The 57,241-nt window shown below is 69.9% G+C and carries 47 protein-coding genes and 1 pseudogene (1 of these 48 cut by a window edge); 26 read left to right on the plus strand and 22 right to left on the minus strand.

Going from position 1 to position 57,241, the window contains the following annotated elements; translation table 11 throughout:
• The 5 genes from AB0B64_RS39700 to AB0B64_RS39720 all read right to left on the minus strand — a co-directional run.
• A protein-coding gene (locus AB0B64_RS39700) for a serine/threonine-protein kinase (protein ID WP_358184347.1) crosses the window boundary here: on the minus strand, positions 1-2,468 show its 5' portion. 1,096 nt of this gene lie to the left of the window's left edge; 2,468 of the gene's 3,564 nt are visible here — the first part of the coding sequence; it begins with the start codon at positions 2,466-2,468; its stop codon lies beyond the left edge, outside the window.
• A gap of 78 nt (positions 2,469-2,546) precedes the next feature.
• Positions 2,547-4,124: a ricin-type beta-trefoil lectin domain protein gene (locus AB0B64_RS39705; protein WP_358184350.1), complete on the minus strand. Its 1,578-nt coding sequence runs from the start codon at positions 4,122-4,124 to the stop codon at positions 2,547-2,549.
• A gap of 104 nt (positions 4,125-4,228) precedes the next feature.
• A complete protein-coding gene (locus AB0B64_RS39710; protein WP_358184353.1) occupies positions 4,229-5,356 on the minus strand; it encodes a lectin in 1,128 nt (375 codons plus the stop codon).
• Between the two features lie 405 nt (positions 5,357-5,761).
• Positions 5,762-6,460, minus strand: a complete 699-nt coding sequence (locus tag AB0B64_RS39715; protein ID WP_358184356.1) for a response regulator transcription factor — start codon at positions 6,458-6,460, stop codon at positions 5,762-5,764.
• A complete protein-coding gene (locus tag AB0B64_RS39720) occupies positions 6,457-7,725 on the minus strand; it encodes a sensor histidine kinase (RefSeq protein ID WP_358184359.1) in 1,269 nt (422 codons plus the stop codon). Before AB0B64_RS39720 ends, AB0B64_RS39715 begins: the two co-directional genes overlap by 4 nt.
• Positions 7,726-7,999: 274 nt before the next feature.
• Here AB0B64_RS39720 and AB0B64_RS39725 point away from each other — a divergent pair, with 274 nt between their 5' ends.
• Positions 8,000-8,401, plus strand: a complete 402-nt coding sequence (locus AB0B64_RS39725) for a DUF6223 family protein (RefSeq protein ID WP_357954032.1) — start codon at positions 8,000-8,002, stop codon at positions 8,399-8,401.
• Between the two features lie 28 nt (positions 8,402-8,429).
• Here AB0B64_RS39725 and AB0B64_RS39730 read toward each other — a convergent pair whose 3' ends face one another.
• The 5 genes from AB0B64_RS39730 to AB0B64_RS39750 are packed head-to-tail and all read right to left on the minus strand — an operon-like array spanning position 8,430 to position 14,936.
• Complete coding sequence (locus AB0B64_RS39730) at positions 8,430-9,245, minus strand: carbohydrate ABC transporter permease (protein WP_357954030.1); 816 nt, start codon at positions 9,243-9,245, stop codon at positions 8,430-8,432.
• Positions 9,246-9,304: 59 nt separating this feature from the next.
• Positions 9,305-10,237 carry a sugar ABC transporter permease gene (locus AB0B64_RS39735; RefSeq protein ID WP_358184362.1) on the minus strand — a complete coding sequence of 311 codons (933 nt, stop codon included), beginning with the start codon at positions 10,235-10,237 and terminating at the stop codon, positions 9,305-9,307.
• Positions 10,234-11,529: an ABC transporter substrate-binding protein gene (locus AB0B64_RS39740; RefSeq protein WP_357954026.1), complete on the minus strand. Its 1,296-nt coding sequence runs from the start codon at positions 11,527-11,529 to the stop codon at positions 10,234-10,236. The genes AB0B64_RS39735 and AB0B64_RS39740 overlap by 4 nt, the downstream gene beginning before the upstream one ends.
• A 30-nt stretch (positions 11,530-11,559) precedes the next feature.
• Entirely contained in the window at positions 11,560-13,701 is a 2,142-nt protein-coding gene (locus tag AB0B64_RS39745; protein WP_358184365.1) for a hypothetical protein, read from the minus strand.
• Positions 13,702-13,703: 2 nt separating this feature from the next.
• On the minus strand, positions 13,704-14,936 hold the full coding sequence (locus AB0B64_RS39750) for a family 1 glycosylhydrolase (protein ID WP_358184368.1): 1,233 nt from the start codon (positions 14,934-14,936) through the stop codon (positions 13,704-13,706).
• Positions 14,937-15,162: 226 nt separating this feature from the next.
• On the opposite strand from AB0B64_RS39750, the gene AB0B64_RS39755 reads away from it, so the two are divergent.
• The 5 genes from AB0B64_RS39755 to AB0B64_RS39775 all read left to right on the plus strand — a co-directional run bounded on the left by AB0B64_RS39755 (position 15,163) and on the right by AB0B64_RS39775 (position 18,854).
• On the plus strand, positions 15,163-16,164 hold the full coding sequence (locus tag AB0B64_RS39755; protein WP_358184370.1) for a LacI family DNA-binding transcriptional regulator: 1,002 nt from the start codon (positions 15,163-15,165) through the stop codon (positions 16,162-16,164).
• A 32-nt stretch (positions 16,165-16,196) separates the two neighbouring features.
• Entirely contained in the window at positions 16,197-16,841 is a 645-nt protein-coding gene (locus AB0B64_RS39760) for a sugar-binding domain-containing protein (protein ID WP_357954018.1), read from the plus strand.
• Positions 16,748-16,945, plus strand: coding sequence for a hypothetical protein (locus AB0B64_RS39765; RefSeq protein ID WP_358184441.1), 198 nt, complete (start codon positions 16,748-16,750; stop codon positions 16,943-16,945). The genes AB0B64_RS39760 and AB0B64_RS39765 overlap by 94 nt, the downstream gene beginning before the upstream one ends.
• A gap of 85 nt (positions 16,946-17,030) precedes the next feature.
• The gene (locus AB0B64_RS39770; protein WP_358184373.1) at positions 17,031-17,609 is read left to right on the plus strand and encodes a TetR/AcrR family transcriptional regulator; all 579 of its coding nucleotides are present in this window, start codon (positions 17,031-17,033) and stop codon (positions 17,607-17,609) included.
• 75 nt (positions 17,610-17,684) lie between these two features.
• Positions 17,685-18,854 carry an MFS transporter gene (locus AB0B64_RS39775; protein WP_357954014.1) on the plus strand — a complete coding sequence of 390 codons (1,170 nt, stop codon included), beginning with the start codon at positions 17,685-17,687 and terminating at the stop codon, positions 18,852-18,854.
• A 55-nt stretch (positions 18,855-18,909) separates the two neighbouring features.
• Here the strand turns inward: AB0B64_RS39775 and AB0B64_RS39780 are convergent, their stop codons facing one another.
• A complete protein-coding gene (locus AB0B64_RS39780) occupies positions 18,910-19,941 on the minus strand; it encodes a hypothetical protein (protein WP_357954012.1) in 1,032 nt (343 codons plus the stop codon).
• A 90-nt stretch (positions 19,942-20,031) separates the two neighbouring features.
• Between AB0B64_RS39780 and AB0B64_RS39785 the strand changes: the two genes are divergently transcribed.
• Positions 20,032-23,391 carry a S8 family serine peptidase gene (locus tag AB0B64_RS39785; protein WP_358184375.1) on the plus strand — a complete coding sequence of 1,120 codons (3,360 nt, stop codon included), beginning with the start codon at positions 20,032-20,034 and terminating at the stop codon, positions 23,389-23,391.
• 58 nt (positions 23,392-23,449) lie between these two features.
• Here the strand turns inward: AB0B64_RS39785 and AB0B64_RS39790 are convergent, their stop codons facing one another.
• A complete protein-coding gene (locus AB0B64_RS39790; protein WP_358184378.1) occupies positions 23,450-24,676 on the minus strand; it encodes an MFS transporter in 1,227 nt (408 codons plus the stop codon).
• 93 nt (positions 24,677-24,769) lie between these two features.
• On the minus strand, positions 24,770-25,201 hold the full coding sequence (locus tag AB0B64_RS39795) for a MarR family transcriptional regulator (protein WP_358184381.1): 432 nt from the start codon (positions 25,199-25,201) through the stop codon (positions 24,770-24,772).
• 79 nt (positions 25,202-25,280) lie between these two features.
• Between AB0B64_RS39795 and AB0B64_RS39800 the strand changes: the two genes are divergently transcribed.
• A complete protein-coding gene (locus AB0B64_RS39800; RefSeq protein ID WP_358184384.1) occupies positions 25,281-25,694 on the plus strand; it encodes an organic hydroperoxide resistance protein in 414 nt (137 codons plus the stop codon).
• A gap of 3 nt (positions 25,695-25,697) precedes the next feature.
• Here AB0B64_RS39800 and AB0B64_RS39805 read toward each other — a convergent pair whose 3' ends face one another.
• Together AB0B64_RS39805 and AB0B64_RS39810 are read right to left on the minus strand one after the other, a co-directional pair.
• Positions 25,698-26,936, minus strand: coding sequence for a cytochrome P450 (locus AB0B64_RS39805; protein WP_357954002.1), 1,239 nt, complete (start codon positions 26,934-26,936; stop codon positions 25,698-25,700).
• Positions 26,937-27,233: 297 nt separating this feature from the next.
• The gene (locus tag AB0B64_RS39810) at positions 27,234-28,202 is read right to left on the minus strand and encodes a nucleoside hydrolase (RefSeq protein ID WP_358184387.1); all 969 of its coding nucleotides are present in this window, start codon (positions 28,200-28,202) and stop codon (positions 27,234-27,236) included.
• Positions 28,203-28,506: 304 nt separating this feature from the next.
• Between AB0B64_RS39810 and AB0B64_RS39815 the strand changes: the two genes are divergently transcribed.
• Together AB0B64_RS39815 and AB0B64_RS39820 are read left to right on the plus strand one after the other, a co-directional pair.
• The gene (locus tag AB0B64_RS39815; RefSeq protein ID WP_357953996.1) at positions 28,507-29,307 is read left to right on the plus strand and encodes a GntR family transcriptional regulator; all 801 of its coding nucleotides are present in this window, start codon (positions 28,507-28,509) and stop codon (positions 29,305-29,307) included.
• Between the two features lie 8 nt (positions 29,308-29,315).
• Positions 29,316-29,453 carry a hypothetical protein gene (locus AB0B64_RS39820; protein ID WP_358184390.1) on the plus strand — a complete coding sequence of 46 codons (138 nt, stop codon included), beginning with the start codon at positions 29,316-29,318 and terminating at the stop codon, positions 29,451-29,453.
• 21 nt (positions 29,454-29,474) lie between these two features.
• On the opposite strand, the gene AB0B64_RS39825 is transcribed toward AB0B64_RS39820, so the two are convergent.
• The gene (locus AB0B64_RS39825; RefSeq protein ID WP_357953992.1) at positions 29,475-30,317 is read right to left on the minus strand and encodes an NAD-dependent protein deacetylase; all 843 of its coding nucleotides are present in this window, start codon (positions 30,315-30,317) and stop codon (positions 29,475-29,477) included.
• Positions 30,318-30,389: 72 nt separating this feature from the next.
• Here AB0B64_RS39825 and AB0B64_RS39830 point away from each other — a divergent pair, with 72 nt between their 5' ends.
• Positions 30,390-31,094 (plus strand): helix-turn-helix domain-containing protein, encoded by a 705-nt coding sequence (locus AB0B64_RS39830; RefSeq protein ID WP_358184393.1) that lies wholly within the window; start codon positions 30,390-30,392, stop codon positions 31,092-31,094.
• Between the two features lie 71 nt (positions 31,095-31,165).
• Here the strand turns inward: AB0B64_RS39830 and AB0B64_RS39835 are convergent, their stop codons facing one another.
• Positions 31,166-33,040, minus strand: a complete 1,875-nt coding sequence (locus AB0B64_RS39835; RefSeq protein WP_358184396.1) for a GH25 family lysozyme — start codon at positions 33,038-33,040, stop codon at positions 31,166-31,168.
• 36 nt (positions 33,041-33,076) lie between these two features.
• Positions 33,077-34,807: a CHAP domain-containing protein gene (locus tag AB0B64_RS39840; protein ID WP_357953986.1), complete on the minus strand. Its 1,731-nt coding sequence runs from the start codon at positions 34,805-34,807 to the stop codon at positions 33,077-33,079.
• A gap of 175 nt (positions 34,808-34,982) precedes the next feature.
• Here AB0B64_RS39840 and AB0B64_RS39845 point away from each other — a divergent pair, with 175 nt between their 5' ends.
• Together AB0B64_RS39845 and AB0B64_RS39850 are read left to right on the plus strand one after the other, a co-directional pair.
• Positions 34,983-37,979, plus strand: a complete 2,997-nt coding sequence (locus tag AB0B64_RS39845) for a BTAD domain-containing putative transcriptional regulator (RefSeq protein WP_358184399.1) — start codon at positions 34,983-34,985, stop codon at positions 37,977-37,979.
• An 85-nt stretch (positions 37,980-38,064) separates the two neighbouring features.
• Entirely contained in the window at positions 38,065-38,730 is a 666-nt protein-coding gene (locus AB0B64_RS39850) for a M15 family metallopeptidase (RefSeq protein ID WP_357953982.1), read from the plus strand.
• A 36-nt stretch (positions 38,731-38,766) separates the two neighbouring features.
• Here the strand turns inward: AB0B64_RS39850 and AB0B64_RS39855 are convergent, their stop codons facing one another.
• Both AB0B64_RS39855 and AB0B64_RS39860 read right to left on the minus strand, forming a co-directional pair.
• Positions 38,767-39,237 carry a VOC family protein gene (locus AB0B64_RS39855; RefSeq protein WP_357953980.1) on the minus strand — a complete coding sequence of 157 codons (471 nt, stop codon included), beginning with the start codon at positions 39,235-39,237 and terminating at the stop codon, positions 38,767-38,769.
• Between the two features lie 163 nt (positions 39,238-39,400).
• Positions 39,401-39,943 carry a TetR/AcrR family transcriptional regulator C-terminal domain-containing protein gene (locus AB0B64_RS39860; RefSeq protein ID WP_358184402.1) on the minus strand — a complete coding sequence of 181 codons (543 nt, stop codon included), beginning with the start codon at positions 39,941-39,943 and terminating at the stop codon, positions 39,401-39,403.
• A 56-nt stretch (positions 39,944-39,999) separates the two neighbouring features.
• On the opposite strand from AB0B64_RS39860, the gene AB0B64_RS39865 reads away from it, so the two are divergent.
• The 7 genes from AB0B64_RS39865 to AB0B64_RS39895 all read left to right on the plus strand — a co-directional run bounded on the left by AB0B64_RS39865 (position 40,000) and on the right by AB0B64_RS39895 (position 49,358).
• Entirely contained in the window at positions 40,000-41,220 is a 1,221-nt protein-coding gene (locus AB0B64_RS39865; protein WP_358184405.1) for an NAD(P)/FAD-dependent oxidoreductase, read from the plus strand.
• Between the two features lie 137 nt (positions 41,221-41,357).
• A complete protein-coding gene (locus tag AB0B64_RS39870) occupies positions 41,358-41,825 on the plus strand; it encodes a cupin domain-containing protein (protein ID WP_357953974.1) in 468 nt (155 codons plus the stop codon).
• 269 nt (positions 41,826-42,094) lie between these two features.
• The gene (gene kdpF, locus AB0B64_RS39875) at positions 42,095-42,184 is read left to right on the plus strand and encodes a K(+)-transporting ATPase subunit F (protein ID WP_357953972.1); all 90 of its coding nucleotides are present in this window, start codon (positions 42,095-42,097) and stop codon (positions 42,182-42,184) included.
• Positions 42,184-43,833: a potassium-transporting ATPase subunit KdpA gene (gene kdpA / locus AB0B64_RS39880; RefSeq protein WP_358184408.1), complete on the plus strand. Its 1,650-nt coding sequence runs from the start codon at positions 42,184-42,186 to the stop codon at positions 43,831-43,833. The genes kdpF and kdpA overlap by 1 nt, the downstream gene beginning before the upstream one ends.
• A 90-nt stretch (positions 43,834-43,923) precedes the next feature.
• A complete protein-coding gene (gene kdpB / locus AB0B64_RS39885; RefSeq protein ID WP_357954419.1) occupies positions 43,924-45,948 on the plus strand; it encodes a potassium-transporting ATPase subunit KdpB in 2,025 nt (674 codons plus the stop codon).
• Positions 45,949-46,785 (plus strand): potassium-transporting ATPase subunit C, encoded by an 837-nt coding sequence (locus AB0B64_RS39890; protein WP_357953968.1) that lies wholly within the window; start codon positions 45,949-45,951, stop codon positions 46,783-46,785.
• On the plus strand, positions 46,782-49,358 hold the full coding sequence (locus tag AB0B64_RS39895; protein WP_357953965.1) for a DUF4118 domain-containing protein: 2,577 nt from the start codon (positions 46,782-46,784) through the stop codon (positions 49,356-49,358). Before AB0B64_RS39890 ends, AB0B64_RS39895 begins: the two co-directional genes overlap by 4 nt.
• A gap of 1 nt (position 49,359) precedes the next feature.
• On the opposite strand, the pseudogene AB0B64_RS39900 reads toward AB0B64_RS39895, so the two are convergent.
• A pseudogene (locus AB0B64_RS39900) lies at positions 49,360-49,959 on the minus strand (TetR family transcriptional regulator); the annotation flags it as partial.
• A 47-nt stretch (positions 49,960-50,006) separates the two neighbouring features.
• Here AB0B64_RS39900 and AB0B64_RS39905 point away from each other — a divergent pair.
• The 5 genes from AB0B64_RS39905 (at position 50,007) to AB0B64_RS39925 (ending at position 54,163) form a co-directional block, all read left to right on the plus strand.
• A complete protein-coding gene (locus AB0B64_RS39905; RefSeq protein ID WP_358184411.1) occupies positions 50,007-50,765 on the plus strand; it encodes a hypothetical protein in 759 nt (252 codons plus the stop codon).
• A complete protein-coding gene (locus AB0B64_RS39910; protein WP_358184414.1) occupies positions 50,762-52,006 on the plus strand; it encodes an isoprenylcysteine carboxylmethyltransferase family protein in 1,245 nt (414 codons plus the stop codon). Before AB0B64_RS39905 ends, AB0B64_RS39910 begins: the two co-directional genes overlap by 4 nt.
• A gap of 85 nt (positions 52,007-52,091) precedes the next feature.
• Entirely contained in the window at positions 52,092-52,664 is a 573-nt protein-coding gene (locus tag AB0B64_RS39915; RefSeq protein ID WP_357953959.1) for a dihydrofolate reductase family protein, read from the plus strand.
• Positions 52,661-52,999 carry a YciI family protein gene (locus AB0B64_RS39920; RefSeq protein WP_358184417.1) on the plus strand — a complete coding sequence of 113 codons (339 nt, stop codon included), beginning with the start codon at positions 52,661-52,663 and terminating at the stop codon, positions 52,997-52,999. The genes AB0B64_RS39915 and AB0B64_RS39920 overlap by 4 nt, the downstream gene beginning before the upstream one ends.
• A gap of 3 nt (positions 53,000-53,002) precedes the next feature.
• A complete protein-coding gene (locus tag AB0B64_RS39925) occupies positions 53,003-54,163 on the plus strand; it encodes a sigma-70 family RNA polymerase sigma factor (RefSeq protein WP_358184420.1) in 1,161 nt (386 codons plus the stop codon).
• A gap of 158 nt (positions 54,164-54,321) precedes the next feature.
• Here AB0B64_RS39925 and AB0B64_RS39930 read toward each other — a convergent pair whose 3' ends face one another.
• Complete coding sequence (locus AB0B64_RS39930) at positions 54,322-56,424, minus strand: BTAD domain-containing putative transcriptional regulator (RefSeq protein WP_358184444.1); 2,103 nt, start codon at positions 56,422-56,424, stop codon at positions 54,322-54,324.
• Between the two features lie 248 nt (positions 56,425-56,672).
• Here AB0B64_RS39930 and AB0B64_RS39935 point away from each other — a divergent pair.
• A partial coding sequence (locus tag AB0B64_RS39935; protein ID WP_358184423.1) for an NAD(P)H-binding protein occupies positions 56,673-57,241 on the plus strand: 569 nt, incomplete at its 3' end.

Genomic DNA, 57,241 nt, shown 5'->3' on the forward strand with positions numbered 1-57,241 from the left:
CCGTCAGGATCCGGCCAGGCCTCGTCCGGCTCGCCCTCCGCCACGTAGGTGTAGAGATCATCGCCTTTCTCGGCGTCCCACAGGTGGATCGTCCTGCCCTCGACACCCAGCAGCCTCCTGCCGTCCCGGCTGATCCGCAGAGACGTGGCCAAGAAGTCGTCCGAGGCCGACTCCTGCCAGAACGGCCGATCCTCGTCGGGCAGTTTCCTGGCTGTGCGCAGATCCCAGGCCACGATGTCGCCGTTGGCGCACAGCAGTCGCCGGCTGTCCGCCGTGAACGTCGCGGCGGTGCCGCACTTCTTCGGCATCCGGGTGTCCACGGTGAGGTCAGGCAGGCGGATCAATTTCAGCCCGCCCTGGTTGATGCCGATCCCCGCGATGTAGGCGCCAGAGGGCGCGATGGCCGGGCCGGAGTCGGCCTCCAGCCGCGGAGCGTAGGACCTGCCCGTCCGGGTGTCCCACAGGAACTCCATCGTGGTCTCGCGCATCACCGCGACCAGGCTCTCATGCGCGTCGAAGACCACGTCCACGCCGGGGGACCCCGCTGCCACGCGGTGCTCGTGCAGCTTCTTGCCCGTCATGGTGTCCCAGGAGTACGCCGTGTCCCGGCTGACGATCACCAGTGTCCTGCCGCTCGGGCTGAGGGCGGCCGCCGACGGCAGCGCGGCGAATCCGCTCGGCCACTTCCAGAAGGTCGACTGCCGTCGCGAAGGGACGTCGTAGACCCGTACCCCGTCCTCGTCGGCGATGACCCGCGTGCGCCCGTCGGCCGCCGCCGCGGCCGTGGAGACCCCCTTGGCGCCCGGGTCGCGGAAGGCCATGCTCTCCGGCATCGTCAGCGAGGTCATCAGGCTCTGCCTGGTGTCGGGGCCCGAGGCCAGCCGCCAGCCGGCCACGCTGAGCAGCATCGCCTTGGCCGGGTCGGTGGTACGCAGCTTGTCGGCCTCGGCCGCGACCTGCCGTCCTACGGCCTGATCGCGCTGCCGGGCCACCACGCGACTCTGCTCGGCGACCTGCCTGCCCTGCACCACCGCGACACTTCCCGCGGCCACCGCCACCGCCAGCAGTACGCCCAGCGCCACCGTGGTCAGCCGCCTGCGGCGGATGTTCTTCCTGGTCAGCTCCGTGCCCGCGGCAAGGAAATCGCGCTCCCTCGGGGTCAGCGTGACGTTCCTGCGCCCGGTGGCCGCCCAGGTCAGCGCGTGGTCCAGGCTGCTGCCCCGCAGCAGATCGCCGTCCTTGCGCCCGTTCTCGGCCCACTGACGCGCCGCGCTACTGATCTGACCCAGTACGGCAAGGCCGTCACGGTCACCGTCCACCCACGTCCGCAGCCGCGGCCAGGCACGCAGCAGAGCGGGATGCGCCAGCGCGACCGCCTCGTCCTTCTGCGTCACCAGGTAGGAGAAGGTCCGCAGAATCCGCTCGATGGCCTGGACCTCCCGCTCCGAGCGGCCGGCGAACAGTTCGTCCTTCAGCACCCAGCGGACGCTCTCGTACCCGTCGTCGGTGACGGACACCATACGGAGGAAGACCTCGGCGGCCAGCTCCCGCACCTCAGGCGCGAGCGCGCCGTAGGCGTCCTCGGCGATCGTGCCGAGCGCCGGATCGGCGGTGCCGGGCACGTGCACGCCGCTGGCCGCACGGCTGCCCGCGGTCAGCAGCCCGCGCATGTCCGCGTCGCCGCCGCTGACCAGCGCGAGGAGCAGGTCGCGTGCCGAGGGCCGGGCCGAAGGGTCCTTCTCCAGCGCGGCGGCCACCAGCGAGGCCAGTCGCGGCGGCAGCCCACTCAGGTCGGGCCGCGCCGACAGCACCCGGTGCATGACCCCGCCCAAGTTGTCCGCTCTGAACGGGTCCTCGCCCGTGGCGGCGAACACCACGATCGCACCCCAGGCGAAAACGTCGGCGGGCGCGCCCGCCCGCTGCCCGGTGAACACCTCAGGCGCCATGTAGGTGGGCGTACCGGACACCTCGCCGGTCTTGGTCAGCGACATGTCCAAGGTCCGCGCGATGCCGAAGTCGATCACCCGTGGACCGTCGGGGCTGAGCAGCACGTTGTCCGGCTTGAGGTCTCGGTGTATCACGCCCGCGTCGTGCACTGTGGTCAATGCGGTGGCGATCGCGGTGGCCAGCCTGTGCAGGTCGTCCCCGGTGAACCTGCGCCCCTGGCCGACCGCCTGGCGCAGGCTCGGCCCCGGCACATACTCGCTGACGATGTACGGCTTGCTGCCCGACATGTCGGCGGCCAGCACCCTGGCCGTGCAGAACGAGGCCACCCGGCCGGCGGCAGTCGCCTCCTTGGCGAACCGGTCGCGGCCCTCGTCGCTGGCCGAGTGGAGCACTTTGAGCGCGACCCTGCGCCCGTCACGATCGTAGGCGTCGTACACCACACCTTGGCCTCCGGAGCCGAGCCGGCCCGCGAGCCAGTACTCCCCGATGTGCTCCGGATCTCCCGCGATCAGCGCTTCCACGGCGTGTTAGATGCCCGACCGGCCGGCAAAGTTCCCGCGTTGGATCGATGGCGGTCGGCCGGCGCACGGCGAGTCAGGTCAGGTGCGGGTCCAGCGTTGATTGGAGCCGCCGTTGCACGTCCAGATGGCCAGCTTGGTGCCGTTGGCGGTGGCGTTGTTCGGCACGTCCAGGCATTTGTTCGCGCCGACCGCCGTGATGGTGCCGTCGGAGTTGAAGCGCCACTGCTGATTGTCCTGGCCGTTGCACTCCCAGATGATGACGTTGGTGCCGTTGGCGGTTCCCCGGTTGTAAACGTCCAGGCACTTGCCGCCGTAGACCCGCAGCTCACCGCTCGCGGTCGGCGTCCACTGCTGACTGGCCTGGCCGCCGCAGTCCCAGATCTGCGCCTGCGCGCCGTTGGCCTGCGAGGCGTCGACGACGTCCAGGCACCGGCCCGAGCCGACCCCCTTGATCGCGCCCGCGGGCGGCGTGACGATGCCTCCTCCGGTCACGACGTACATGGCCGCCCCATGCCCGGGGACCGACGCGCTGATCGCCCCGGACGAGGAGGACGTCGTGTGCGCCCACAGGTCACGTACCGAGTAGGAGGACGCAGACCCGAGCCCCAAGGCGGAGGCGGTGGTGGAGACGGTCGAGGTCGAGGTGCCCCGGTTGAGCAGCACGACCGCGACCGAGCTGTTCGACATCGGTTTGCGCCAGACCTCCAGGTTCCCGTTGTCGCTGATCTTGTGGCCCTGTCTGCCGCCCCAGTCCTGGTCGACCGCGATGACCTCGGTGTTGGTGAGGATCGTGCGCGTGTCGGCGCTCATCGTACGGATGTCGTTTCCGGCGAGGAGCGGCGCGTTCAGCAGCGACCACAGGCTGAAGTGCGCGCGGCCCTCGGTCCCCGTCACCCCGCCGACGCCCACCTCCAGCATGTCGGGGTCGTTCCACCCGCCCGGGCCCGAGTAGGCTTCGAGCCCGACCTGCTGGTCCAGGATGCCCATGATCGAGTTCCAGTTCGCCCCGATGTCACCGGTGTCGCGCCAGGAGTTGCCCACCGGCATCCCCCAGGTCCACACGCTCTCCTGCCCCCAGTTGCACAGGCTGTACACGATCGGACGGCCGGTGGCGGCCAGGGCGTCGCGCATGGCCGTGTACCGCTGCTGTCCGTTCATGCCCTTGTGGTCACCGCAGTTGTCGTACTTCAGGTAGTCGATCCCCCAGGACGCCCACAGGGCCGCGTCCCGCCGCTCGTTGCCCAGGCTGGCCGGGTACCCCGCACACGTGGTGGTTCCGGCCGAGGAGTAGATGCCGAGCTTGAGCCCCTTGGAATGGACGTAGTCGGCCAGAGCCTTGATGCCGTTGGGGAACTTTTGCGGATCCGGCACCAGGTCGCCGCTGGAATTGCGGTTCTTGGTGGACCAGCAGTCGTCGATGTTGACGTAGGTGTAGCCCGCCGCCGCCATGCCGCTGGAGACCATGGTGTCGGCCGACTGGCGGATCAGGCCGTCGTTGACATTGCAGCCGAAGCTGTTCCAGTCGTTCCAGCCCATCGGGGGTGTGCGGGCCAGACCGTTGTCCAGCGCGGCGGCGGGCGATGCCGCACCGCCGATCGCGACGATGGAGCCGGCCACGAGCGCCGCCGCCGTTGCCAGGCCAAGAATTCTGCGCATCTGATCCTCTGCCTACTGGGTGTCAAGAAGATCTCGGTCCGCCCTCGCTCCTGACGGGCGGGGGAGTGGTCGAGGGATCGGTCACTGTCACAGCGAGAGTGATGTCATGGGTTGGCACGGCTCCAGCGCTGGTTGGCGGCGCCGCCGCAGGACCAGATCTGCAGCTTGGTGCCGTTGGAGGTGGCGTTGTTCGGCACGTCCAGGCATTTGTTCGCGCCGACCGCCGTGATGGTGCCGTCGGAGTTGAAGCGCCACTGCTGGTTGCTCTGTCCGTTGCAGTCCCAGATCACCACCTGGGCGCCGTCGGCGCTGCTCCGGTTGTACACGTCCAGGCACTTGCTGCCGTAAACCCGCAGCTCGCCCGCACTGGTCGGCGTCCAGCTCTGGTTGGACTGACCGTTGCAGTCCCAGATCTGCACCGACGCGCCGTTCGCCTGCGAGGCGGCGGAGACATCCAGGCATCTGCCCGAACCCACGCCCCTGATCGCCCCCGCACCCGGCGTGGGGGTGCCGCCCCCGGGTTGGCCGATGCTGCCGGATACCGACTGCAGCGCGCTGTACCAGGCGGCGGCCATCTTGTCGTAGCCGCCGGCGGTGGGGTGGATGCCGTCGATCAGGTCGGAAGTGGTCAACTTGCTGTGCATGTCGACCAGGTGGACGTGCTTGCCGCTGTTCACCTTGCTCTGGACGATGCCGGGGATCGCCGCGTTGAAGGTCCGGGCGGCGGACTCCTGACCGGAGTTGGACAGCGGGATGATGGTCGCGACGAAGACATCCGCGTCCGGCACGGCTGTGGTGATGTGGTCGATCAGCGTGGACAGTCGCTGCGGGGCACCGGCAAGGCTGTAGTTCTGCAGGACGTCGTTGGTGCCGATGTGCAGCAGCAGTGTGCGCGGTGTGTACGTACGCAGCCAGCCGGTGATGTTCGCGTCGATCTGGTCGATCCGCCACCCGGGATGACCCTCATGATCGTGGTCACCCAGGCTGCCCGGCCCATTGAACTGCGACCCGACGAAGTCGACCGTGTAGCGGCCGGCGGCCAGGCGCTGCCACAGCCCGATCCGGTACCCGCCCGGCACCTGCGTGCCCTCGGTGATCGAGTCGCCCAACGGCATGACCCGTACCCCGCCGTTGGACTCCGCGCCGGCGACCCCCGCCTGCATCGCTACACCCGCTACCACCAAGGCGACGGCCGTAAGCGCGGCCGCCCACCATCGTCCCCATGTACGCATGCTCAACGCCTCGCCACTGTCAGCGAGCGGGGAGCGTCGATCAGTAGTGTTCGCGCTAACATACTGGATCCTTAACCTCGTGAACGAGTTCTCGGAGTACGGATGCGGCAGCCGAGGGCGAGCCGGCCGTCCGTCCTCATCTGCCGGAACTTGGCGAATAAGGGAGCGCATGCCATTGTGAGCGCTAACAGCTCATCGGGATCCAGAGCTCCTTTCCACGTACACCGACTGAGATGGTGGTGTGGCGGAGCAAATATGACGGGGAAAGATCCGTCAAGGGTCCGCCCCCTCCGTCACGGTTCCGCCGCTCCCCGGAGTGGCCCGATCTGGCCTGACGGCGTGCGATCCCGCTGTCACAGCGGGGCAGGTGCTGAAACGTTCATCCCGTGGCGGGGTGGCCGTGTCCTACATCGTGGGGCTGACCAGTCCTGTCTGGTAAGCGATGACGACCAGTTGCGCACGGTCGCGCGCACCCAGTTTCGCCATCGCGTGGCTGACATGGGTGCGCGCGGTGGCCGGGCTGAGAAACAACTCGGTACCGATCTCGCTGTTGCTCAGGCCCTGTCCCACCAGGGCCAGCACTTCGCGCTCGCGCCCGGTCAGCACCGCGAGCCGTTCCTCCGCGGCCTGCGCGGCTGTTCGTCGCGCTGTGAACTGGCCGATGAGGCGTCGGGTGATCCGTGGCGCGAGCAGCGCGTCCCCGGCGGCGACCACCCGGATGGCATGCAGGAGCTCGGCCGGTCCGGCGTCTTTGAGTAGAAAGCCGCTGGCACCGGCCTGCAAGGCGTCGAAGACGTACTCGTCGGTGTCGTAGGTGGTGAGGATGATGACCCGGACCTGCTCCAACCCGCGCGTCTGGGCGATCTGGTCGGTGGCTTGAATCCCGTCCACCTTCGGCATGCGGATGTCCATGAGCACGACGTCGGGGCGGGCGGCGCGGGCCCGCTCGACGGCTTCGGCGCCGTTGGTGGCCTCTCCCACCACCGTGATGTCGTCCTCGAGGTCGAGCAGGACCTTGAACCCGGAACGCACGAGACCCTCGTCGTCGGCGACCAGCACCTTGATCGGAGCGTTGGTCAACGGTGAGGCGGCTGCCGCGTTCACAGAAGCGACCCGGTCGGCGCGAGGGGCAGTCGTGCCTTGACTTCGAACCCGCCGCCCGGAAGCGGGCCGGCGTCGAGTTCTCCGCCCAGCAGTTGACAGCGCTCGCGCATGCCGAGGATCCCGCGGCCGGGCGTCGGCTGAGCGGGGGCCGAGCCGCCGGTGCCGGTCAGCTGCCGCGCCGGTAGGTGCGCATCCGCGAGGCCAACACCTGAGGCGGCACGGCGGCCCTCGTCGGTCACGCGGATCTCCAAGACCTCCATTCCGGGGTTCAGCGCGACCGTCACCCGAGTCGGACCGACGTGGCGGATCACGTTGGTGATCGATTCCTGAAGGATCCGATAGGCGACACTGCCCACCGCACTCGGCAACGGCGCCGCGGGCGAGGTCTCCTCGAGCTCGATGTCGAGACCGGCCGCGCGGGCCTTGGCGGTCAGTTCGTCGATCTGCCCCAGCCCGGGGTACGGCACGCGCCCGTCGTTGTCGTCACCGTCGTCGTCACGGAGCACGCCGAGGATGGCCCGCATCTCCCGCAGCGCCCGCGAACTCGTCTGCTCGATGGCTCGCAGCGCCTCGCGCGCCACTTCCGGCCTCTTGTCGAGCACGTGCGCGGTGACACCGGACTGGACGTTGATGATCGCTATGGCGTGCGCCACGGTGTCGTGGACCTCGCGCGCGATCCGGAGCCGTTCGGCGTCCACACGCGCCCGCGCTTCCTCCTCGCGAGTCCGTTCGGCCAGCTCGGCGCGCTCCTGAGCTTCGGCCGCGATGATCTTTCGGGACCGGACGGACTCGCCAAGGGCCACGCTCATGACCGACGCACCGATCCGGAAGTACACCCAGCCGATGGCGGCGCGTGGCTCGATGTCGGCCGCGGCGACCAGCCAGGCGATGGCGAGCACCGAGGTGCCCACGCCGGCGATCACCAGCGACCGGCGCCCGTCCCCGTAGGCGGCGACGGTGTACAGGGCGACGAAGAGCCCGAGCCAGCCGGGCCCGTCCGGGAAGCCAAGGCCGTAATACACCAGGCTGACGAGCGCGGCGGTGACGAACACCGGCACCGGCCACCGGCGGCGGACGACGACGACCACACCACTGGCGACCAGCAGGACATACCCCAGGTTGCCGAGGTCGCCAAGGGGGCGCTGCACCACCTCGCCGGTGTTGCGGACGATCGTCCCTTGAACCTGCATCACGGTGATGAACAGCGCGACCAGCACATCCTGCGCCGGCACCGGCAGGCGCAACGACACGGCGCGGTGTTCCATGCCGCGATCCTACGGTTCCCGCGCGTGAGAACACTCCGCCCAGACGCGCGGCCGCCTACGACGACGGGCGTACCGAGACACGAGTCGGCTACGCAGAACTGCGTAGACGCTGCCATCCGCTGTCGGAGGCCGCGCTTGCCTCGACGGCGCGACGATCGATTCCGTGAAACCCCTCCCTCACCGGCACCTCGACCGGCACAGGCCGAGTCACCGCGCCGCACACGCTGCCGACGCCCTTCATCCGACCGAAAGGGTCCTCATGTTCGTCCGTCGCATGCTAGCCACCGCCGTAGCCGCCCTGCTCGGCATTTCAGCACTCGCCACACCGGCAGCCGCGCAGGTTCTGGTCCAGCCCGTCGATGCTTACACCTTGACCGCCGGACGTCTCTGGTCCTTGGTGGCCGCGCTGCTGGGGCTGGTCGGCGTCGCCCTCGGCGGGCTGGCCCTGGCCCGCTCCGCCGGTCGTATCGGCACCGGCACCGGGAGAAGGGGAGCCATCGTGGCCCTGGCTGCAGGGCTGGCCTGCACAGTCATCGGCGGGCTGGTGGTGGCCGCCGCCGACGGTGGTCCCGGCACCGGCTACGGAATAGTCGGGGGCTACGTGGACCTGGTGGTCGGGTTGATCGCCATGGTCCTCGGTGGGCTGGCCCTGGCCCGCTCCCGCCGCAAGGCTTGACGCCCACCGACTGAGGAGCTGACGCGGCCTACTTGATCGCGCCCGCGCCGATGCCCTTCACGATGTGACGCTGCGCCATCAGATAGAAGATCACCACCGGCACGATCGAGATGGTCGTGGCGGCCAGGAGGATCTGCTGCTGTGGCGTCTCGGCGGAGGTGAAGGCGGTCAGACCGCGCTGGACGGGCATGAGGGAGTTGTCGTCGAACAGGACGAGCGCCATGAGGTACTCGTTCCACGCCCCCAGCCCTTGGATGACCGCCACGGCGGCGAGGCCGGGCCGTGCCAGCGGGAGGATCACATGCCAGAAGACGCGCAGCGGACCGGCACCGTCCAGCGCGGCCGCCTCCTCCAGAGCGCGGGGCTGGCTGACGAAGAAGCTGCGCATGATGAGCGTCGACATCGGGATGCCCGAGGTGATCAGGACCAGCACATAGCCCACGGGATTGTTCGTCAGGCCGAGTGAGATGAGCAGTTTGTACTGCGCCAGGAACATGGCGGGCGCAGGGATGATCATCACGGCGAGGATGACGAACGTGAACACGCCCTTGCCCGCGAAGTCGAGTCGCGCGAGCGCGTACCCGGCGAGGCTGGACACCAGCAGAATGCCGAGGACGGCGGAGCCCGTGTAGATCACGCTGTTGCGCAGATAGACGCCGAGCTCGCCCTGGACCCACGCGGTCACGTAGTTGCCCCACTGCGGGTCGGCGGGCAGGAAGCTGTCGTTCGAGAGCAGCTCCGTGAGGCTCTGCAGTGATCCGGACAGCATCCACAGCAGGGGGAACAGCGCGATCAGCGCGGCGACGCCCAGCAGCCCGTACAGGCCGACCTTGTCGAGGCGCATCCTCCGACGAGGTTCTGAAGCGATGGACATCTCGTCGGCCCTTCCTGTCGTCCGGCTGCTCATACGCGGGACCTCCGCCTGGTGATCGCGAGCTGGATCACGGACAGCAGTACGAGGGCGCCGCCGAAGATGACCGACATGGCCGCGGCGCTGCCGTAGCGCCAGTTGACGAACGCCTCGTTGTAGATCGCGAGGGTCGGCACCATCGTGTGCTGGCCCGGTCCGCCGTTGGTCAGCACCTGTACGGTCCCGAAGATCTGGAGCGCGGCGAGCAGGGTCAGCAGGCTCACGATCGACGTGACCGGAGCCAGCTGTGGCCAGGTGATGTACCGGAACTTCGACCAGCGGTTCGCGCCGTCGAGGTCGGCGGCCTCGTACAGTTCCTTCGGCACGTCCTGCAGCCCCGCGAGGAAGAGCAGGAAGCCGAATCCCCAGTGAAACCAGACGAACACCGCCGCCACGACGGGCAGTGCGACGGCCGGCTCGCCGAGCCAGTTCTGCTGGAGCGCGCCCAGACCCACCAGGCCCAGGAGCCGATTGAGGATGCCGGACCCAGGGGCCAGGATGAACGAGAACAGCAGGCCGACGACCACCACCGACAACACGCCCGGCAAGTAGAAGACGGTGCGGAAGAACGTCTTGCCGCGGGCGACGCTGTTGACGGCCAGCGCCATGACCAGGGCGATTCCGTTGCCGAGGAAGAAACCGACGACACCGAAGAAGACGACGTTGCGCATGGACGCCCAGAAGATCGGGTCGGACGCGACGAAGTCGTAGTTGGCCAGCCCCACCCACGGGGTGTCGGGGCTGACGCCGTCCCATGACTGGAAGCTCAACAGGATCGCCTGCGCGAACGGCGTGATCGTGAAGATCCCGATGAGCGCGATGGCCGGAGCCAGGAACAACCAGCCGATCAGGTTGCGCCGGAGGGCGCGCCTCCCGTGCGGCGTCCTTCGCCGCCCCACGGGAACCGCGAGTCGCGACGTCGTCATGACGTGCGATCCTGCGCCGCCTGGATCTTGGCGAGTACGTCGTCCACCGTCGCCTCGCCCAGCACCAGCCGCTGAGACTCCGCCCTGATCGCGGTGATCACGTCAGGCTTGAAGGTCGTCGACATGACCTGCATGCCCTTCACCCCGGCGGCGAAGCCCGCGAGCTGGTCGGGGATGTCCGCGCCGGCGAGGAGTTCCGGGTTGCTGGGAAGGATGCGAGCGACCTTGGCGAACACCGCCTGCTGCGCGGGCTCGGTCAGCCACTTCACGAACGCCAGCGCCTGCTCAGGATGGTCGCCCCTCGGATTGATCACCGCGCCCTTCCCGGGGATACCCGGCGAGCGCGGCTCGTGGACGCTTCCGGGAGCCTTGGGCAGCCCGGTGGAGAAGTAGTCCTCGAACTCCGGGTTCGTCCTCAGGCCCACCGAGACACCGGGAGCGGCGTCGAAGATCGCGCCCATCTTCTTGGTGAAGAAGGACGACTCCACGTTCGGGTGGTCGTCCTGACCGCCGGGAATGGAGTTGTTCGCGATGACGCCCGCCTTCTTCAGGTCGACCAGGAATTGGAAGGCGTTACGCCAGCCATCCTGTTTCCAGGTCGATTTCCCGTTGAGGGTTGCTTCGATCTCGGCGTCCGTCAGCCAGTTCGAGGCGACGGCCTGGATGAAGTTCGGTGTCTGCGAGGCCGCGATGGAGAATTTGCCGCCGTTCGAAGCGGCGAGCGCGTCGATGAACGCGGCCGTCGTCGCGGGCGGCTTTTTCGCCGACATTCCGGTCAGCGCCGGGTTGATGAGGAGGCCGTATGTTTGCGTCTCCCAGTGCACCGCGTAGACGCCGGGCTTGACCCCGAGGTTGTTGCCTTCCTTGAACGTCGACATCGTGAGCACGGCGGGGCTGAAGTTCTTGCTCCAACCGGCATTCAGCTGGGCGGAAAGGTCCATCGCCCAGCCGGCCTTGTAGAAGGGCGCCATCTGAGTCGCGTCGAACGACGAATAGATGTCGGGCATGGATCTGGACTGCGCCTTCGCCTGGAGCTTGGGCAGATAGTCGACCGGGCCGGGCGTGTCAATGGTGATCTTGACGCCGGTCTTCGTGGTGTACTGCTTCGCGAGTTGGGTGAGCGCGGCCTCTTGTCCGCGCGACTGGTTCATGAAAGTCAGTCCGACGTCCCCGGTGGCGGATTTGCCGGACGACGAACAGGCGGCCAGGGCAAGCGCCCCAACAATCGCCAATGATCCGGCCGCGATGATGGTGCGGCGACGGGCGCCGCGTGCTGTGGAGTTGGTACCCATGGTCCTCGCCTCTTTCGTGTACATGAGGAGCTATTCAGGGGTGGACATGGCGCTCGGGCGGGGGAGCGCGCCCAGTCCTTCTGAGGTGATCAGCCAGCCGTCGGGAAGCTCTGCCCCTTGGTCGACCGCCGTGGCGATGTGCGCCATCGCGGCCAGCAGTCCGCCGTTCGCCGGCAGATAAATCGTGAGAAATCCCGGCATTTGCGGATTGTGTCCGTTGGGCAGGAACACGTTTTTGGGCGACGGGAGCAGGAGGGCGTCGATCGCACGGCCGACGTCGCCGAGGCGGGCCGCGGTCATCGCCATGACGGGGTAGTCCCAACCCCAGCTGGACTGCAGGTCCCAGTGCTCCCATACGGAGTCGAGCGTCGCCGACATCGTGGCCGGGTCCACGAGGCCGGTCTCCGGTAGCCACCCCAACGCCATGAGCATGGACGGGTGATCTTTACGGATGAGCAGCGGAGGCGTCGCGATCGCGGCGTATGTGCCGTCGGGCAGTAACGCGGGCCGGCTCATGTTCCGCGCCACCCGGTCCCACTCCTCGTTCGGCTCGAGACCGAGCCGAGTTCGCCACTCGTTCGCCACGCCGAGCGCCCACGACCAGTACGCCAGCTCGAACGTCGGATCGGTGGTCGTCGCCCGGTCGACGAGGTAGCTCTCCTGCGCGGGGATGAGCGGGGGCGGCAGCCCGAACGATCCGTCGCGTTCCTCGGCGAAGTCGGCCATGAAGTCGGCGGTCGCCTCGACGAGCGGGTAGTGAGCACGCAGGAACGACTCGTCGCGTCCCTCGCCACGCAGCAACTCCAGCAGGTAGATCACGTGCGGCTGCTGCCACAGGAGGAAGACGCCAATGTTGCTCGGCGACTCGCGCGCGGACGGATCGGTCTGCTTCGGCCAGCGGGCTCCGCGGTACCCCTGCCGGCGGGCGGTCGCCTTCGCCGCCTCCAAGGCGCCGCGATACCAACGCATGCTGCGCTCGAGCAGTCGCCCCCGGCCCCACATCGGGAAGTGCGCCGCATGCCACCAGTGCATCTCGAGGTGGAACTTCCCCGACCAGGTGTTGTACGTCAGACCGGACTCCGCGGCAGGCGTGACGCCGGCGCTGTTGACGGCCATGAGGTACTGCGAGACAACGATGCGACGTTCCAGTTCTGGGGCGCGCGCGTCCGTGCTCCCAGCGAGACTGACCGCGGCACCGGTATTCCAGTGCTCTGCCCACCAGGTCTCCGAGGACTGACTGACGGTGGAGAAACCGTCTTCGTCCTGCTGCCTGCCATCATCCGGACTCAGCGTCACCACCACTTCGAGGACAGTGGCGTCTGTGCGCGCGACGGCTTCCTCCCGCAGGCTGCCAGTGGTGCGGACGTCTACGCTGTAGGTCAGCGCCTCCACCGTGCGCCGTGCGTTCCAGTGGCACTCCGTCCGCCGGTCCCAGACCGTCTCTTGCGCGAGCGGGAGTTCGAAGGCGGCCAGGTCGTCCGGCTGCTCGTCGAACACCCACGCGACGCCCCATCCGCGCGGCAGAAGCTCGGACTCGACCCGCACCGCGAAGCGGTGATCCCGTGGGTCGGCGACGGTGGTGACGCGGACGCGCGCGCCGTCGAGGATGTACTCGGCCCGGACCGATCCCGTCCACAGGTCGAGCTCGGTGCGGACGTCGGTCAACGCGGTCGGATCGTCGAGCCCCGTCCCGTCGGGCCGGACCAGGGCGAGGCGGCCGAGGTGAGCGCGGCGGGGATTGAAGTGGTACCACGCGCCCGCGACGAACTCGTCGGCGATGGGGTCGCCGGCCCGTTGGAGACCCATGCGGTCGAGGTACGGGACCGGGCCGCGGGACGTCTCGTACAGGGTGGTCGCGTCCTCGAGCCGGAGCTCCCGGTCGGTGCGCGTCTCGTACCAGCCCCAGGTCGACTGGGTGCGCAGCGGGATCTGGAAGTCGTCGGCGTCGAACACGCGCGGGTACTGCTCCGGCAGACCGGACAGACCATCGCGAACGACGCGGTGCGGGTCGGGGACGAGCTCGTGGAAGGACGGGAACGTCTGCAGTCCGGAGATGTCGACCGTCAGCGCGATGTCACCGTTGCCGACCGTGAGGACGTCAGCGGGGTGCGCGGACGTCAGCACGGGGTTGTGCCGTCGCACGAGTTGGCGCCGATCGATTGCTTCGGGCATCGTCAGGTCCCGCCGTCTTGGAGCGCGCCGGCCTTGGCGACGCCACCCAGCCACGCCAGGCTCGGCTTGGGCCGGCGCTCGAAGGTCTCCCGGTCGACGGCGACGAGGCCGAACGTCGGGTCCCAGTGGCCCCACTCGTAGTTGTCGAGCAGGCTCCAGTGAATGTATCCCCGCACGTCCACGCCGCCTTCCATCGCTTCGGACAGCGCGGCGAGCGCGGCGGTCGTGTAGGCGACGCGCCGGGAGTCGTCGCCGGTCGCGATGCCGTTCTCGGTGACGACGATCGGGACGTCGGGTAGCACGTCGGCGGTGTGCCGGACGGCGATGCCGAGGGCGTCAGGGCGGTACGCCGTACGCACGAGGGTGTTGTCCGGGCGCACGGGGTGCGGTTCGATACCGTCCAGCCCCACCCACTGAGCCGAGTAGGCCTGCACCCCGATGAAGTCGTCGTCACGCGCCGCCTCGAGGTAGAGGTCCTCCCAGACGTACTCCAGCTCCCGGCGCACTTTCTCCGCACCGGGGCGGGTTTCGAACGCGCGGCTCGCGACCGACCAGCCCACCCGAGCGTCCGTGCGCTCCCGCAGCGCGTCCCGCGCCGCGTGGTGGGCCTCGATGAGACGGCGTCCGATCCCCACCGGCGGAGCCGGCTTCGCCGGCCGGGGCGTGTCCGCCTCCAGCGTGGGGCTCAGCCACTCCATACCCGAGTCGGGGTCGAGCGTCGCCTCCGCCTCGCGCACCATGATCGCGAGCATGTTGGGCTCGTTGATGGTGCAGACCCACTCGACGCCGTCGAGGATCGAGGTGGCCGTCTCGACGTAGGCGCGGAAGCGGTCCACGGCCCGTTCTCCGCGCCAGCCGCCCTCCTCGGCGAACCACCTCGGCGAGGTGAAGTGGTGGATCGTGACGAACGGGGTGACGCCCGCGGCCAGGCATTCGTCGATCATGCGCCGGTAGTGCGCGAGCGCCGCGCGGGACACCCTCCCGGGGGCCGGCTCGATGCGGGCCCACTCGATGCCGAAGCGGTAGGTGTTCAGGCCCGATTCCGCGACGAGCCGGATGTCCTCGGCGTATCGGTGGTAGCTGTCGAGGGCATCGCCGCTGCGATCCGCTCCTGGCATGCGCTCCTCCTGCGCCCAGAAGTCGCTGTTGACGTTGTCGCCCTCGACCTGGTGCGGTGCGGTCGCCGCGCCCCAGAGGAAGCCGTCGGGGAAGGTGTGCATGCGTCTCTCGATCATGTGTCGGTGCGGCGGTGGCCGTCGGTGCCGGCCCCGGAATGCGAGTCAACGTAGCCGTTACGTCGCGAGCAGGTCAAGGAAAAATGTGTACCGGTCTACGGCGTTACTACCAGCCAGATCATTCGTAGTTTCGATCTTCCGCTATCTTGCATAGACCGGTCTACGTTCTCATCAGGGCTCGGTTCGAGAAGGGATGCCCATGGTCGCGCCTGAGCGACGAAGACGAGTGACCATTTCCGACGTGGCGAAATACGCCGGGGTCTCCAAGGCGGCGGTCTCGAAGGTCATCCGGAACGACTACGGGGTCAGCGAGGCCATGCGTGACCGCGTCCAGCGGGCCATCGACGAGCTGGGCTATCGCCCTCAGGCGGCCGCGCGTGCGCTGCGCGGACGGGCGTACACCATCGGCGTGCTCCTGCGGCACATCGGGATCCCGTTCTACGCCGAGATCATGAGCGGCCTGGTGGAGCAGCTCACCGAGTCCGGCTACCAGGCGATCATGATCCAGGGCGGCACCCAGGACAAGACCGAGAAACGTGCCCTGGACGCTCTGACAGACCGGCAGGTGGACGGCATCCTCATGATCGCTCCGCTGGCCGGCCGCACCCAGCTGGAGCAAGTGGCCCGCGACATCCCCACCGTGGTGCTCGGCAGGCACGACCGCTCGCCGGCCTACGACTCGATCGTCGACGACGACCGGATCGGCTCCGAGCTCGTCATGGAACACCTGATCGCGCTGGGCCACCGGCGCATCGCGCACATCACCTTCCAGCAGGAGCACGGTCGCCCGGCCGACCAGATGCCGCGCATCAGGGCCGAGACCTACGAACGCGTGATGCGTGATCACGGGTTCGCCGACGAGATCGCCGTCGCCGCGACCTCCTACTCCGAGGAAGGCGGACATCGCGGCGCCCGCGAGTTGCTGAGCCGCTCTCCGCGCCCCACCGCGATCTTCGCCGGGACCGACGAGGCGGCTCTAGGCGTCCTGGCCGCGCTGCACGAGGCCGGCCTGTCCGTCCCGGGCGACGTCTCCGTGGCCGGCTACGACAACACCAGGCTGGCCGCCCATCCCCGCATCGCGTTGACCACCGTCAACCAGGACGGAGACGTCATGGGCCGGACGGCGGGGCGGTTGCTGCTCGAGCGCATCGAAGGCCGCTCGGCGGCGGTGCACTTCTCGGTCATTCCCCGCCTGGTCGTCCGGCGCTCCACCGCGTCTCCCTCTTGATCTTCCGGGAAACTCTCACTCCGAGGAGCTACGTGATCCGCGCATCGTTCAACGACAACTGGCAGTTCCGTCCGAAGGTCAATCCCTTTGCCGAACTGGCCGGAATCGCGGTCCCGTTCGAGCCGGTGACCGTACCTCACGACGCGATGATCACCCGCGACCGCGAGGCCACCGCGGACGGCGCGGCGACCGCTTATTTCCCCGGCGGCGCGTACGAGTACCGCAAGACGTTCTTCGTACCCGAGGAGCACCGGGGCAAGCGGATCACGCTGGAGTTCGAGGGCGTCTACCGGGACGCCACCGTGTTCGTCAACGGGAACTACGCCGGGCAGCGCCCGTACGGATACTCGCGGTTCTTCATCGACGCCGACCGGTTCCTGCGGTTCGGGGAGAACAACGAGGTCCGGGTGGAGTGCCGCACTCATCAGGACTCGCGCTGGTACTCCGGCGCGGGCATCTACCGCGACACCTGGCTGCTCGTCGGCGAGGTGGTCCGCATCAGCCCGGACGGCGTGCACGTCACCACGCCGGACATCCCGCGGCCGACCGGCCCGTACGCGTGGAGGTCTCCGGCGACGGAAGGCTGCTCGGCTTCGGCAGCGCCGACCCGTCGAACAAGGAACGGTTCGACGCGACCGAGCACCACACCTACCAGGGCCGCGCGCTCGCCGTGGTGAAGCCGACCACACCCGGCGACATTCGCCTGACCGCCGTCGCCCCGGACTGCGACCCGGTCGAGGTATTGGTCAGGGTCGAAAGCCGGACCGGCGACCACGACTGATGCCTTCGTTCGGCTTGCCCGAGCCGGGTGCTGGGCTCGCCCCTGGTTCTTGACTGATCTGTACAGAATCCGCTAGCTTCGGCCCATGGGCAGACCCCGGGAGTTCAGCGATCATGCCGTAGTGGACGCCGCGATGGAGGTGTTCTGGGAGAAGGGCTACGAGGCGGCCACCACCCAGGACCTGTGCGCGCGCACCGGACTCGGCCGCGGCAGCCTGTACAACGCGTTCGGCAGCAAGCACCGCCTGTACGAGGAGGCGGTCCGCCGATACGCGCAGACCAAGGGCGCCGCCCAGCTGGCGATGCTGGCCGAACCCGGATCGGTGCGGGAGCGGCTGCGGGAGATGATGCTGGGCGTCATCGACGCCGACCTGGCCGACCCCGGCCGGCGTGGCTGCCTGGCCCTGAACGCCGCGACCGAGCCGAGCGGGCGCACCGGCGACGTCGCGGCGCTGGTGCGGCGGCAGTTCACCGACCTGGAACAGGAGCTCTGCCACCTGGTGGCGGTCGGCCAGCGCACGGGCGAACTGTCCGCCGACCGGCCGCCGCTCCAGGTGGCGCGGACGTTCCAGAGCGCGTACTACGGCCTGCGCGTGCTCGCGAAGGTGACCGACGACAGGAATGCCCTGCTGGACGTCGTGGAAGGGGCGCTCGCGGCCCTGTAAGGCCCGCGTTCGGTGGTCCGCGTATCACGCTGCCCATTTTTTGTACTGATCAGTCAACTATTAGAGGTGAACTGCGTGCCTGTCCTTTCCCTCATGCTGTGCGTGTTCGGCATCACGACCGGCGAGTTCGTGATCGCGGGGATCTTGCCGGACATCGCCGATGACCTGGCCGTGTCGATACCGGCGGCCGGACTGCTGGTGACGGCCTACGCCATCGGGATGATCATCGGCGGCCCGGTACTGACGGCGCTCACCGCGCGCTTTGACCGCAGGCCGCTCATCCTCGTCCTCCTCTCGGTGGTGATCGCCGGAAACCTGGCCTCGGCGCTCGCGCCGACGTACGCCGTCCTCTTCGCGGCCCGGATCATCACCGCCCTGGTGACCTCCACGTTCTTCGCCAACGCGATCGTCATCGCGGCGTCGACCGCCCCGCCGGGCAAGCAGGCGTCCACCGTGTCCAAGCTCGTTTTCGGGATGAATCTGTCGATGATCCTCGGCGCGCCCATCGGCACGTTCATCGGCAACGGCTTCGGGTGGCGGTCCACCTTCGTCACCATCGCCGTGTGCTGCGTGCTCGGGTTGCTGCTGGTGTTGCGCTTCGTACCGGATGTCCGGAACGCCACGCCCGGCACCTCCGCGCTGGCCGAGCTCCGGGTGTTGCGCGGCGGTGAGGTGCGGCGCGCCATCGCGGTCACGGCGGTCGGCAACGCGGGGCTGCTCATCGTGTTCACCTATTTCGCGCCGCTGCTCACCGGCGTCACCGGATTCGCCGCCGACGCGATCGCCGTGCTGCTGCTGGTGTACGGCGTCGGCGCCGCGGTGGGCAACTTCGCCGGCGGCTGGCTGTCCGACCGGGCGCTGATGTCGTCACAGCTCAGTCTGCTCGCCGTGCTCGCGGCGACGCTGGTGCTGATGTGGGCGGTCAGCGGCGGTACGGCGATCACCGCGGTGCTGGTCTTCGTGATCGGCGCGCTGGGCTTCTCCGTCATTCCCGGCATGCAGACCCGGGTCCTGACCACCGCGTCCGCGGCGCCGACCCTGGCCATGGCGGTGAACGCGTCCGCCTACCAACTGGCCGCGGCCTTCGCCGCCTGGCTCGGCGGCCGGGTCATCGACGGCGGGTTCGGGCTGCGGTCGCTGTATCTCGTCGGCGCCGCCGTCACCGTGGCCGGGATCGTCGTGAGCTGCTACGCGTGGTTCCGGGACCGGTCGAGCGGTGGGGTCCGCGCCGTCGAACAGGTCTGACCTTCGGGCGCCCGTCGCCCAGTCGGGCGTGCCCGGCCGCTCGTAGGCGCGCGGGTCACACGAGGTCGCGGCGGCTGGCCTGGGCGCCGGCCTGGAAGCGGGTCTCGGCGTTCAACTGGTCCAGGAGGTGACGCAGACGGCGGCGCAGGCTGCGCGGGCTGGTGCCGAGCTGGCGGGCGATGGCGTCGTCCTTGAGCCCGGCCGCGAGCAGCGCCAGGAGCCGCCGATCCTCGGGGCCGAGCTCCGCCGCCTCGACCCGCTCCCCGCTGTCGGGGCCCGCCGAGTCGGCGGGCTTCGGCGTCTCGGGCGCGTCCTGCCACAGCTCGGGGCGTACCGGCAGCGCCTCCCGCCACAGGCGCTCGAACAGCTCCACCAGGGCCACCACCATCGTGGAGCCGCTGATCAGCACGCCGCGGGTCAGCGGCGGGTCCATGTGCATCGGCATGACCGCCCGCCACCGGTCGACGATCGCCATCTTGAACGGCAGCCGGGGCAGGACCCGCGCCTCCTCGCCCGCCTTGATCAGGCTGCCCACCTCGTCGAGCGCCCCCGCGTGGTCGAACGCCTCCGGCACGTAGATGGTCCGGTAACGGACGCCACTGCGCAGCAGGTCGGTCTGCAGGGGGTTGTGATAGTCCAGCACGTACGGGGGGCAGTCGAAGGTCAGGACCTCCTCCTTGGCCTCCTGTTGCAGCCGGACGTACCAGCGGGCCTGCTCCTCGGGGCCCGCCAGGACCTCGAACTGGCCGCCCTCCTCCGCGTCCTGGCCGACGGTGCGGAAGGCCGCCTCCAGTTCGTCGGCCGTGTCGGTGAGCTGGTCCAGCTCGCTCTGCAGGCCGCGCACCAGGGCACGGATCGCGGTCCCGGGGTTCGTCACCGTCCACCGCGGCGAGCGTCCCCACAGACGGCTGACCAGACCCTTGGCGCGGAGCCTGCTCAGCGACGCCTGGATACGTCCCGCGCCCTCCCCGCTCCGCATGACCAGCTCCTGCACCGTGATGCCGGGGCAGGCCAGCACCCCACGGTAGATCCGCTCATCGAACGCGCTGATCCCCACGACCTCCAGCGCCCGGCTGTCCTCAAGCATGCCCATGATCTTGGCCACTTCCGGCAGTTGCCGCAATAGGCCACTTAAATCACCTTGTCATCAAAAGTCACAAAGAATTAGAAAGCGGAGGTGCTTCAGAGAACCGCGCTCCTGGGTGTCGTGATCACGGCCCTGATAGCGGCCGCCGCTCCGGCCCAGGCCGCACCGACGCCCGCTCCGTCGGCCACCCCGACCCCCGCTCCTTCGGCCACCCCGACCGCGGCCCAGTCCGCCGCGAAGGCCGGCCCGCCCAAGACCATCACCCTCCTCACCGGGGACAAGGTCGTCCTCCGTACGCTCCCGGACAAGCAGACCCAGCTGGACGTCCAGTCCGCCCCCGGCCGGGAGAAGATCAACTTCATTCACCGCCGGTCCAAGGACGGGCTCAGCATCGTCCCCGTCGATGCGCTGCCGCTGCTGGCCGCGGGCCGGCTGGACCCCCGGTTGTTCAACGTCACCCGGCTCGCCGCCCTCGGCTACGACGACGCCACCAGCTCGGCGCTGCCGCTCATCGTGACGTACCCGGACCAGACCGCCGCCGCCACGCTGCGCGTCGCGGGCGGGCGCCCGCTGCCCGCGATCAACGGGATCGCCCAGAGCGAGCCCCACGCCGCGGCCGGCACACTCTGGAAGTCCCTGACAGGGCAGCAGGCCAGGGCGGCGGCCGCACCCGCGAAGGTCTGGCTGGACGGCAAGGCCAAGCTGTCCCTCGACGTCAGCGTCCCGCACATCGGCGCGCCCAAGGCGTGGGCGGCCGGCCAGACCGGCAAGGACGTCAAGGTCGCGGTGATCGACACCGGTTACGACCCCGGCCATCCCGACCTCCAGGGGCTGGTGGACAAGTCGGAGAACTTCACCTCCGAGCCCGACGTCCGCGACCTCAACGGCCACGGCACTCACGTCGCCTCCACGATCGCCGGATCCGGCGCCGCGTCGGACGGCCGGTACAAGGGCGTCGCCCCCGGCGCCAAGCTGCTGATCGGCAAGGTCTGCGTGCAGAGCGGGGACTGCCCGGACTCGGCGATCATCCAGGCCATGACCTGGGCGGCCGAGAACGGCGCCCGCGTCGCCAACCTCAGTCTCGGGGAGGCCGACACTCCCGGCGACGACCCGGTGGAGCAGGCCGTCAACAGCCTGTCGGAGAAGTACGGCACGCTGTTCGTCATCGCCTCGGGCAACGACGGCCCGCAGACGGTCGGCTCGCCGAGCACCGCGGACAGCGCGCTGTCGGTCGGCGCCTCCTTCCGCGACGACGACACGGTGGCGCAGTTCAGCAGCACGGGCCCGCGCGCGTCCGACGGCGCGGTGAAGCCCGACCTGATCGCGCCGGGCGTGAACATCGTCGCCGCGCGGGCCGCGGGCACCTCCGCCGGCTCCCCGGTAGACGACTCCTACACGGCGCTGAGCGGTACGTCCATGGCGACGCCGCACGTGGCCGGAGCGGCCGCGATAGTCGCCGGGCAGCACCCCGACTGGAAGGCCGCCCAGATCAAGGCCGCGCTGATGGCCTCCACCGCGCCCGGCGACGAGCTGGGCGCCTACGTCCAGGGCTCCGGCCGCGTCGACGTCGCCCGCGCCGTCACCCAGCAGGTCACCGCCGAGCCCGCCGCGCTGAGCATGGGCGACATCGAGCTGCCCAGCCCCGCGCCCAAGGAGAAGACGCTCACCTACCGCAACGACGGCGACGCCGCCGTCCGGCTGAACCTGAGCGTTGTCGCCAAGGACGAAAAGGGCGCGGTGGTGACGCCGTTCAAGCTCGGCGCCACGACAGTGGAGGTGCCCGCGCACGGCACCGCCCAGGTCAAGGTGACCGCCACAGCGGGCCCGACCGGCCTGTTCAGCGGTACGGTCATCGCCGCGAACGCCGACGTCTCCGTACGCACCGGCATCGGCATGCGGGTCGCGCCGGAGAAGCGCGCGCTCAAGCTGCGCTACACCGGCACGGACGGGCAGCCCGTCCAGAACGCCTTCGCCGGGGTGATCGACCTCGACACCGAGGAACAGCGCAACTACGACATCTCCGGCGGCACGCTGGACCTGAGGCTGGACAGGGGCCACCGCTACACCGTCGTCGGTCTCATGTTCGACCACGACGGCACTCTGGTGATGTCCTCCGATCCGGAGTTCACCCTTGACGCCGACCGTACGGTGGCCGCCGACGCCCGCAAGGCCAAGCCGGTGGACGTACGTACGGAGGAGCCGACCGCGCGGCTGGCCGTCGGCATGCTCGGCATGCTCCAGCTCGTCGACGGCCAGCCCCTCGGCGTGGACGTCGATCTGGCCGGCATGTGGGGCGCGGACCGCGTCGAGGGCATCAAGGCCATCCCGACGACGCGTACGGTGAGCAAGAAGTTCGCGTACTACCGGTGGACGCAGTGGGCCAAGCCGAAGAGCGACGGCGGCTACGACGACAGCCCGTACTTCTACCACCTGATGAAGGCCGAGCCGCGGATCCCCGCCGACCCCGGCTACCGCCCGCGCCGCCGTGACCTCGCCGAGGTCAATTCCACCTATGCCACGCAGAACGACGTCAAGTTCGGCGAGCATTTCGCCCTGCCCGTGCTGTACGGGACGGAGCTGGCGTGGACGCCGTACGGCCAGGTGTCCCGGTTCTCGCTCCCGTTCCACCGGACCGAGTACTACACGCCCGGCGACACCGGCTGGTATCCCTCCTTCATCCAGTACCGGACGCCGCCGGACGGCTGGAACGACACCGACCAGTTCTTCTTCGGCAAGACCACCGTCTACCGCGCCGGCACGAAGACCGACGACCAGTGGAACACCGGCGTCTTCGCCGCCGCGCTCAACCCCGGCGGCGACTACACCTGGCGAGAGGAGAACACGCTGCAGTTCGCGGCCGGCCTCTTCGAGGACGGCACGTCCGATCGCATCTCCTACGGCGAGTACACCGCTCCGCAGGCCCGGCTCTACCGGGACGGCAAGGAGATCTACGCCGCCGACTACCTGCCCGGCACGGTCGACGCGCCCGCGGAGACGAAGGAGAGCGAGTACCGGCTGACCATGACGGCCGACCGTGTGCCGGCCCAGACCCAGGTGTCCACGCGGGTCAGTGCCGAGTGGAAATTCAGGTCGAAGACGCCTCAGCCGGGCAAGCGGCAGGTGCTGCCGCTGCTGACCCTCGCGATCAAGCCGGAGCTGGACGATCGCAACCGGGCCGCGGCCGGGCTCGCGCGCATCCCGCTGCGCGTCCAGCGTCAGAACGGCTCGCCCGATCTGAAGCTGCGTACGCTCACCGTGGAGATCTCCTACGACGACGGCCGCACCTGGCTGCCCACGCTGGTGCACCCGTCGGCCCAGGGCACCTGGGCCGCCGAGACCTGGCACCCGATCAGCGCGCGCGGCAAGTTCGCCTCGCTGCGGGTCAAGGCCGTCGACACAGGCGGCAACGGGTTCGCCGAGACCATCACCAGGGCCTACAAGATCAAGTAGCCCGCACGGACGCCCCGCCCCGCCCGCACAGGCGCGGCGGGGCGTCTTCGTGTCCTGATCAGGCGGCCGTCAGGTGGAACTGGTCGGCCCGCTGCGGTACGACCATCGCGATCAGCGCGCCCAGCACCGTGGTGCCGATCAGCAGCCCGAACGCGGCGGTATAGGAGTAATGGTCGACCAGCCACCCCATCAGCACCGGCGCGAGGACGCCCGCCACCTGCCCGCCGACGTTGACCACCCCCATTCCCGAGCCGATCACCGCGGGCGGCAGCGCGCGTACCGGCATGCCGAGGATCCCCATCATCGACAGCCCGGCCACCGCCATGGCCAGCGTCTGGAACAGCGTGAACCCCGCCGCGGTCTCCGCGCGCAGCATCAGCACCAGCAGCACGGCGGTGCAGAGCAGCAGCGGGATGACGAAGAGCCGGCCCCGGTCGTGGAAGTAGCGGTCGAACAGCCAGCCGCCGAGGATGATCGTCCCGGTCATCACCAGGCCGGGGATGGCCGCGTACAGGCCCGTGTTCAGCAGCGAGACCCCGCGCGCCTCCAGCAGGTAGCTGGGCACCCAGGTGATCATCCCGTACCCGAGCATGTTGGTCGCGCAGAACAGCGCCGCGAACTTCCACACCGCCGGCGCCCGCAGCACGGACGCGGGCGGGGGAGCGGGGCGGGTCAGGTCGCCGGAGCCGTTCAGCTCGGCGGGCAGGGGCGGGGGGAGCAGCGCCCACAGCAGCAGCCCGATCAGCGCGCCCGCGGCCGCTATCACCCAGAACGTGGGCCGCCACCCGAACGCCAGCAGCAGCGGCGCCACGACCAGCGGCGCCAGGCCCGCGCCCAGCTGGCTGGCGGCCAGCATCGTGCCCGCCGCCGTGGCCCGCCGGGCGGGCGTGGTCCGCTCGGACAGCGCCTTGAAGGACGCGCCGGGGAAGATCCCCTGCCCCACGCCGAACAGCGCCCGGATCACCAGCAACGCGCCCAGCCCCCACGCCAGGCCGGTCAGCGCGGTGAACGCCGACCATAGCGCGAGCGAGACGACGAGCAGCCTGCGTGCCCCGACCCGGTCGGCCAGCAGCCCGCCGGGGATCTGGCACAGCAGGTAGACCAGGGCGAACACGGTGATCAGTGCGCCCTGCTCGGTCTTGGTGAGCGCGAACTCCGCCCCGATGAACGGCAGCGCGACCGCCATCATCACCCGGTCGATGTAGTCGACGACCCAGACTCCCATGAGCAGGCCGACGGTGAGGGTCGCGGTCTTCCTGACGTCGAGCGTGTACGTACTCCCCAAGGCGACCTCCGGTGATGCGGGCGTTCCGCATTCTTCATACAGACCAGCCGGTGGTACTCGGGACTGTTCGACGATTCGTCCGGAGAGGCTACCTCAGGTGGCTTCGGTCAGGGATTGGGTCATTCGGCCGAGCGTACGCTGCAGGTCGGCCAGCTCGCTCATGCGCAGCCCGGTGGCGCCGAGCACGTGCTCGGGCACCCGCAGGGCCGACTGCCGCAGCTCCGCGCCCGCGCCGGTCAGTCGCACCACCACGGAGCGCTCGTCGCTGGCATTGCGCTCCCGCTGGACGAGCCCGGCCGCCTCCAGTCGCTTGAGCAGCGGTGACAGGGTGCCGGAGTCGAGCCGCAACGCCACTCCCAGCTCCTTGACCGTAACCGGCTCCCGCTCCCACAGCACCAGCATCACCAGATATTGCGGGTAGGTCAGCCCCAGCTCCGCCAGCTCGCGCCGGTAGAAGCCGTCGAGCGCGCGGGACGCGGCGTGCACGGCGAAGCACACCTGGTTCTCCAGCAGCAACGCGTTCATGACCCCAGCATACCCGGGGTTGACGGCAGGCAATTAAATTGTGCACAATCAAGTTGTACGCAATCGATTAGGAGCGATCATGGGCACCCTCTACACCGCCATTGCCACCGCGACGGGCCGCGAGGGCCGCGCCGTCTCCTCCGACGGGCGCCTGGACGTCACGCTCTCCCCGCCGAAGGAGCTGGGCGGGGCCGGCGCCGGCACCAACCCCGAGCAGCTCTTCGCCGCGGGCTACGCCGCCTGCTTCGCCAGCGCCCTCGCCCTGGTGGCCAAGCGCATGAAGGTGGAGGCCGAACAGGCGTCCGTCACCGCCGAAGTGGGCCTGGCCCCCAACGGCGACGGCGGCTTCACCCTGGAGGTCGCGCTCCGCGTCGAGCTCCCCGACCACCTGCAGGGTGAGACCGGCCGCGCCCTGGTAGAGGCCACGCATCAGGTGTGCCCGTACTCCAACGCCACCCGCGGCAACATCCCGGTGACCCTCGTCATCGAATAGGTCCTACCGGCGACTTCCGTCCTTGGCGGGCCCGAGCACCACCGGCAGCACCGTCGGTCCTTCGGTGATGAACGACGAGCTGTAGACGATCTGATCCTCCCCGACCGCCAGACGCAGCTCGGGGAACCTGCCGAACAGCGAGGACAGCGCGATGCGGGCCTCAAGCCTGGCCAGCGGCGCGCCCAGGCAGAAGTGCGGCCCGCGGCCGAACGCCAGATGCGTCTCCTGGCCGCGCGCGATGTCGAAGCGCCCGGCGTCCCCGCCGAACCTGGCCGGATCCGTCCCCGTGCCGCCGATCCCGACCATGATCGGCTCCCCGGCCGGGATCGTCACCTCGCCGAGGCGCACGTCCTTCAGCGGGTAGCGGAACATGACGTTGATCACCGAGTTCCGGCTGCGTAACCCCTCCTCGACCACCTGCGCCCAGGCGTCCCGCGTACCCGCCAGGGCGAGCTGGTCCCGGTCCGCGCACAAGGCGATGACCGTGTTGGCGAGCAGGTGCACGGTGGTCTCGTGGCCGGCGATCAGCACCAGCCACAGGATCCCCACCATCTCGTCGTCGGTCAGCCGGTCCCCGTCGTCCTCCTGCGCCCGGATGAGCCCGGAGGTGAGATCGTCCCCCATGTCGCCGCGCTTGCGGTCGATGAACCTGGCCAGGTAACCGAGCAGGCCGGCCCCGGCCGTGCCGGCTTCCTCCGGGGTGGCGGTGTGGGACAGGAGCACATTCGTCCACTCGCGGATCTGGTAGCGCTCCTCCTCGGGCACGCCGAACAGCTCGCAGATCACATTGACCGGCAACGGCTCGGTGAAGTAGCGGACGAGATCCACCACCTCGCCATCGTCGGGCAGCTGGTCGAGGAGTTCGTCCGTCATCTCCTGGACGCGGGCGGCGAGACCCTGCACGCGTGCCGGGGTGAAGGCCCGGTTGATGAGGCCCCGCAGCCGCCGGTGGTCCGCCCCGTCCTGGGTCAGCAGGTGATCGCCCTCGATGACCTGCCGCAGCGGCCAGTCAGGAGGGATGGTGCCGTCGTGCAGCGCGGGGCAGTTCCGGGCGTTCTTGCTGAAGAGCGTGTCGTCGTTGGCGAGGACCTCGTTCACCATGTCGTACGAGGTCACGGCCCACGCTTTGACCTTGCCCGGGAGCTCGATGGGGACCACTGGCCCGTGCTCATCCCGAAAGCGGTGAATCGTGCTGGACGCCCGCTCACCGGGAACCGGGATTCGTAGCGGAGAGGTAGTCACTGAGAGGCCTCCAAAAAGTGAAATGTCCTCCCAACTGTCCGCGATGGGCAAGATCCGGAAAAGACGAGTTAGACGTCACCCCAGGACCCGCAACACTTACCGACCGCGCCACACCGTTCTGACCGGTGAAACGGCGTGGCTCGGCACGGCGGCGTTCACCCCCACCGGCCACCACACCCGCGGGTGCCGCGGTTGCGACAACGCGCGAAAGCGGGGACGTTGCCGAGCCGATACCCGGCGATGTTCGCACACGACCGGCTTGCCGGTCGGGTGCGATGAGGGGGAAGCGAGAGTCGCTCAGGCGGGTGCGCCGCTGCCATGATGGGTGAAGACCTCGAGCAGTAGCTCCGCCAGGAGTTCGGCGTCTGCTCCAAAGGCGACGTCGGCGTTGGGCTTCTGGGCCGCGCCGAGCCGGGTGTCCATCACGGTCCGGCCGACGGTAAGGCAATCGGTGGTCTCGACGGCGACGTGCACGCTCCGTGTGGTGATGACCTGGGGCTGGACGAGGTAGGCGGTGCAGACCACGTCGTGCACCGGTGCGGCGTCCTCGGCGGACACGACGCCGTGGTAAGCGGAGATCCGCCGCGAGATGAACCGGGAGGCGGCGATTCCGGCGGGTGTCCCCGACTTCTCCAGCTTGAGGCAGGTGCTTCTTGTGACCAGCGCCTGGTGGGTGGCGTCGAGCGGCACCAGGGTGGTGCGGGCGAATCCCGCGGAAAGGACCACGCTCGCGGCCTCGGGGTCGGCCCAGATGTTGAACTCGGCCGATGCGGTCACGTTGGTCACCGCATGGCCGCCACCCATGACCACCAGTTCGTCGACCGCTTCTGTCAGGGATGGATCGATGGCGAGGACGGTGGCGATGTTGCTCAGCGGTCCGACCGGTACCAGAGTGATCTGTTCGGTTGTCGCCCGAAGCGTCTCGACCAGGAACTCGACGGCCCCGGTGTCCTGGCGCGTGCTGCGCGGTGGCGGGATCGACAGGGCGCTGCCGTGTGGGTCGTTGTCGGAGTCCCGCTCGAAGTGCTTGGTGGAGGGGAAGCCGAGCCTTGCGATGGGACGGCTGAGTCCGGCGAAGACCGGGATCTGCGACCTGCCGATCCAGTCGAGTACGCGCAGCGTGTTGTCCGTGGTGTTCTCCAGCGGCACGTTGCCGTTGACGGTGGTGACGCCGATCAGGTCGAGTTCCGGATGCAACGCCGCGAACATGATCGCTACTGCGTCGTCGGTCCCGGTGTCGACGTCGAGGATGATCTTCCGGCTCATGAGTACGCCTTCTCTTCCATGATGGTGGTGTGCAGGCCGTCGCCGGCGGATTGGTGACGGGGGATCTCGGCGGCGGTGGGCCGCGGGATGAGGTACGAGGTGGCGAGCGCGGCGACGGCGACCCCCAGTCCGTTTCATGACGCCTCTACTTCCGGCAGGGGGCGTTGCGAACCAGCAGCGTCTCCTCCTGGTGGTATACCGTATGCCTATCGGTCGAACTTCCGGAAGGTCAAGTATTCGCCTGAAGTTCGAGGTAGATTGATGTTTGTCTGGGATATGGCATACCAGAGGGAAGGGGGTGAACATGTCACGTCAGCCCAAGACGCCGCTGGGTCTCGCGCATACGTCGCTGCGTGATCAGGTCCGGCTGGAGATCCGGAACCGCATCGTGAAGGGGCAGCTTCCGCCTGGCAGCAAGATGGTCGAACGCGAGCTCGCAGATGAACTGGGCGTATCCCGAGTTCCCGTGCGCGAGGCCCTGCGCATGCTCGAGTCCGAGGGCTTCGTCCACGTCGTGCCGCGACGGGGAGTCGTCGTCAAGCATTTGTCGCAGACCGACGTTCAAGAACTCTTCGACGTACGCGAAGCGCTTGAGGCGTTCACCGCCCGCCGCGCCGCTGAGCAAGCGAGCAAGGCCGACATGCGGCGACTCAAGCGGCATCTCGACAAGGCAAGCCGGGCCGCGGCGGCGAGCAACGTCGACGACTTCGGTGACGCCAACGTGGCCTTCCATGACGAGATCACGGCCATCGCCGGCAACCACCTCCTCGGCACCATCCTGGAGCCCCTGCACGGTCGGCTGGACTGGCTGTTCCGTCAGGTCGACGACCCCGAACGGCTGTGCACCGAACACACCCGGCTGTACGAGGCGATCGCGTCCGGCGATTCGGCGGCAGCCGCCGCCTTCGCCGTCGAGCACGTCACCAGTAGCAGGAAGACCGCGCTGCGCATCCTGTTCGGCACCTCGCCGACCGCCACCGCCGGCCCCTCCCCGAACGCAGCCCGCGCCGACCCGGCCAACGGCACCCCTACCGCACCCGGAACGACGAGGCGCGACGCTGAGAGAGGCACACCCTCACCCCATGAAGGCCGGCACGTACCGTGAAGCACGTCGTGGATCGGATTGAGACCTTCCACGAGCTCAAGGCCGCCCCCGCGGCGCCAGCGGCCGATCTCGCCGACGATGGTGTTGATCGCGTAGCGAAGCCGATCACTTTCCGTCCCGAGGCGGCGCATCCGTTTGACAGATGAAGCGGGCCCTTCAGAGCCGGGTCAAGTTGACAGTCGGGTGGTGAGGTGGGTCAGGGTCGCGCCGAGGGGTGCGTCCAGGGTGAGTGCGGCCTGGGCGTCGCCGCCGGTCGGCCCCTGGTTCACGATGGCGATCGGGATGCCGAGCGCGGCTGCCTTGCTGACGAATCGCAGGCCGGACCGTACCGTCAGCGAAGATCCGAGGACCAGGAGCGCCCGCGCGGCCGCGACGAGCGCGAAGCACTCATCCACCCGGGTCCTGGGTACGTTCTCGCCGAAGAACACCACGTCGGGCTTGAGCAGCCCGCCGCAGGCGGCGCAGTCCACCACCTGGAACCCTTCGACCTGGTCGTCGGTGAGCACGGTGTCACCGTCGGGGTTGATCTGCCCGCTGGCCGCCCAGCCCGGATTGGCCGATCGCAGGCGGCTCTCCAGTTCGGTGCGGCGGGTTCGTTCGCGGCAGGACAGGCACACGACCCGGTCGAGCCCGCCGTGCAGCTCGATCACCCGCCGTGCTCCGGCCGCCTGGTGCAGGCCGTCGACGTTCTGCGTGACGATGGTCTCGATCAGCCCGCGCCGTTCCAGCTCGGCCACGGCGCGATGCCCGGCGTTGGGTGCGGCCAGGCCGATCTGCCGCCAGCCGGCGTGGCTGCGCGCCCAGTATCGCCGCCGCGCCTCGGCGCTGCCGACGAAGCGCTGGTACGTCATGGGCTCGGCCTTCCGGGCACGGCCTGTGGGTCCCCGGTAGTCCGGGATTCCCGATTCGGTCGACAGCCCTGCCCCGCTGAGCACCACCACGCCACCCCTGGCCACCAGCTCGATCAGGGAGTCGAGCGCGCTGCCGCGGGTTCCCACACTTTCGGTCACAGCACCATGGTGCCCGACTCGCCGTATTCCGGTAACCGGAAAGGGCCCTCCGGTTGGGCTAAAGTGAGAGGCATGTCCACCGAGCCGCCTCAGATGCCGTACGCGCCCGCCGACGCACCCGGGCAGCCCGCCGAAACGTCTGGGCCGCGGGCCGACGCACCTGGGTTGCGCGCCGACGCGCGGCACAACCGCAACCGCATCCTCGAGGCCGCCCGCGAGACCTTCGCCACGCTCGGACTGGACGTGCCGATGGTCGAGATCGCCCGGCGCTCCGGCGTCGGGATCGCGACCCTCTACCGCCGCTTTCCCACGAAGGAGTCGCTGGTCGTCGAGGTGTTCGCGGACGATCTCCACGCGTGCGCGAAGGTGGTCGACGACGCACTCGCCGACCCCGACCCGTGGCGCGGCTTCCGCACCGTCATCGAGAAGGTGTGCGCCATGCAGGCCGTCGACCGTGGATTCACCGCGGCGTTCCTGTCGAAGTTCCCGGACGCGATCGCCTTCGAGCACGAACGCGAATGCGCCGAGCGGGGTTTCGCCGAGCTTACCCGGCGAGCCAAGGAAGCCGGGCGACTGCGGGCCGACTTCGTCCAGGACGACCTCACGCTCCTCCTCATGGCCAACAGCGGCATCGTGACCGACTCGCCCGAGGCGGCGCTGGCCGCGTCCCGGCGGCTGGTGGCCCTCCTGCTCCAGGCGTTCCGCGCCGAAGGCGCCGACCCCCTGCCACCGGCCACCCCACTCGGCCTGGACCAGGTGCTCCGCCCGACAACCTGAGGATCGACAGCCACCAACGGGTGGCAAGAAAATAGGGGCGCGGACCAAGCTGGTCCACGCCCCCAGGGGTTTCAGACGAAGCGGATGGCGTTCCAGTCCCAGCCCGCGGCGGCCGGAACGGTGTAGCTGCCTGCGAAGGAGCCGAGGTGGCCGTTGGGGTCGGCGAGGGAGGTGTGCATGCTGATGGAGCCGTCGGTGTGGCGGTACATGATGGCCAGGTCGGAGCGGTGGTCGCCGTTGAAGTCGCCCGAGATGGTCTTGAAGGCGTTCCAGTCCCATCCGGCTCCGCTCGGTACGGAGTAGCCGATGGAGAAGGCCTGGAGCCCGCCGTTGGCGTCGGCGAGTGAGGTGTACAGGCCGATCGAATTGTCGGCGAAGTGGTATTCCATTACCGCGTCGGCTCGGCCGTCGCCGTTGGTGTCGCCGGGCAGCAGTCGGATGGCGTTCCAGTCCCAGCCCGCGGCTGCCGGGACGGAGTAGCTACCCACAAAGGAGCCGAGGTGGCCGCTGGTGTCGGCCAGCGAGGTGTGCATGCTGATCGACCCATCGGAGTGGCGGTACATGATCGCCAGATCGGAACGACCATCGCCGTTGAAGTCACCCGCAACGGTCTTGAAGGCGTTCCAGTCCCATCCGGCTCCGGCCGGTACGGAGTAGCCGATGGAGAAGGCTTGGAGCCCGCCGTTGGCGTCGGCCAGGGAGGTGTAGAGGCCGATGGAATTGTCGGCGAAGTGGTATTCCATTACCGCGTCGGCTCGGCCGTCGCCGTTGGTGTCGCCGGGCAGCAGTCGGATGGCGTTCCAGTCCCAGCCCGCGGCTGCCGGGACGGAGTAGCTGCCCGCGAACGAGCCGAGGTGGCCATTGGTGTCGGCCAGTGAGGTGTGCATGCTGATCGAGCCGTCGGTGTGGTGATACATGATGGCCAGATCGGAGCGACCGTCGCCGTTGAAGTCACCGGTCAGCAGCCTGAACGCGTTCCAGTCCCACCCGGCCGCCGCCGGAACCGAGTAGCCGATGGAGAAGGCCTGGAGCCCGCCGTTGGCGTCGGCGAGTGAGGTGTAGAGGCCGATGGAATTGTCGGCGAAGTGATACACCATCACCCCATCCGCTCGCCCGTCACCATTGAAGTCCCCGGTCGCCTGCCCCACCGACGAGTCGTCCGATGCCCCTTGATGGCGGGAGAGGGCGTCGAGTTGCGCGTGAGTGCCGTTGAAGACGTTCAGCGTCACGTTGGTGGTGGGAACCCCGGGGACGCTGCCGACGTCGGCGTACTGCCACATCAGCCAGGTACTCCACCCCGGCGGTACCGCCGGGGTCGTGTGCCCGCTGGTGTAGTCCGCCACTTGCAGCGGGTAGGAAGCGAAGGCCGTGGTGCTGGACATGCACCCCGTCATGAAGCCGCGTGCCGTGTAGATCCATGGCTTGACGCCGAACGCCGACTGCACCTTGTCCAGCCAGATCTGCGCCTGTGCGACGGTCGTGTACGGCGGGCAGGAACTGTTGCCGTCGTCCGTCCACTCCATGTCCAAGATCGGCGGCAGTTCGCCCGCCCGGTGCCCGGTGTAGCCGGCGGCGCGCAGCGCGGCGATGAAGTAGTCGGCCTGCGCGCCGGCGGTGTTCGCGCTGTATCCGATCAGGAAGTGGTAGGGAGCGGTCGCGATGCCCTGCGCCAGGGACTGGCTGAGATCGCCGCTGAAGTAGGCATTGGTCTTGTTTGTGCCGCGGGTCGCTTTCAGCGTGGCGAACGTCACCCCGGAAGCCCGGATCTGGGACCAGTTGACCGAGGCGCCCCCCGGATGCTGATATTCCGTGATGTCTACGCCCTTGACGGGGAACCTGTTCAGGTCCGGGTTGGCGGAGGACGCGCTCGCAGGTTGGACGAGCGTTCCGGCGAGGCCCACGGCGACCAGGGCCGCGACCGCGATTCGCCATAACCGTACTGACATGGCGGAGCTCCTTTGCGTGTTGGGATGGCGAGCGGGTCAGACGAAGCGGATGGCGTTCCAGTCCCAGCCCGCGGCGGCCGGAACGGTGTAGCTGCCTGTGAAGGAGCCGAGGTGGCCGTTGGGGTCGGCGAGGGAGGTGTGCATGCTGATGGAGCCGTCGGTGTGCCGGTACATGATGGCGAGGTCGGAGCGGTGGTCGCCGTTGAAGTCGCCTGAGATGGTTTTGAAGGCGTTCCAGTCCCATCCGGCTCCGGCCGGCACGGAGTAGCCGATGGAGAAGGCCTGAAGGCCACCGCTGGTATCAGCGAGTGAGGTGTAGAGGCCGATGGAATTGTCGGCGAAGTGGTATTCCATCACTGCGTCGGTCCGGCCGTCGCCGTTGGTGTCGCCGGGCAGCAGTCGGATGGCGTTCCAGTCCCAGCCCGCAGCGGCCGGGACGGTGTAGCTGCCCGTGAACGAACCCAGATGACCGGCGGTGTCGGCGAGAGAGGTGTGCATGCTGATGGAGCCGTCGGTGTGCCGGTACATGATGGCGAGGTCGGAGCGGTGGTCGCCGTTGAAGTCGCCTGAGATGGTTTTGAAGGCGTTCCAGTCCCATCCGGCTCCGGCCGGCACGGAGTAGCCGATGGAGAAGGCTTGGAGCCCGCCGTTGGCGTCGGCCAGCGAGGTGTAGAGGCCGATGGAATTGTCCGCGAAGTGGTACTCCATCACTGCGTCAGCCCGGCCATCACCGTTGGTGTCACCGGACAGCAGTCGGATGGCGTTCCAGTCCCAGCCCGCGGCTGCCGGGACGGAGTAGCTGCCCGCGAACGAGCCGAGGTGGCCATTGGTGTCGGCGAGGGAGGTGTGCATGCTGATCGAGCCGTCGGTGTGGTGATACATGATGGCCAGATCGGAGCGACCGTCGCCGTTGAAGTCACCGGTCAGCAGCCTGAAGGCGTTCCAGTCCCACCCGGCCGCCGCCGGAACCGAGTACCCGATGGAGAAGGCCTGGAGCCCGCCGTTGGCGTCGGCGAGTGAGGTGTAGAGGCCGATGGAATTGTCGGCGAAGTGATACACCATCACCCCATCCGCCCGCCCGTCACCGTTGAAGTCCCCGGTCGCCACTGACGAGTCGTCCGGTGCCGGCGTGCCGCCCCCTCCGTCCGCGTCCACCGGGGACGAGTAGCCGACGATGTCGATGTCGCCGCGCGAGTAGCTGTTCGCCTTGATGCGGTTACCGCTGTTGCCCTCGATCGTGTAGACGGTGCTCGCGTTCGCCGATGTCACGATGCCGACGTGGTCGATGTCGCCGCTCTGGTCCCAGTCGAAGACGAGCGAGTCGCCGGGCTGGGGCGTGTATCCGCTGCCTCGCGTGTGCCAGGTGCCGTACTTGACGCCGTAGTCCTTGAACGAGCTGGCCCAGCCGGTGAGCACGCCCCCGCTGGTCTCGTCCACCTCGGCGTGGGGCACTCCCGCGTTCTTCCATACGTACTTGGAGAAGTCCGCGCACCAGTCGCTGTCGCGCCACTGGACTCCGTCGCTGCTGGCGCAGCCGGAGGCGGGCTTCCATGGCCGGAAGTACCCGGTGTAGTAGTTGCAGCCGCTGCCCGCCGGGTCCTCGTGGTTGCGTGAGGCGTTGCCGAGCTGGCTTTGTGCGACGGAGACGATGCCGGCGCGGGAGACGGCGGCCGCGGGCGCGGCGGTCAGGGCGATCAATCCCGCGCCTGCGAGGGCGGTGGCGACGGCCGCGCCGCTGAGGCGGCGAAGAAGGGTCGAGGTGGTCATGGTGGTCCTCTCGGAGCAGTGGTGGTGCGCCTTCGTGACAAAGGCTGAAATGGGCGGCTCCAAGTTCTCTGCAAACGGGCTCCAGCGACTTCTGTAGCGGCGCGGGTTCCGTTGGAGTGGGCGCGGTGCTATCACTGCGGTACAAGGTCAAGTCCCGGGGGCCCGAGGGGGATTGATGGAGTTTCGTCTGCTCGGTCCCGTCGAAGCCTGGGACGGCGGGCGGTGCCTGCCGCTGGGCGGCCCGAAACCTCGTGCGCTCCTGACCGTTCTGCTGCTGGCCGCCGGGAAGGTGGTCTCCAGCGACCGGCTGGTGGACGTGCTGTGGGGCGAGGAGCCGCCGAGGAGCGCCCACGCGCTCGTCCAGACCTACGTCTACGGACTGCGCCGCACGCTGGCCGAGGGCGGCGGCGAGCCGGTGATCGAGACCCGGCCGCCCGGCTACGCCGCGCTGCTCCGGCCCGGCCAGCTCGACGTGGAGGCGTTCGAGCAGCTGGTCGCCGACGGCCGCCGGCACGCGGCGGACGGCGGTCACGAGCGCGCGGCCGAGTGCCTGCGCGCGGCGCTGGCGCTGTGGCGGGGGACGGCGCTCGGCGGGATCGGCCACGCGCTGCGCGGCGAGGCGGCGCGGCTGGAGGAGACCAGACTGCTCGTCCTGGAGGAGCGCCTCGACGTCGAGCTGGCGCTGGGCAGGCACGCGGAGGTGGTCGGCGAGCTGACCGAACTGGTCCGGGCTCACCCCGCCCGCGAACGCCCGCGCGCCCAGCTCATGAAGGCCCTCTACCGGCTGGGCCGCCAGACCGACGCCATGGCCGCCTATCACGAGGCCCGGCAGGCGCTCGCCGACGAACTGGGCGTCGATCCCGGACCGGAGCTGCAGGAGTTGTACGAGGCCGTGCTACGTGCGGATCCCTCCTTAGCCTCGGCACCGCCCCCGCAGGCCGAGCCCGAGGCGGTCCCCGCGCATCTGCCTCGCGGCATCGCCGACTTCACCGGCCGGGACAAGGAGCTCGGCGAATTGGCCGCGCTGCTCACCACCCCCAGCGACACGCTGACGGTGTGCGTCATCTCCGGCAAGGGCGGGGTGGGCAAGTCGGCGCTCGCGGTGAAGGTCGCCCACCAGGTGACCTCGGCCTACCCCGACGGGCAGCTCTACGCCGACCTGCGCGGCGTCACCGGCTCGCCCGCACCCGCGCTGGAGGTGCTCGGGCGCTTCCTGCGGGCGCTCGGCGTGCCGCCGACGGCCGTCCCGGCGAGCGTGCCCGAGTGCGTCGACGCCTACCGCAGCGCCCTGTCCGGCCGCCGGCTGCTCGTGGTGCTCGACGACGCGGGCACCGAGCAGCAGGTACGCCCCCTGCTGCCGGGCAGCCCCACCTGCGCCGTACTGATCACCGCCCGGCGCAGGCTCGCGGGCCTGGACGGGGTGAAGGTGAGCGACCTCGACGTCTTCGACACCGAGGCGGGCGTGGACCTGCTCGCCCGTATCGCCGGTACGGAGCGGGTACATGCGGAGAACGAGGCGAGTGAGCGTATCGTGCGGCTCTGCGGCCACCTGCCGCTCGCGCTGCGCACGGCGGGCGCGCGGCTGGCGGCCCGCCCGCACTGGCCGCTCACGACGCTGGCCACGCGCCTGGCCGACGAGCGCCGCCGCCTGGACGAGCTCACCGCCGGCGACCTGGAGGTACGGGCGAGCGTCGGGCTGAGCTACCGCGGGCTCGACGACACGGCGAAGCGGGCGTTCCGGCTGCTCGGGCTGCTGGGAGTGCCCGATTTCGCCTCCTGGGTGATGGGGGCGCTCCTGGACGTACCGGACCCCGAGGGCGAGGGGGTCCTCGAGCGCCTGCTGGACGCGCAACTCCTCGACCACATCGCGGTGGACGCGGCCGGCCAGAGCCGCTACCGGCTGCACGACCTGCTGCGCGTGTACGCGGCCGAGCGGGCCGAGGCGCAGGAGCCGCCCGAGGAGCGCGCGGCGGCGGTGACCCGTGCCCTGGGCGGATGGCTGTGGCTGCTCACCAGCGCCGCCGCCGCGCGGCCGCCGGGCGCGCTGGCCCTGCGGCGCGACTACGCCATGGCCAGGCCGCTCGGCCCGGAGGTCACCGACGGGGCGGCCGGAGACTTCCTGACGTGGTTCAACGCGGAGAGTCCCGCCCTGGTCGTCGCCGTCGAACGGGCGGCCGCCATGGGTCTGCACGAGGTGGCCTGCGAGGTGGCCGCCGCCCTGTGCTCCTCATCGTTCTCCTTGGACACCCGCTTCGAGGAGTGGCGGCGTACCCATGAGTCGGCGCTGGCGGCGGCCCGGCGCGCCGGTGACCCGCTGGCGGAGGCCACGCTGCTGGTGGGACTCGGCCAGCTCCGCTACCGCCAGGACCGCTACCGCGAGGCGCGGGCCTTCTTCCACCAGGCGCTTCCGCTGCTGCGCGCGGGCGGTGACACGCGCGGGCAGGCGGTGGCCGTGGCCGGCATCGGTACCGCCTGCCGGGAGCAGGGCGACCTGGTCGAGGCGCTGGTCCACCTGCGGCAGGCGGGTGAGGCATTCCGCTCGCTCGGCGATGACGCCGGAGTGGGCGACGTCAGCCGGCTGGCCGGGTCGGTGCTGCTCGAACAGGGCGAGTTCGAAGCGGCACGTGTGATGCTCGACGACGCCCTGGCCGCCTTCCGCCGGTTGGGCAGCAGGCGTGGCGAGGGCATCACGCTGCGGACCATCGGGCTGCTGCATCGGGCCGTCGGCGAGCTGGACCGCGCGGAGGCATTGTGCGCGCGGGCGGTCGTCCTGCTGCGCGAGGCCGGCGACCCGCTCATGGCCGCGTACGCCGTGCAGGCCCTGGCCAAGACCCGGATCCGGCTCGGTGTCGACGACGCCGCGATCCTGCCCGAACTCCTTGACGCGCTGCGGATATGCGGGCGACACGGCGACAGGTTCGGCACGGCGCTCGTCGAGCGGACCATCGGCGAACTGCACCTGGCCCGTGGCCGGTACGACCTGGCCGAGGAGCATCTCGGCCGGTCCATCGCGCTGTGGGAGCAGCTGGACCTGCCGTTGTTCCGGGCGCGCACCTTGAGGGACCTGGCCGCCGTACGCGAGGCGACCGGAGACGGGCCGGCGGCGGCGTCCATGCGGGCCGCGGCCGTCGCCGTCTTCGCCGAGTTCGGCACCCGCGAACAGGGCGAGTGACCGCCTTAGTGCGTTCCTGGAGAGGATTTGTAGCGCCGCCACCGAACATTCTCCTTGACCTGCCCCCTTCCCTAAGGAGAACGTCGTGCCGGACATCGTGCTCATGTCGGATTCACGGGTCGCCGAGATCCGGGTGGAGGATCGCGGCGAGCCGCTGGTGGACCTGCGAACCGTACCCGGCCTGCTGGTGGACGAGCGGCAGGCCGACCCCGACGGCGCGTACGCCCACGTCCGCCGGGGGCATGTCGAACGCCTCCTGCGTGCTCAGGCGGGCCTTCCCGACGGTCTGCGGCTGCTCATCGTGGAGGCGTACCGGCCGCCCGCGCTGCAGGAGCGGTATTTCTCGTCGTACGCGGCCAAGCTCGCCGAGGCCAACCCGGACTGGCCTGAGGAACACATCTACGTGCAGGCCAGCCGTTCCCTGGCCCCGCCCCACATCGGCCCGCATGTCTGCGGCGCGGCCGTCGACCTCACCCTGTGCACCGAATCCGGCAAGGAGCTGGACATGGGGACAGAGGTGAACGCGAGCCCCGAGGAGAGCAATGACGGCTGCTACACGGCAGCGCACAACATTTCCGCTCGGGCTCGCTCGAACCGTGGCATCCTCGGTGGCGTCCTGAGCGAAGCCGGCTTCGTGAACTACCCGACGGAGTGGTGGCACTGGTCGTACGGCGACCGTTATTGGGCACTGTGCACCGGCGCTCCCGCGGCCTTGCATGCCCTGATCGACTGGCCGCTCCCAGCCGGTTGATCGTTCAGGACCGCGGCGCCGTCATCGGACAGCCGCTCAGAGGCGGGCGGCCTCTTCCAGAGCGTTGATGTCGATCTTCCGCATGCCCAGCATCGCCTTCATGACCCGCTGCGCCTTGGCCGGGTCGGGGTTGCTCAGCAGCTCGGGCAGTACCTTGGGGACGATCTGCCAGGACAGGCCCCACCGGTCCTTCAGCCAGCCGCACTGCGATTCCTCGCCACCCTCGGTGAGCTTGGCCCACAGCTCGTCGACCTCCTCCTGCGAGGCGCAGTCGACGTACAGCGAGATCGCCTCGGTGAAGGTGAACTCCGGGCCGCCGTTCAGCGCGACGAACCGCTGGCCCGCCAGCTCGAACGACACCGTCATGGCCGTCCCCGCCGGACCCGGGCCGGCGTCGCCGTAGCGCTGGACCTCCAGGATCCGCGAGTCCTCGAACAGCGAGGTGTAGAAAGCCGCCGCCTCTTCGGCCTGGTTGTCGAACCACAGGAACGTGGTGATCTTCTGCATGATGCGCTCCTCCGAGTACGGGAGTCCGGAACGGTGAGTCCCGGGCTGTCCTGTCACTAACGCGTCGAACACGTCGACGGCGATTCGACACGGCGGAGCGAGATTTTTTCCCCGGTGTCGAGCGATCGTGTCGTCGCAGCTCCAGGGCGGCTCCAGGGACAGCTCAGGGCAGGGATGCCTTGGTTCCGGCGATGATCAGTTCGAGGCCGGCGCGGAAGGTGCCGTCGCGGAAGTCTCTGGGCTGGGTGGCGATCGAGCGGGCCTGTTCCTCGGTCGTGTAGCCGTTGACGTAGGCCATGACGGTGTCCACGGCCGCGGCGGCCGTGTCGGCGGGGACGCCCGCGGCGGTCAGGGTGGCGATGAGGTCGTGGTAGAAGGCGACGGCCTCGCTGCCCGGGTTCTGGAAGGTGGACATGAGGCGCGCCCCGTCGCGGTGGGCCAGCATGAGCTCCCGCGTACCGATCGCGAGGAGGCGCAGCCGCTCGTCCCAGGGGCCGTCGAGCGGCGGCACGGCCTCGCCCGGCGGGACGACCAGGTGCGCGACCATGGCGTCCAGCAGGGCCTGCTTACTCGGGTAATGCCGGTACAGCGCGCCTGCCCGCACGCCGAGCCGGCTCGCCAGGAGCCGCATGGTGAGACCGTCCAGGCCGACCTCGTCGAGCAGCTCGATCGCCGCCTGAAGCACCTGGGCGCGTCGCTCACTCATCGAATCCTCCAAGACGTGGTTGACAATGCGGCTCTCCGTACGTGAACAATGTACACGTGAACGTCGTTCACGTCGGAACGGCGTCGGAGACGGAGGGTGTCATGACCGAGCAGGGCGTGGGACGCGTGCTGGTGATCGGGGCGGGGCTCGGCGGGCTGACGCTCGCCCACGCGCTCGTCCGAGCGGGCCTCGACGTGCGCGTGTACGAGGCGGATGACGGCAGCGGCGAGCGGTTCCAGGGGTACCGGATCGGGCTGGCGGAGCCGGGGCTGACCGCGCTGCGGGCAAGCCTGCCGCAGCGGCTGTACGAGCTGGTCGAGGCCACCAGCGGGGGCCTGACCGGGCCGGGGCTGCTGTTCGACGAGCAGTTAACGGTCCTCAGCCGCGACCTGGAGGGGCCGGTGGAGGGGAGCAGGGCGGTGGACCGGCAGGTATTGCGGCGGATCCTGCTCGGCGACCTGGGTGACCGGGTCACGCACGGCAAGCGGCTGACGGGTGTCGCGGAGAGGGCGGGCGGGAGTGTGACCGCGCGCTTCGCCGACGGTACGGAGGCCACGGGCGCGGTGCTGGTCGGCGCCGACGGCGGCAACTCCGTGGTGCGGCGCCACCTGGTGCCCGAGGTCGGCCTGGTCGACGCGGACCTGTGCGGCGCGATGGGACGCACCACGATCACCGATCGCTTCCTGCGGCTGGTGCCGGGGCGCGGCACCATGGTGAAGGGTCCCGGAATCACGCTGATGCTGGGCCGGATGCAGTTCGACAGGGAGCCGTCCGCGGCCGCCGCCGAGCTCGTCCCCGGGCTGGAGATGCCGCACCGGGACAGCTACGTACGGTGGGTGCTGCTGGTGCCGCCGGAGCACCCGGCGGCCACCGATCCGGGGTCCGCCGGGGAGGACGCGCGTGAGCTGGTGCTGGAGCTCCTCGAGGGCTGGCATCCCGACCTGCGGGATCTGGTCCGCTCCGCCGACATGAGCGCCGTCGGCCGGTCCAAGATCTATGACCGGCCGATGCCGCCCTGGCCGGTGGGCCGGGTCACGCTGCTCGGTGACTCCGCGCACCTGACACTGGCCAGCGGCGGGAACGGCGCGAACACCGCCATGCAGGACGCCGTACGGCTGAGCGCCCGGCTGGCCGAGGTCCACCGAGGCGAGCGGGACCTGATCTCGGCGCTGGGGGAGTACCAGGACGACCTGCTCGAACGCGGGAACGCGGCGGTGCGGGTCGGCAAGGAGGCGCTGAAGAGATTCGTCCCCCCAGGGCCACAGGAGACCCGCTGATCCGTCCCCCCCACGGCCCCAGGAGACGTGGGCTGGCGGTCTTGTTTACCTGCTTCTGGAGACTCTTGTCCGGGGTTCGATTGACCTGTCCGGATCACTCCTGGTCAGGTGGTGATTACGGAGCGGAGGGGGACGACATGGCGGACAATGTGATCGCGCGCAAGCCTGGGGAAGGCGACGCGTTCTGGGTGCTCGGCGGTCTCTACGAGGTCAAGGCCGCGAGCGACGAGACGGGTGGCGGCGTGACGGTCATAGAGATGACCGTCCCGGCCGGAATGGGCCCCCCGCCGCACACGCATCCGGGAACGGAGATGCTCTACATCCTGGAGGGGACGGTCCGCCTCTACATCGACGACGAGGTGGTGGAGGGCGGCCCGGGTTCGTTCTTCTACATCCCCGACAGGACGTGGGAGCGCTTCGAACCCCTTACGGACGCGCGCATTCTCGTGGCCTACGCACCCGGCGGCATCGAAGGGTTCTTCACCGAGATCGGGGAGCTGGCGCCGACCCGGCAGGCCCCACCGGCGGACCATCCGCTGCCGAGCCTCAAGGCCGTGACGCAGGTCGGGCTGCGCTACGGACTGGAGATGAGACTGCCGGACTGACCCGACTGGGCGCAGGCGTAGGAATCTCGTCAACCCTGACTGGGCGCAGGCGTAGGAATCTCGTCAACGCCGGGCTCCGGCGCGTATGGAAGGCGTCAAGAAACGAAGAATCGCCCGAATCTCGGGATTCGCTGGCCTGGTGACCATCTGTCCTGATGGTCGAGAGCAGTTCCGGATTTGAGGAGTGGGATGGCCGACGTCATCTTCGTCGCCCTGTCGATCGCGGTCTTCGTGATCATCGGGTTCGTCGTCAAGGCGGTGGAGCGCCTGTGAACGCGGTCAACGCCGCCGGTCTCGTCGTGGTCGCCGGCCTGGTGGTCTTCATGGTCGCGGCCCTGCTGTTCCCGGAGCGATTCTGATGGCCGCTCCGCTGTTCATCGCCTCCCTCGTGCTCGCCCTGGCCGTCTGTTACCGGCCGCTGGGCGACTACATGTACCGGGTCTACACCGGGACCCGGCACAGCGCGGTCGAGCGAGTGATCTACCGGCTGCTCGGTGTCCAGCCCGATGCCGAGCAGCGCTGGGGGATCTACGCGCGCGCCGTGCTGGCCTTCTCGGTGGTCTCGATCCTGTTCCTGTACGGCCTGCAGCGCCTGCAGGACCACCTGTTCCTGAGCCTGGGCATGAAGCCGGTCGAACCGGCCCTCGCCTGGAACACCGCCGTCAGCTTCGCCACCAACACCAACTGGCAGGCGTACTCGGGTGAGGCCACCATGGGCCACCTGGTGCAGACCGCCGGACTGGCCGTACAGAACTTCGTGTCCGCCGCCGTCGGCATGGCGGTGGCCGTCGCGCTGGTGCGCGGGTTCGCCCGCGCGAAGAGTGAGACGCTGGGCAACTTCTGGGTCGACCTGGTACGCGGCACGGTACGCATCCTGCTGCCCATCGCGTTCGCCGCGGCGCTGGTGCTGGTCGCCGGAGGCGCCATCCAGACGTTCGGCGGCCACTTCACCTGGACCACGCTGACCGGCGGCGAGCAGACGTTCACCCCGGCGGCCGCGGCCACCCAGGAGGCCATCAAGAACCTGGGCACCAACGGCGGCGGCATCTTCAACGTCAACTCGGCCCACCCGTTCGAGAACCCGACGAGCTGGACCAACTGGCTGACCATCTTCCTGCTCCTGGTGATCGCGTTCAGCCTGCCGCGCACCTTCGGCCGCATGGTCGGCAATAACCGGCAGGGGTACACGATCGTCTCGGTCATGGCGATCATCGCGATCGTCAGCCTCGTCGTGACCAACGTGGCCGAGCTGTCGGCGAGCGGCACGGTGCCGCAGGCGATCGGTCAGGCCATGGAGGGCAGGGAGGCCAGGTTCGGCGTGTCGAACTCCGGCGTGTTCGCCACGGCCACCACGCTGACCTCGACGGGCTCGGTCGACTCCTTCCACGACTCCTACACGGCCATCGGCGGCGGCATGCTGATCTTCAACATGCTGCTCGGCGAGGTGGCGCCGGGCGGCGTGGGCGCGGGCCTGTACGGAATCCTCATCCTGGCCGTGCTCACCGTGTTCGTGGCCGGGCTGATGGTCGGCCGCACGCCCGAATACCTGGGCAAGAAGATCGGCGCCAGGGAGATCAAGCTGGCCTCGATGTACTTCCTGGTCACCCCGGTGCTGGTGCTCGCGGGTACGGCCGTGGCGATGGCCACGGAGGATGGCCGCGCGGCGATGCTGAACGGCGGGCCGCACGGGCTGTCGGAGATCCTCTACGCCTACACCAGCGCGTCGAACAACAACGGCTCGGCGTTCGCGGGGGTCAGCGTGAACACGCCGTTCTTCAACACCACGCTCGGCCTGTGCATGGCCTTCGGCCGCTTCCTGCCCATCGTGCTGGTCCTGGCGCTGGCCGGATCGCTGGCCGGGCAGGCGCCGGTGCCTGCCTCGGCGGGGACGCTGCCCACCGACCGGCCGCAGTTCGTCGGCATGGTCGTCGGCGTGACGATCATCCTGGTGGCCCTGACTTTCCTCCCGGCGCTCGCGCTCGGGCCGCTCGCGGAAGGACTCTCGTAGATGCCTGCCCCAGTGCTGGACGCGCCGGGCCGTACCCCCGAGGCGCACAAGAACGGCCGGGTCGGCGGCGGCCTGCTCGATCCGCGACAGATGGTCCGGTCGCTGCCCGACGCGCTGAAGAAGCTGAACCCGGCCACCCTGTGGCGCAATCCGGTCATGTTCATCGTGGAGGTCGGCGCGGCCTTCACCACGGTTCTCGCGGTCCTGCGGCCGTCGCTGTTCGCCTGGGCCATCGTGGTGTGGCTCTGGCTGACGGTGCTCTTCGCGAACCTCGCCGAGGCGGTCGCCGAGGGCCGGGGCAAGGCGCAGGCCGCCACGCTGCGCAAGGCCAAGACCGACACCCGGGCCAGACGGCTGAAGAGCCGTACGTCGGCCGAATGGGAGCCGGTCGGCGCGCCCGAGCTGAGGCAGGGCGACTTCGTGGTCGTCGAGGCCGGGGAGATCATCCCGGGCGACGGCGACGTGGTCGAGGGCATCGCCTCGGTGGACGAGTCGGCCATCACCGGCGAGTCCGCGCCGGTCATCCGCGAGTCGGGCGGCGACCGGTCGGCGGTCACAGGCGGCACCAGGGTGCTGTCGGACCGGATCATCGTCCAGATCACCCAGAAGCCCGGCGAGAGCTTCATCGACCGCATGATCGCCCTGGTCGAGGGGGCGAACCGGCAGAAGACGCCGAACGAGATCGCGCTCAACATCCTGCTGGCCGCCCTGACGATCATCTTCCTGGTCGCCACCGCCACCATGCAGCCGCTGGCGATCTACTCCATGTCGATCAACCCGGGGGTGCCCGACTCGATCGCGCTCACCAAGGACGGCGTGTCGGGGATCGTGCTGGTCTCGCTGATCGTCTGCCTCATCCCCACCACGATCGGGGCGCTGCTGTCGGCGATCGGCATCGCCGGGATGGACCGCCTCGTCCAGCGCAACGTCCTGGCCATGAGCGGGCGCGCGGTCGAGGCCGCCGGCGACGTCTCCACGCTGCTGCTGGACAAGACCGGCACGATCACGCTGGGCAACCGGCAGGCGTCGGAGTTCGTCCCGGTCGCCGGCGTCACCGAACAGGAGCTCGCCGAGGCGGCGCAGCTGTCCAGCCTGGCCGACGAGACGCCCGAGGGCCGCTCGATCGTGGTGTTCGCCAAGCAGCGGTACGGCCTGCGCGAGCGGGAGATCCACGGCGCCGAATGGGTGCATTTCACCGCCCAGACCCGCATGTCCGGGGTGAACCTGGGCGGGCGCGAGGTCCGCAAGGGCGCCGCGACCGCGGTGATGAAGTGGGTACGCGACCACGGCGGCCACCCCACCGAGGGGATCGGCCACATCGTGGACGGCATCTCCGGCTCCGGCGGCACCCCGCTGGTCGTCGCCGAGAAGGGCCGGGTGCTCGGGGTGATCCGGCTCAAGGACGTGGTCAAGCAGGGCATGCGGGAGCGCTTCGACGAGATGCGGCTGATGGGCATCCGGACCGTGATGATCACCGGTGACAACCCGCTGACCGCCAAGGCCATCGCCGACGAGGCCGGGGTGGACGACTTCCTGGCCGAGGCCACCCCCGAGGACAAGCTGGCGCTGATCAGGAAGGAGCAGGAGGGCGGCCGCCTGGTCGCGATGACCGGGGACGGCACCAACGACGCCCCCGCGCTCGCCCAGGCCGACGTCGGCGTGGCCATGAACACCGGCACGTCCGCCGCCAAGGAGGCCGGCAACATGGTCGATCTCGACTCCAACCCCACCAAACTCATCGAGATCGTGGAGATCGGCAAGCAGCTGCTCATCACGCGGGGCGCGCTGACGACGTTCTCGATCGCCAACGACGTCGCCAAGTATTTCGCGATCATCCCCGCGATGTTCGCGGCGGTCTACCCGGGACTGGACGCGCTGAACATCATGCGCCTGGCCAGCCCGCAGTCGGCCATCCTGTCGGCGGTCGTCTTCAACGCCCTGGTGATCATCGCGCTGATCCCGCTGTCGCTGCGCGGCGTGCGGTACAAGCCGTCCAGCGCGGCCAAGCTGCTGTCCCGCAACCTCTACCGGTACGGCCTGGGCGGCATCGTCGCGCCGTTCGTCGGCATCAAGATCATCGACCTGTTCATCCAGTTCCTCCCGGGGATGGCGTAAATGGAACGACTGCCCAGCTGGATCCGACGGCATGTGGCGGCGCTGCGCGCGCTGCTCGTGCTGACCCTGGTGACCGGCGTCCTCTATCCGCTGGTGGCCGCCGGAGTGGCCCAGACGCTGTTCAACGGCAAGGCCAACGGCTCGATGATCGAGCGGGACGGCCGGATCGTCGGCAGCGCGCTCATCGGCCAGAGCTTCACCGGCCCGGACGGCAAGCCGGTCGGGAAGTACTTCCAGTCCCGCCCGTCGGCGGCCGGCGACGGCTACGACCCGACCTCGACGAGCGCGAGCAACCTGGGTCCTGAGGACGTCGTGGACGTCCCGCCCAGCGGCTCGGAGAAGGGCAGGCAGTCGCTGCTCACCCAGGTCTGCGCCCGCTCCAAGGCGATCGGGGAGCTGGAGGGCGTCAGCGGGGCCCGGCCGTACTGCACGCCGGACGGGGTGGGCGCGGTGCTGAAGGTCTTCCCCGGCCGGGCCGTCAGCGTCAACCAGGTCTGCCCGGCTGTCCCCTTCGTGGCCTCTTACCAGGGGGTCAAGGTGGAGTGCGCGACACCGGGTGCGGACTACGCGGCGGGCCGGACCGTACCGATCCGCGGTGGCGCGGGCGCGGTGCGGGTGCCCGCGGACGCGGTGACGGCCAGCGGCTCCGGGCTCGATCCGCACATCTCGCCCGCCTACGCCCAGCTCCAGGCGCCGCGCGTGGCCAGGGCGCGCGGGATGGCCCAGGCCGAGGTCGAGCGGCTCATCGAGGAGCACACCACCGGCCGGGCGCTCGGCTTCATAGGCGAGCCCGCGGTGAACGTCCTGGAGCTCAATCTGGCGCTCGACGGGCCATGAGCCGGGGACACCTGCGGGTCTATCTCGGGGCGGCCCCCGGGGTCGGCAAGACGTACGCGATGCTGTGCGAGGGCCGCCGGGCGCTGGAACGCGGCAGGGACGTGGTCGTGGGCCTCGTCGAAACCCACGACCGCCCCCGTACCGCCGCCCTGCTCGACGGCCTGGAGATGGTCCCGCGCAGGACGCTCGTCTACCGGGGCGCCACCTTCACCGAGCTGGACGTGGCGGCGGTCATCGACCGCGCGCCGAAGGTGGCGCTGATCGACGAGCTGGCCCACACCAACGTGCCCGGCTCGCGCAACGCCAAGCGCTGGCAGGACATCGACGACATCCTGGACGCGGGCATCGACGTCATCTCCACGGTCAACATCCAGCACCTGGAGTCGCTCAACGACGTCGTCCAGCAGATCACCGGCGTCCCGCAGCGCGAGACCGTGCCGGACGAGGTGGTACGGCGGGCCGACCAGGTCGAGCTGGTCGACATGTCGCCCGAGGCGCTGCGCCGGCGCATGGCCCACGGCAACGTCTACGGCCCGGAGAAGGTCAACGCCGCCATGTCCAACTACTTCAGAGTGGGCAACCTGACCGCGCTGCGCGAGCTGGCCCTGCTCTGGGTGGCGGGCAGGGTGGACGACCAGCTCGACCGCTACCGCGCCGACCACGGCATCGCCACCACCTGGGAGGCGCGCGAACGCGTGGTGGTCGCGCTGACGGGCGGCCCCGAAGGCGACGCGCTGGTACGGCGGGCGGCCCGCATCGCCGCCCGCACCACGGGAGCCGACCTGCTGGCCGTCCACGTGACGAGCTCCGACGGCCTGGCCGGCGGCGACCCGGCCCACCTGGCCCGTCAGAGGTCGCTGGTGGAGAGCATGGGCGGCAGCTACCACCAGGTCGTCGGCGACGACATCCCTGGCGCGCTGCTGGAGTTCGCCCGGGGGGTCAACGCCACCCAGCTCGTGCTCGGCGCGTCGCGGCGGGGCCGGTTCGCGCAGATCCTGTCGCGGGGCGTGGGGGTGGAGACGACGGCACGGTCCGGCTCGATCGACGTCCACATGATCACCCACGAGGAGGCCAGGAAGGGCCGCCGCCCGGCCCGCTCGCGGGCCGCGCTCACCCGCGAGCGGCGGCTGAGCGGGTGGGCCATGGCGGTGGCCGGGATGCCGGTGTTGTCGGCGATCCTGAGCGTGTTCCGTGAGGATCTGAGCCTGCCGAGCGAGATCCTGTTCTTCCTGGTCATGACCGTCGGTGTCGCGCTGGTCGGCGGCATGTGGCCGGCCGTCACGGCGGCCGTCGGCGGATCGCTGCTGCTGAACTGGTTTTTCACGCCGCCGCTCGGCGCGTTCACGATCGCCGACCCGGAGAACTTCTTCGCGCTGGTCGTCTTCGTGCTGGTGGCGGTCGCGGTCAGCACGATCGTGGACCTCGCGGCCCGCCGTACCAGAGAGGCGGCCCGCGCCCGGGCGGACGCCGAGGTGCTCGCCACGCTGGCCGGGCACGTCCTGCGGGGAGAGGCCGCCGTGCCGTCGCTGCTGGCCAGGCTACGTGAGACGTTCGGGTTGACGTCGGTCACGCTGCTGGAGCACGTCGGCGAGCCGGGTTCGGATGACACGCTACGTGAGCCGGGTCTGGACGACACGCTGCGTGAGCCGGGGCCCGACGACCGATTCCGGCCGGCGGCCTGGCGCATCGTCGCCACCTCCGGTGGAACGCCGTGCGCCAGCCCGTCCGACGCCGACACCGATGTGGTCATCGACGAGGCCCTGGTCCTGACCATGCGCGGCCGGCTGCTCGATGCCGCCGACCGGGGCGTGGTCGAGGCGTTCGCCGCCGAGACGGCCGTCGCGCTGCGGCAGCAGCGGCTGGAGGAGGCGGCGGCGCGGGCCAGGCCGCTGGCCGAGGCCGACAAGATGCGTACCGCCCTGCTCGCCGCCGTCAGTCACGACCTGCGCACCCCGCTCGCCTCGGCCAAGGCGGCCGTCGAGAGCCTGCGCAACACCGAGATCGCCTGGTCCGAAGCCGACCGCGCCGAACTGCTCGCCACTGCAGACGAGTCGCTGGCCAAGCTCGACGCCCTGGTGGTGAACCTGCTGGACATGAGCCGCCTGCAGGCCGGCGTGCTCGGCCTCACCCTGCAACCGGTGGCGCTCGAAGAGGTCGTGCCGCGCGCGGTCGACGATCTCGGGCCGCTGCACGACCGCGTCGACGGCGACATCTCGATCGACCTGCCCGAGGTGGTCGCCGATCCGGTACTGCTGGAACGCGTGCTGGTCAACCTCATGTCCAACGCCGTCCGCCACAGCCCATTGGATCAGCAGGTGGTGATCACCGCGAGCTCGTACGGCGAGCACGTGGAGATCCGCGTCGTCGACCGCGGCCCCGGCCTCCCGGCGGAGGCGCACGAGCGGGTGTTCCTGCCGTTCCAGCGGCTCGGCGACCGCGACAACCACTCCGGTGTCGGCCTCGGCCTCGCGCTCTCCCGAGGGTTGACCGAGGCCATGGGCGGCACCCTCGTACCCGAGGAGACCCCCGGGGGAGGGCTCACCATGACCCTCACCTTGCCCATCTCGACGTGAGCTATTTTTTGGGCTTGTCACTGCCACGACGGCCGGGCAGGCGCATGGTGAGCAGCCGAGCGCGGGGTGCGACCCGTTCGGCGAGGTTGAACATGGCCTCGGTGCGGGTGCGGTCGGCGTCGAGGTGGGTGAAGAGGTTGACGCCCAGGTAGAACGTGATCGCCGCGTACGCCAGGTCACGCGGTGGCAGCAGCCTGGCCAGGGGCGATCCGCCGATGACCCGCTCGAGGGCCTGCTCGATGAAGTCGATCCAGGGCTCGGAGCGCGCGGTGATCTCCGCGCGGAGTTCGGGCCGGGCGATGCTCGCGCCGACCATCTCGGAGAACAGCGTGATGTGGCCGCCTTCGAGGTCGGCCCGGTAGATGGCGCTCGCGGTCTCGACGAGTTCCTCGAGGTTCTTGGCCTGCTCCACGGCCTGCCGGTAGGTGGCCATGCGTTGTTCTGACGAGCGGTCCAGCGCGGCGAGCAGCAGCGCGTCGACGCCGCCGAAGTGGTAGAAGACCAGCGCCGAGTTGACCTCCGCCGCCTTGGCGATGGCTCGCGCGCTGGTGCCGGCGTATCCCTGGCTCCGGATCGTCTCGGCCGCAGCGTCGACTACACGAGGGGCATCTGGAGCAGACGGCGCTGTTCTACGTCGGCATCCCGGCGGTGATCGCCGTCACCGTCGCCCTCACCGCCCGGCCGCGCAGCACCATCGGCATGGTCATGGCGTCCATCACCGTGGCCCTGGCGCTGGCCGGTCCGCTGCTCGGGGAGGGGATCGTCTGCCTGCTCATGGCCGCGCCGCTGTTCTACCTGGTCGGCCTGCTCGTCGCATTGCTCGTCGACGAAGTCCGGCGCCACCGGGGCAAGGGCCGGATGAACCTCCTGCTCGCGCCGCTTCTCGTCGCCGCCACGCTGGAGGGCACGGCGGTCTCGCTGCCCCGGGACAACGAGGTGAGCGTCACCGCCGGGGCGACGGCGGCGAATGCCGAACAGGCGGCGGCGAATGTCGAGCGGGCGCTGGCCGCCGAACCCCGGTTCGGGCCCGTGGAGTCGCGGTTCCTGTCGCTCGGCTTCCCCCGGCCGTTACGGGCCGAAGGCACCGGCCTGGCCGTCGGCGACACCCGCAAGATCATCTTCACGCCGCGCCGTTCGCTGGGCATCGGCGCGCCCTTGGAGCCCCGGTCCATGACCCTGCGGGTGAGCGAGCGCCTGCCGGGGCGGGTGGTGTTCGCCGTGGTGGCGGACACCACGCTCGCCCGCTGGCTGGACCTGCGCCGGGCAACGTTCGACTGGCGAAGCGGCCGTCTGACGGTGACCTTGGCCTACCGCCGTACCTTCGATCCGGGCTGGTACTTCGGCCCGCTGCAGAGCTACGCGCTGTCCGAGGCGGCCGGCTACCTGGTCAAGACGTTCGCCGGATGAGTGATCCCACGCTCATCCGGGGCGTCGCGCTCTTCGTCCCGATGGCCGCCGTCTGGATCGCGGCGGCCGTACGGCGGCCGGGGGAGCGGGACCTCGCCGCGATCATCCTGGCCACGGCCTGGAACCTGGTAACCCTCGCGGTCGTGAACACCGTCGCCGCGTACGCGGGCTGGTGGCGCTTCGCCGCCGAGGGCGCCGTGGTGGCGGGCGTCCCCGTCGACCTTCTGCTGGGCTGGGCGTTGCTGTGGGGCGCGTTGCCCGCGTGCGTGGCGCGGGCGTACCCGCTGCCGCTGGTCCTGGCGGGGTTCGCCTGGCTGGATCTGGGGGTGATGCCGCTGGCCGAGCCGGTGGTGGCGCTGGGTCAAGGGTGGCTGTACGGGGAGGCCGCCGCGATCACGTTCTGCCTGCTGCCCGGCCTGCTGCTGGCCCGCTGGACGGCCGCGGACCGGCGGCTCATCTGGCGCGTGTCGTTCCAGGTGGGCCTCGCAGGCGGGCTCATGCTCGGCGTGCCCGTCGCGCTGACCGGCGTATGGCGGCAGCCCGAGTGGGTGATCGGGCTGCTGGCGCAGGTCGTGGCGGTGCCGCTGCTGTTCGGGCTGGCCGCCGTCCGCGAGTTCGCCGTCGCCGGGGGAGGGACGCCGGTGCCGTACGATCCGCCCAAACGTCTCGTCACGAGCGGTCCGTACGCCTATCTGCGCAATCCCATGCAGTCCTCGATGGCGGGCGCCTACCTGCTGCTCGCGGTGCTCGACCTGCGCTTCGCCGCCGCCGCGGTGAGCTGCGTCGCCTACGGCGCGGGGCTGGCCGCCTGGCACGAGGGGACCCAGCTCGTGTCGCGGTACGGCCAGGAGTGGACGGACTACCGAGACCAGGTACGCGCCTGGCTGCCCCGCGCCCGCCCCTACCCCGGTCTGCCGCCCGCCGACCTCCACGTGGCGGCGACCTGCGAGCGGTGCGACGCGGTCGGCCGGTGGTTCGTCCGGCGGCGGCCCGTCTCGCTGCGGATCCTGCCTGCGGAGAGGCATCCGAGGGGTTTGCGGCGGATGACCTACGAACGTGCCGACGGGCTGCGCGCCCAGGGAGTGGCGGCCTTCGCCCACGCGGCCCAGCACCTCCACCTGGGGTGGGCGCTGCTCGGCTGGGTGCTCCTGTTGCCGGGGGTGGGGTGGTTCGCCCAATTGTGCGCGGACGCCTTCGGCGCCGGCCCCGCCCGACCCCGAGCCACTGGTATTCGACTGTGACCGGGATCACATTTTCCACCTGTCCCCGGAAGCTTGGCCTGTTCGTCCTATGCCCGACAAACCGGTTACGAGGAGGTTCAAGGTCATGAACAAGGTGATCGTCATCCAGTTCGTCTCCCTCGACGGGGTCATGGAGGACCCGGACGGGTCGGCCGGCTCGGCGCGGGGAGGGTGGGCGTTCCGCTACGGGCCCGAAAGCGTGGCCGGCGACAAGTTCGAGCTGGGGGAGGTGCTGGACACCGGAGTCATGCTGCTGGGCCGGGTCACCTGGCAGCTGTTCTCGGGCATCTGGGCGCCCAGGGAGGACGAGTTCTCCCAGAAGATGAACGCCATCCCCAAACTCGTCGCCTCACGCTCGCTGGACCATGTCGAGGGATGGCGCAACTCCACCCTGCTGCGGGGGGACCTGGCCGACGAGGTGGCCAAGCGCCGGCAGAGCCAGGATGTCGTGGTCGCCGGCAGCGCTAGCATCGTCGATGCGCTGCGGACCCACGACCTGATCGATCAATACCGGCTGCTGGTCTTCCCGATAGTGCTCGGCGCGGGCCGGCGCCTGTTCGACCAGCCTCTCGGTCTGGACCTCGCGTCCGCCGAAAAGGTCGGCCAAGCCGTCCGTCTCGTCTACGACCGTACTTCCGCGAATGGGGATCACCGGTGAGATACGCCCTGCTGATCAACGAACGCCCCGGGGCGTACGACGGCCTGAGCGAGGGCCAGCGCGCCGCCATCAGCGCCGAGTACATCACGCTCATGAAGGACGAGCGCATGCTCGGGGGCGAGCGGCTGCAGCCGGCCGACACCGCGACCACCGTCCGCGTCCAGAACGGCGAGCCGCTGCTGACCGACGGGCCGTTCGCCGACACCAAGGAGATCTTCGGCGGCTTCTACATCGTCGAGGCCGACGATCTCGACTCCGCGCTGGAGCTCGCCGCCCGGATCCCGGCCGCCCGCCTCGGCGGCTCGGTCGAAGTACGGCCGCTGGCGGAGCGGTAGGCCGTGCTCGAGGAGGTCTTCCGCGACCAGTGGGCACGCGTGTTCGCGGCCTTGGTGAGCTTCCTCGGCGACGTCGACCTCGCCGAGGAGGCCGCACAGGAGGCGTTCGTCATCGCCGCTGAGCGCTGGGCCCGCGACGGGCTCCCGGACAATCCGGGGGCCTGGCTCGTGGTGACCGGCCGCAACCGGGCGATCGACCGCCTTCGCCGCGACCGTACCCGGGCGGAGAAGACCCGGCTGCTGGACCACCCCATGCCGGAGGAGGTCACGATGGACGAGACGACGATCCCCGACGAACGCCTCGAACTCTTCTTCATGTGCTGTCACCCCGCCCTGGCGACCGAGGCCCAGGTCGCGCTCACACTGCGCGCGCTCGGCGGCCTGTCGACGCCGGAGATCGCCCGTGCGTTCCTGGTGAACGACGAGACGATGAAGCGCCGGCTCTCCCGGGCGCGCAACAAGATCCGGGCGGCCGCGATCCCCTTCGCGGTTCCGCACGAACGCCTGCTGCCCTCCCGCCTGAGCGCGGTCCTCGCGGTGCTCTACCTGGTCTTCAACCAGGGGTACGGCGACGGCCGGGCCGACCTCGCGGCGGAGGCGATCCGGCTGGGCCGCACCCTCCTCGACCTCATGCCCGACGAGCCCGAGGCGGCGGCGCTGCTGGCCCTGATGCTGCTGCACGACTCGCGTCGCGCGGCCCGTGTTCGCGACGGCGAGATGATCCTGCTCCACGACCAGGATCGCACCCTGTGGAACACCGCCCAGCTCGAGGAAGGGCGGGCACTGCTCGACCGCGCGGTCAGGTCGGGTGCTTCCGGCGCCTATACGGTGCAGGCCGCCATCGCCGAGCTGCAGACCGAGGAACGCATCGACTGGCCGGCCGTCGCCGCGCTCTATGACCGCCTGCGGCAACTGACGGGCTCGGCGGTCGTCGAGCTCAACCGGGCCGTGGCGATCGCCGAGGTCGAGGGGCCGCGGGCGGCGCTGGCGATCGTCGACGCGCTCCACCTTGACGACTACCGCTACTTCCACTCCACCCGGGCCGAACTCCTGCGGCGTCTTGGAGACACCGTGGCGGCGCGGGCGGCGTACCTCAGAGCACTCGACCTCGCCACCACCGAGGCCGAGCGTCGCTTCCTCGGCCGCCGTCTCGCCGAGCTGTGACTCGCCTCGCGACCTCGACGGCGGTGGTCGGCTGCTTGCGCGTCTACCTTCCGATGCGAGGTCGGTGAGGACGTCGATCGTGTGGCGCGATAGCGGCGAGGCCGTTTATCGCGCGCGGTGCGTTGTCGGCGAGTACGTCTATCAGGCGCGGAGCGAGGTCAGGGACGACGTCGCAGGGCGGTGGCGAGGTCGTCGAGGTGTGTGGCGACCGGGCCCAGGGTGAGCAGCCCGCTGCCCGCCCCGGCCAGTTCCGCCGCCGCCGGAGTGAGCTCGGTGTGGGCGCGTTCCATCGTCTCCCGGTCACCGACGGCGATGGCCGCCCGCGCGGTCAGGCACCACAGGGCCTCGTACAGCAGATCGCGGGGCGGGTCCGGGATCAGACGCAGCGCAGCCGCGGCCGCTTGGCGGCGATCCTGGGCCAGCGACACCCAGGGGCGCGCCCATGGCTCGTAGGGTCCCCAGTCGGCGTGCTCGTCGACCAGGTCCGGCGGCCGATGCTCGCCGGGCCGTGCGTACTGGAGGCGCAGACACAGCAGCGCGAGCGGCAGTATGCCGGACCGCAGTCCGGGCATGCCCGCGCCGTCCAGCCGCGCGGCGGCGTCCCGATAAGCCGCCTCCACCAAGGACGCTTGCGCGAAGGCCGCCCCCGCCCCCGATGTTTGCCCGGTCGCGGCGAGCCGCAGCGCCCGGTACCACTGGACAAACACCCCCACCAGCGGCAATTCATGCCGCCGGGCCAGCAGTTCGGCGGCGGTCGCGTGCCCGTCGGCGCCGGGGAAGTCCGCGAGCGCGCTGCGGGCCTGGAGGCGGATGAGGTGTCCGAGCACCTCGAAGGTGACCAGCCCATGCCGGGCGGACAGGGCGACCAGCTCGGCGCCGATCTCGTCGCGGCGCGGCGCGAGCCCCGCCCGGTGGAAGGTCTGCATGAACACCCCATTGAGGGCGAACGCCAGCAGCCCGGGATCGTCCAATTGGCGGGCGATCTCCTCCGCCTGCCGGGCGGCCTGGGGTCCGCGCGCCGCGCGGGTGCCGCGCGACTCCAGGGCGATCGTGGCCAGGAGCCGCGCCCGCGCCGCCTGGTGTGTGCCGGGTGGGAGAGCGGTCAGGGTGCGTTCGGCTGCCGCCACGATCCGCGCCGCCTGTGCCGGGTCGTCCGAGCGGGTCCAAATCGCCGGTACGTCGTACGCGCCGATCACGCGGGCGGTCAGCTCCGCGTCGCCCAGCTCCTCCGCCGCCGCGACGGCCGCCCCACGGTAGCGGCGGGCCTCCTCCAGGCCGCCGCCCCCGGTCACAGCGAGGTTGCGCAGCAGACCCACCGTCGACTCCAGCCGCGCTCGCGAGCCGGAGGCCACAGTACGGTCATAGGCGGCGGCCGTCGCCGCCCACACCCGACCCGTGGCCTCGGTCGTCTCTGCCCGCTCCCGGCCTGTGATCTCGGTCGTCTCTGCCCGCTCCCGGTCTGTGGCCTGGGTCGTTTCCGCGCCCGCCCGGCCTGTGGTCTCGGTCGTGTCGAGGTGGCCGGCTTGGTGGAGGATGTCCGTCTCCAGGCGGCGCAGTCCGGGGCCAGGATCCACTCCCAGCTGCTCGACCAGGAGCGTACGCGCCCGGCGCAGCACCGCGAGCGCGTCGCCCTGGCGGCCGGTGCGATACAGCGCCAGGGCCAGCAGCCGCCACGCGTCCTCGCGCCAGGGATGTTCGGCCACGTGCGCGTCCAGATCCGGCACGGCCTCAGCCGCGAGGCCCAGAGTCAGGCGTGCCTCGGCCTGACGTTCCACTGCCTGTAGCCGCAGCTCCGCCAGGCGGGAGCGCTCCGCCCTGGCCCAGTCCTCCTCCGCGAACTCGGCGTAGGCGGGTCCGCGCCACCAACCCAGCGCCTCTTCCAGCCGCTTGAGTACGTCCTCGGGCGGCAGCGTCGCGGCCACCGCCTGCTCGAAACGCCAGGCGTCCACCGCGTCCGGCTCCGCGCGCAGCGCGTACCCCGGCCCCTCGGTGACCAGCAACCGGGCTGCGGCGCGGGGCGGGCGCTCGGGCTCCAGCGCGCGGCGCAGGGCGGCCACGAAGGTACGTACGGCGCCCACCGCGCCTGGAGGGGGATCGATCCACAGGTCCTCGACCAGCCGGGAGACCGGGACGACACGGCGGCGGGCGACGATCAGCCGGGCCAGCACGGCGCGGTGCCGCGGCCCCTTCAAAGCGACCGCGCCCCCGGCCTCGTCCCAGGCCGCCACCGGCCCCAGCACCCCGAACATCTTCCGCGTCATCATCCCGGGCCCCACGCTATAGGTGGTTCCGGTAGCAATGCGGAAATGTCCAACGGAGGCCTCTGACCTGCGGTAATGCCCGGCTCTTGGGTTGAGGTCACGGTTGGCTTCGCCATGGTCGGCCATGAGCGACGACAAACTCGGGCACGTCGAGGCCTCCGGTGATGTCGCGGCGCGATTGACAACCAAATCGTGTACCGGTTAACGTTCTGCTCGATCATTAACCGGTACACGATCTAGGAGTCCTCATGTTACTGGTCACCGGCGCGACCGGGAACATCGGCCGCGAGCTCGTCCGCCAACTGGACGAACTCGGCGTGCCGTTCCGCATCCTGGTCCGCGACCCGGCCCGCGCCGCCACACTGCCCGAGCGGGCCGAACGGGTCATGGCCGACCTGAGCGACCCGGCGACGCTGCCGCCCGCCTTCGCCGGAGTCGACCGGCTGTTCCTGCTCACCCCCGGCATCGGCCTCGACCACACCAAGCACGCCGTCGCCGCCGCCCAGGCCGCGGGAGTACGCCATATCGTGCACCTGTCCTCGTTCAACGTGCTCGGCGACCCGATGCCCGAGATGGGCCGCTGGCACCACGAACGCGAGCAGGCCATCCGGGCCTCCGGCATCCCGGCCACGTTCCTGCGGCCCGGCGGCTTCATGACCAACGCCTTCGACTGGCTGCCCACCATCCGCCAGGCGGGCCATGTCCTCGATCCGGTCGGCCCCGGCCGATACGCGCCGATCGACCCCGCCGACATCGCCGCCGTAGCCGCCCTGACCCTGACCGGCGACGGCCACCAAGGCCAGGAATACGTCATCAC

Origin of the sequence: Nonomuraea sp. NPDC049129, assembly GCF_040648495.1 — a bacterium.
Classification (GTDB): domain Bacteria; phylum Actinomycetota; class Actinomycetes; order Streptosporangiales; family Streptosporangiaceae; genus Nonomuraea.

Excerpts from the sequence above, each read along its gene's own strand:
- AB0B64_RS39705 (WP_358184350.1), bottom strand. The coding sequence starts at position 4,124 with ATGCGCAGAATTCTTGGCCTGGCAACGGCGGCGGCGCTCGTGGCCGGC.
- AB0B64_RS39710 (WP_358184353.1), bottom strand. The coding sequence starts at position 5,356 with ATGCGTACATGGGGACGATGGTGGGCGGCCGCGCTTACGGCCGTCGCC.
- AB0B64_RS39720 (WP_358184359.1), bottom strand. The coding sequence starts at position 7,725 with ATGGAACACCGCGCCGTGTCGTTGCGCCTGCCGGTGCCGGCGCAGGAT.
- AB0B64_RS39725 (WP_357954032.1), top strand. The coding sequence starts at position 8,000 with ATGCTAGCCACCGCCGTAGCCGCCCTGCTCGGCATTTCAGCACTCGCC.
- AB0B64_RS39730 (WP_357954030.1), bottom strand. The coding sequence starts at position 9,245 with ATGCGCCTCGACAAGGTCGGCCTGTACGGGCTGCTGGGCGTCGCCGCG.
- AB0B64_RS39735 (WP_358184362.1), bottom strand. The coding sequence starts at position 10,237 with ATGACGACGTCGCGACTCGCGGTTCCCGTGGGGCGGCGAAGGACGCCG.
- AB0B64_RS39740 (WP_357954026.1), bottom strand. The coding sequence starts at position 11,529 with ATGGGTACCAACTCCACAGCACGCGGCGCCCGTCGCCGCACCATCATC.
- AB0B64_RS39745 (WP_358184365.1), bottom strand. The coding sequence starts at position 13,701 with ATGCCCGAAGCAATCGATCGGCGCCAACTCGTGCGACGGCACAACCCC.
- AB0B64_RS39750 (WP_358184368.1), bottom strand. The coding sequence starts at position 14,936 with ATGATCGAGAGACGCATGCACACCTTCCCCGACGGCTTCCTCTGGGGC.
- AB0B64_RS39770 (WP_358184373.1), top strand. The coding sequence starts at position 17,031 with ATGGGCAGACCCCGGGAGTTCAGCGATCATGCCGTAGTGGACGCCGCG.
- AB0B64_RS39780 (WP_357954012.1), bottom strand. The coding sequence starts at position 19,941 with ATGCTTGAGGACAGCCGGGCGCTGGAGGTCGTGGGGATCAGCGCGTTC.
- AB0B64_RS39795 (WP_358184381.1), bottom strand. The coding sequence starts at position 25,201 with ATGAACGCGTTGCTGCTGGAGAACCAGGTGTGCTTCGCCGTGCACGCC.
- AB0B64_RS39800 (WP_358184384.1), top strand. The coding sequence starts at position 25,281 with ATGGGCACCCTCTACACCGCCATTGCCACCGCGACGGGCCGCGAGGGC.
- AB0B64_RS39810 (WP_358184387.1), bottom strand. The coding sequence starts at position 28,202 with ATGAGCCGGAAGATCATCCTCGACGTCGACACCGGGACCGACGACGCA.
- AB0B64_RS39815 (WP_357953996.1), top strand. The coding sequence starts at position 28,507 with ATGTCACGTCAGCCCAAGACGCCGCTGGGTCTCGCGCATACGTCGCTG.
- AB0B64_RS39830 (WP_358184393.1), top strand. The coding sequence starts at position 30,390 with ATGTCCACCGAGCCGCCTCAGATGCCGTACGCGCCCGCCGACGCACCC.
- AB0B64_RS39835 (WP_358184396.1), bottom strand. The coding sequence starts at position 33,040 with ATGTCAGTACGGTTATGGCGAATCGCGGTCGCGGCCCTGGTCGCCGTG.
- AB0B64_RS39840 (WP_357953986.1), bottom strand. The coding sequence starts at position 34,807 with ATGACCACCTCGACCCTTCTTCGCCGCCTCAGCGGCGCGGCCGTCGCC.
- AB0B64_RS39845 (WP_358184399.1), top strand. The coding sequence starts at position 34,983 with ATGGAGTTTCGTCTGCTCGGTCCCGTCGAAGCCTGGGACGGCGGGCGG.
- AB0B64_RS39855 (WP_357953980.1), bottom strand. The coding sequence starts at position 39,237 with ATGCAGAAGATCACCACGTTCCTGTGGTTCGACAACCAGGCCGAAGAG.
- AB0B64_RS39860 (WP_358184402.1), bottom strand. The coding sequence starts at position 39,943 with ATGAGTGAGCGACGCGCCCAGGTGCTTCAGGCGGCGATCGAGCTGCTC.
- AB0B64_RS39870 (WP_357953974.1), top strand. The coding sequence starts at position 41,358 with ATGGCGGACAATGTGATCGCGCGCAAGCCTGGGGAAGGCGACGCGTTC.
- kdpA (WP_358184408.1), top strand. The coding sequence starts at position 42,184 with ATGGCCGCTCCGCTGTTCATCGCCTCCCTCGTGCTCGCCCTGGCCGTC.
- kdpB (WP_357954419.1), top strand. The coding sequence starts at position 43,924 with ATGGTCCGGTCGCTGCCCGACGCGCTGAAGAAGCTGAACCCGGCCACC.
- AB0B64_RS39890 (WP_357953968.1), top strand. The coding sequence starts at position 45,949 with ATGGAACGACTGCCCAGCTGGATCCGACGGCATGTGGCGGCGCTGCGC.
- AB0B64_RS39895 (WP_357953965.1), top strand. The coding sequence starts at position 46,782 with ATGAGCCGGGGACACCTGCGGGTCTATCTCGGGGCGGCCCCCGGGGTC.
- AB0B64_RS39910 (WP_358184414.1), top strand. The coding sequence starts at position 50,762 with ATGAGTGATCCCACGCTCATCCGGGGCGTCGCGCTCTTCGTCCCGATG.
- AB0B64_RS39915 (WP_357953959.1), top strand. The coding sequence starts at position 52,092 with ATGAACAAGGTGATCGTCATCCAGTTCGTCTCCCTCGACGGGGTCATG.
- AB0B64_RS39930 (WP_358184444.1), bottom strand. The coding sequence starts at position 56,424 with ATGACGCGGAAGATGTTCGGGGTGCTGGGGCCGGTGGCGGCCTGGGAC.